Origin of the sequence: Paenibacillus sp. URB8-2 (assembly GCF_013393385.1) — a bacterium.
In the GTDB taxonomy this organism is placed as follows: domain Bacteria; phylum Bacillota; class Bacilli; order Paenibacillales; family Paenibacillaceae; genus Paenibacillus_AQ.
The window spans coordinates 173,015-230,685 of the sequence record NZ_AP023239.1; the positions used below are offsets into that span (position 1 = coordinate 173,015).

General features: G+C 46.5%; 55 protein-coding genes, 1 tRNA gene, 1 other RNA gene and 2 pseudogenes (1 of these 59 cut by a window edge). 43 read left to right on the plus strand and 16 right to left on the minus strand.

Annotated elements, in window-relative coordinates; genetic code table 11:
- Positions 1–149 precede the first annotated feature (149 nt).
- The 3 genes from PUR_RS00870 (at position 150) to PUR_RS00880 (ending at position 2,883) form a co-directional block, all read left to right on the plus strand.
- Positions 150–905 (plus strand): SIMPL domain-containing protein, encoded by a 756-nt coding sequence (locus PUR_RS00870; RefSeq protein ID WP_179033614.1) that lies wholly within the window; start codon positions 150–152, stop codon positions 903–905.
- Between the two features lie 151 nt (positions 906–1,056).
- Positions 1,057–2,148 carry a PdaC/SigV domain-containing protein gene (locus tag PUR_RS00875; RefSeq protein ID WP_179033615.1) on the plus strand — a complete coding sequence of 364 codons (1,092 nt, stop codon included), beginning with the start codon at positions 1,057–1,059 and terminating at the stop codon, positions 2,146–2,148.
- A 93-nt stretch (positions 2,149–2,241) separates the two neighbouring features.
- Positions 2,242–2,883, plus strand: coding sequence for a GDSL-type esterase/lipase family protein (locus PUR_RS00880; RefSeq protein ID WP_179033616.1), 642 nt, complete (start codon positions 2,242–2,244; stop codon positions 2,881–2,883).
- Positions 2,884–2,957: 74 nt separating this feature from the next.
- Here the strand turns inward: PUR_RS00880 and clpP are convergent, their stop codons facing one another.
- Positions 2,958–3,554 carry an ATP-dependent Clp endopeptidase proteolytic subunit ClpP gene (clpP, locus tag PUR_RS00885; RefSeq protein ID WP_179033617.1) on the minus strand — a complete coding sequence of 199 codons (597 nt, stop codon included), beginning with the start codon at positions 3,552–3,554 and terminating at the stop codon, positions 2,958–2,960.
- Between the two features lie 189 nt (positions 3,555–3,743).
- Positions 3,744–3,818: transfer RNA gene (locus PUR_RS00890), tRNA-Arg, on the minus strand.
- A 261-nt stretch (positions 3,819–4,079) separates the two neighbouring features.
- On the opposite strand from PUR_RS00890, the gene PUR_RS00895 reads away from it, so the two are divergent.
- The 10 genes from PUR_RS00895 to ssrA all read left to right on the plus strand — a co-directional run bounded on the left by PUR_RS00895 (position 4,080) and on the right by ssrA (position 16,380).
- Positions 4,080–5,156 carry a sugar-binding transcriptional regulator gene (locus PUR_RS00895; protein WP_179033618.1) on the plus strand — a complete coding sequence of 359 codons (1,077 nt, stop codon included), beginning with the start codon at positions 4,080–4,082 and terminating at the stop codon, positions 5,154–5,156.
- 91 nt (positions 5,157–5,247) lie between these two features.
- Complete coding sequence (gene gap / locus PUR_RS00900; RefSeq protein ID WP_124696107.1) at positions 5,248–6,258, plus strand: type I glyceraldehyde-3-phosphate dehydrogenase; 1,011 nt, start codon at positions 5,248–5,250, stop codon at positions 6,256–6,258.
- Between the two features lie 235 nt (positions 6,259–6,493).
- The gene (locus PUR_RS00905; protein ID WP_179033619.1) at positions 6,494–7,675 is read left to right on the plus strand and encodes a phosphoglycerate kinase; all 1,182 of its coding nucleotides are present in this window, start codon (positions 6,494–6,496) and stop codon (positions 7,673–7,675) included.
- Positions 7,676–7,702: 27 nt separating this feature from the next.
- Complete coding sequence (tpiA, locus tag PUR_RS00910) at positions 7,703–8,458, plus strand: triose-phosphate isomerase (RefSeq protein ID WP_179033620.1); 756 nt, start codon at positions 7,703–7,705, stop codon at positions 8,456–8,458.
- Positions 8,458–10,002 carry a 2,3-bisphosphoglycerate-independent phosphoglycerate mutase gene (gene gpmI, locus PUR_RS00915; protein WP_179033621.1) on the plus strand — a complete coding sequence of 515 codons (1,545 nt, stop codon included), beginning with the start codon at positions 8,458–8,460 and terminating at the stop codon, positions 10,000–10,002. The genes tpiA and gpmI overlap by 1 nt, the downstream gene beginning before the upstream one ends.
- Before the next feature lie 75 nt (positions 10,003–10,077).
- Entirely contained in the window at positions 10,078–11,364 is a 1,287-nt protein-coding gene (eno, locus tag PUR_RS00920) for a phosphopyruvate hydratase (RefSeq protein WP_179033622.1), read from the plus strand.
- A gap of 226 nt (positions 11,365–11,590) precedes the next feature.
- Positions 11,591–11,824 carry a preprotein translocase subunit SecG gene (gene secG / locus PUR_RS00925; protein ID WP_124696112.1) on the plus strand — a complete coding sequence of 78 codons (234 nt, stop codon included), beginning with the start codon at positions 11,591–11,593 and terminating at the stop codon, positions 11,822–11,824.
- Between the two features lie 367 nt (positions 11,825–12,191).
- On the plus strand, positions 12,192–14,987 hold the full coding sequence (gene rnr / locus PUR_RS00930) for a ribonuclease R (RefSeq protein WP_179037690.1): 2,796 nt from the start codon (positions 12,192–12,194) through the stop codon (positions 14,985–14,987).
- 370 nt (positions 14,988–15,357) lie between these two features.
- Positions 15,358–15,837 (plus strand): SsrA-binding protein SmpB, encoded by a 480-nt coding sequence (smpB, locus tag PUR_RS00935; RefSeq protein WP_179033623.1) that lies wholly within the window; start codon positions 15,358–15,360, stop codon positions 15,835–15,837.
- Positions 15,838–16,016: 179 nt separating this feature from the next.
- Positions 16,017–16,380, plus strand: a transfer-messenger RNA (tmRNA) gene (gene ssrA / locus PUR_RS00940).
- On the opposite strand, the gene PUR_RS00945 is transcribed toward ssrA, so the two are convergent.
- Both PUR_RS00945 and PUR_RS00950 read right to left on the minus strand, forming a co-directional pair.
- On the minus strand, positions 16,341–17,909 hold the full coding sequence (locus PUR_RS00945; RefSeq protein WP_179033624.1) for a recombinase family protein: 1,569 nt from the start codon (positions 17,907–17,909) through the stop codon (positions 16,341–16,343). The genes ssrA and PUR_RS00945 overlap by 40 nt on opposite strands.
- Positions 17,910–17,974: 65 nt before the next feature.
- A complete protein-coding gene (locus PUR_RS00950; RefSeq protein ID WP_179033625.1) occupies positions 17,975–18,148 on the minus strand; it encodes a hypothetical protein in 174 nt (57 codons plus the stop codon).
- 259 nt (positions 18,149–18,407) lie between these two features.
- Here PUR_RS00950 and PUR_RS00955 point away from each other — a divergent pair, with 259 nt between their 5' ends.
- From PUR_RS00955 to PUR_RS00990, 8 genes are all read left to right on the plus strand, one after another.
- On the plus strand, positions 18,408–18,767 hold the full coding sequence (locus PUR_RS00955; RefSeq protein ID WP_179033626.1) for a helix-turn-helix domain-containing protein: 360 nt from the start codon (positions 18,408–18,410) through the stop codon (positions 18,765–18,767).
- Positions 18,768–18,769: 2 nt separating this feature from the next.
- A complete protein-coding gene (locus PUR_RS00960; RefSeq protein WP_179033627.1) occupies positions 18,770–18,928 on the plus strand; it encodes a hypothetical protein in 159 nt (52 codons plus the stop codon).
- Complete coding sequence (locus tag PUR_RS00965; RefSeq protein WP_179033628.1) at positions 18,928–21,819, plus strand: leucine-rich repeat domain-containing protein; 2,892 nt, start codon at positions 18,928–18,930, stop codon at positions 21,817–21,819. Before PUR_RS00960 ends, PUR_RS00965 begins: the two co-directional genes overlap by 1 nt.
- 462 nt (positions 21,820–22,281) lie before the next feature.
- Positions 22,282–22,581 (plus strand): hypothetical protein, encoded by a 300-nt coding sequence (locus PUR_RS00970; protein WP_179033629.1) that lies wholly within the window; start codon positions 22,282–22,284, stop codon positions 22,579–22,581.
- 167 nt (positions 22,582–22,748) lie between these two features.
- Positions 22,749–23,138 carry a helix-turn-helix domain-containing protein gene (locus PUR_RS00975; protein WP_179033630.1) on the plus strand — a complete coding sequence of 130 codons (390 nt, stop codon included), beginning with the start codon at positions 22,749–22,751 and terminating at the stop codon, positions 23,136–23,138.
- Positions 23,139–23,368: 230 nt separating this feature from the next.
- Complete coding sequence (locus PUR_RS00980; RefSeq protein WP_179033631.1) at positions 23,369–23,728, plus strand: HNH endonuclease; 360 nt, start codon at positions 23,369–23,371, stop codon at positions 23,726–23,728.
- A gap of 66 nt (positions 23,729–23,794) precedes the next feature.
- Positions 23,795–25,432, plus strand: a complete 1,638-nt coding sequence (locus PUR_RS00985) for a TOTE conflict system archaeo-eukaryotic primase domain-containing protein (RefSeq protein WP_179033632.1) — start codon at positions 23,795–23,797, stop codon at positions 25,430–25,432.
- Positions 25,432–27,282 (plus strand): DUF927 domain-containing protein, encoded by a 1,851-nt coding sequence (locus PUR_RS00990; RefSeq protein WP_232101657.1) that lies wholly within the window; start codon positions 25,432–25,434, stop codon positions 27,280–27,282. The genes PUR_RS00985 and PUR_RS00990 overlap by 1 nt, the downstream gene beginning before the upstream one ends.
- A gap of 364 nt (positions 27,283–27,646) precedes the next feature.
- Here the strand turns inward: PUR_RS00990 and PUR_RS00995 are convergent, their stop codons facing one another.
- Entirely contained in the window at positions 27,647–27,916 is a 270-nt protein-coding gene (locus PUR_RS00995) for a hypothetical protein (RefSeq protein WP_179033634.1), read from the minus strand.
- Positions 27,917–28,382: 466 nt separating this feature from the next.
- A complete protein-coding gene (locus PUR_RS01000) occupies positions 28,383–29,114 on the minus strand; it encodes a Crp/Fnr family transcriptional regulator (protein ID WP_179033635.1) in 732 nt (243 codons plus the stop codon).
- A gap of 200 nt (positions 29,115–29,314) precedes the next feature.
- On the opposite strand from PUR_RS01000, the gene PUR_RS01005 reads away from it, so the two are divergent.
- Positions 29,315–30,331: an S-layer homology domain-containing protein gene (locus tag PUR_RS01005; RefSeq protein WP_179033636.1), complete on the plus strand. Its 1,017-nt coding sequence runs from the start codon at positions 29,315–29,317 to the stop codon at positions 30,329–30,331.
- Between the two features lie 405 nt (positions 30,332–30,736).
- Here PUR_RS01005 and PUR_RS01010 read toward each other — a convergent pair whose 3' ends face one another.
- Complete coding sequence (locus PUR_RS01010) at positions 30,737–31,348, minus strand: hypothetical protein (protein WP_179033637.1); 612 nt, start codon at positions 31,346–31,348, stop codon at positions 30,737–30,739.
- Between the two features lie 311 nt (positions 31,349–31,659).
- Between PUR_RS01010 and PUR_RS26445 the strand changes: the two genes are divergently transcribed.
- The 14 genes from PUR_RS26445 to PUR_RS01080 all read left to right on the plus strand — a co-directional run bounded on the left by PUR_RS26445 (position 31,660) and on the right by PUR_RS01080 (position 44,184).
- Positions 31,660–31,809, plus strand: a complete 150-nt coding sequence (locus PUR_RS26445; protein WP_442953816.1) for a hypothetical protein — start codon at positions 31,660–31,662, stop codon at positions 31,807–31,809.
- Positions 31,785–32,825: a copper amine oxidase N-terminal domain-containing protein gene (locus PUR_RS01020; RefSeq protein ID WP_179033639.1), complete on the plus strand. Its 1,041-nt coding sequence runs from the start codon at positions 31,785–31,787 to the stop codon at positions 32,823–32,825. Before PUR_RS26445 ends, PUR_RS01020 begins: the two co-directional genes overlap by 25 nt.
- Positions 32,826–32,839: 14 nt before the next feature.
- Positions 32,840–35,206, plus strand: coding sequence for a fibronectin type III domain-containing protein (locus PUR_RS01025; protein WP_179033640.1), 2,367 nt, complete (start codon positions 32,840–32,842; stop codon positions 35,204–35,206).
- Positions 35,207–36,179: 973 nt separating this feature from the next.
- A complete protein-coding gene (locus tag PUR_RS01030) occupies positions 36,180–36,953 on the plus strand; it encodes a PIN domain-containing protein (RefSeq protein ID WP_179033641.1) in 774 nt (257 codons plus the stop codon).
- Between the two features lie 56 nt (positions 36,954–37,009).
- Positions 37,010–37,726, plus strand: a complete 717-nt coding sequence (locus PUR_RS01035; protein ID WP_179033642.1) for a hypothetical protein — start codon at positions 37,010–37,012, stop codon at positions 37,724–37,726.
- 110 nt (positions 37,727–37,836) lie between these two features.
- Positions 37,837–38,977 (plus strand): IS630 family transposase gene (locus PUR_RS01040; protein WP_179033643.1). Its coding sequence is split into 2 segments (ribosomal slippage): positions 37,837–38,276 and positions 38,275–38,977, totalling 1,143 coding nucleotides; the frame shifts between segments, so codons are not numbered across the junction.
- Positions 38,978–39,453: 476 nt separating this feature from the next.
- Positions 39,454–40,269 (plus strand): Rpn family recombination-promoting nuclease/putative transposase, encoded by an 816-nt coding sequence (locus PUR_RS01045; protein WP_232101658.1) that lies wholly within the window; start codon positions 39,454–39,456, stop codon positions 40,267–40,269.
- 254 nt (positions 40,270–40,523) lie between these two features.
- The gene (locus PUR_RS01050; RefSeq protein ID WP_179033645.1) at positions 40,524–40,775 is read left to right on the plus strand and encodes an IS3 family transposase; all 252 of its coding nucleotides are present in this window, start codon (positions 40,524–40,526) and stop codon (positions 40,773–40,775) included.
- A gap of 310 nt (positions 40,776–41,085) precedes the next feature.
- Positions 41,086–41,523 carry a hypothetical protein gene (locus PUR_RS01055; protein ID WP_232101659.1) on the plus strand — a complete coding sequence of 146 codons (438 nt, stop codon included), beginning with the start codon at positions 41,086–41,088 and terminating at the stop codon, positions 41,521–41,523.
- Positions 41,524–41,557: 34 nt separating this feature from the next.
- Complete coding sequence (locus PUR_RS01060) at positions 41,558–42,352, plus strand: hypothetical protein (RefSeq protein WP_232101660.1); 795 nt, start codon at positions 41,558–41,560, stop codon at positions 42,350–42,352.
- 42 nt (positions 42,353–42,394) lie between these two features.
- A complete protein-coding gene (locus tag PUR_RS01065; RefSeq protein WP_179033648.1) occupies positions 42,395–42,820 on the plus strand; it encodes a hypothetical protein in 426 nt (141 codons plus the stop codon).
- A gap of 62 nt (positions 42,821–42,882) precedes the next feature.
- On the plus strand, positions 42,883–43,206 hold the full coding sequence (locus tag PUR_RS01070; protein ID WP_232101661.1) for a hypothetical protein: 324 nt from the start codon (positions 42,883–42,885) through the stop codon (positions 43,204–43,206).
- A 340-nt stretch (positions 43,207–43,546) separates the two neighbouring features.
- On the plus strand, positions 43,547–43,804 hold the full coding sequence (locus PUR_RS01075) for a hypothetical protein (RefSeq protein ID WP_179033649.1): 258 nt from the start codon (positions 43,547–43,549) through the stop codon (positions 43,802–43,804).
- The gene (locus PUR_RS01080) at positions 43,801–44,184 is read left to right on the plus strand and encodes a retropepsin-like aspartic protease (protein WP_179033650.1); all 384 of its coding nucleotides are present in this window, start codon (positions 43,801–43,803) and stop codon (positions 44,182–44,184) included. The genes PUR_RS01075 and PUR_RS01080 overlap by 4 nt, the downstream gene beginning before the upstream one ends.
- Positions 44,185–44,291: 107 nt before the next feature.
- Here the strand turns inward: PUR_RS01080 and PUR_RS01085 are convergent, their stop codons facing one another.
- Positions 44,292–44,918, minus strand: coding sequence for a LysR family transcriptional regulator substrate-binding protein (locus PUR_RS01085; protein ID WP_179033651.1), 627 nt, complete (start codon positions 44,916–44,918; stop codon positions 44,292–44,294).
- Positions 44,890–44,985: a hypothetical protein gene (locus PUR_RS26450; RefSeq protein WP_442953742.1), complete on the minus strand. Its 96-nt coding sequence runs from the start codon at positions 44,983–44,985 to the stop codon at positions 44,890–44,892. Before PUR_RS26450 ends, PUR_RS01085 begins: the two co-directional genes overlap by 29 nt.
- A gap of 262 nt (positions 44,986–45,247) precedes the next feature.
- Between PUR_RS26450 and PUR_RS01090 the strand changes: the two genes are divergently transcribed.
- Entirely contained in the window at positions 45,248–45,811 is a 564-nt protein-coding gene (locus tag PUR_RS01090; RefSeq protein ID WP_179033652.1) for an RBBP9/YdeN family alpha/beta hydrolase, read from the plus strand.
- Positions 45,812–45,864: 53 nt separating this feature from the next.
- Here the strand turns inward: PUR_RS01090 and PUR_RS01095 are convergent.
- Both PUR_RS01095 and PUR_RS01100 read right to left on the minus strand, forming a co-directional pair.
- Positions 45,865–46,533 (minus strand): annotated as a pseudogene (locus PUR_RS01095) (DUF817 domain-containing protein); the annotation flags it as partial.
- A gap of 46 nt (positions 46,534–46,579) precedes the next feature.
- Positions 46,580–46,693 (minus strand): annotated as a pseudogene (locus PUR_RS01100) (helix-turn-helix domain-containing protein); the annotation flags it as partial.
- A 312-nt stretch (positions 46,694–47,005) separates the two neighbouring features.
- Here PUR_RS01100 and PUR_RS01105 point away from each other — a divergent pair.
- The 4 genes from PUR_RS01105 (at position 47,006) to PUR_RS01120 (ending at position 50,921) form a co-directional block, all read left to right on the plus strand.
- Positions 47,006–48,676: a ParB N-terminal domain-containing protein gene (locus PUR_RS01105; RefSeq protein WP_179033653.1), complete on the plus strand. Its 1,671-nt coding sequence runs from the start codon at positions 47,006–47,008 to the stop codon at positions 48,674–48,676.
- Between the two features lies 1 nt (position 48,677).
- Positions 48,678–49,619 (plus strand): ParB/RepB/Spo0J family partition protein, encoded by a 942-nt coding sequence (locus tag PUR_RS01110; RefSeq protein WP_179033654.1) that lies wholly within the window; start codon positions 48,678–48,680, stop codon positions 49,617–49,619.
- 167 nt (positions 49,620–49,786) lie between these two features.
- A complete protein-coding gene (locus tag PUR_RS01115) occupies positions 49,787–50,254 on the plus strand; it encodes a hypothetical protein (RefSeq protein ID WP_179033655.1) in 468 nt (155 codons plus the stop codon).
- The gene (locus tag PUR_RS01120) at positions 50,145–50,921 is read left to right on the plus strand and encodes a HipA domain-containing protein (protein ID WP_232101663.1); all 777 of its coding nucleotides are present in this window, start codon (positions 50,145–50,147) and stop codon (positions 50,919–50,921) included. Before PUR_RS01115 ends, PUR_RS01120 begins: the two co-directional genes overlap by 110 nt.
- Before the next feature lie 97 nt (positions 50,922–51,018).
- Here the strand turns inward: PUR_RS01120 and PUR_RS01125 are convergent, their stop codons facing one another.
- A complete protein-coding gene (locus PUR_RS01125) occupies positions 51,019–53,460 on the minus strand; it encodes a TOTE conflict system archaeo-eukaryotic primase domain-containing protein (RefSeq protein ID WP_179033657.1) in 2,442 nt (813 codons plus the stop codon).
- A gap of 88 nt (positions 53,461–53,548) precedes the next feature.
- On the opposite strand from PUR_RS01125, the gene PUR_RS01130 reads away from it, so the two are divergent.
- Together PUR_RS01130 and PUR_RS25890 are read left to right on the plus strand one after the other, a co-directional pair.
- A complete protein-coding gene (locus PUR_RS01130; protein ID WP_179033658.1) occupies positions 53,549–54,094 on the plus strand; it encodes a DUF6155 family protein in 546 nt (181 codons plus the stop codon).
- Positions 54,095–54,374: 280 nt separating this feature from the next.
- Positions 54,375–54,581, plus strand: a complete 207-nt coding sequence (locus tag PUR_RS25890) for a hypothetical protein (protein WP_232101664.1) — start codon at positions 54,375–54,377, stop codon at positions 54,579–54,581.
- 232 nt (positions 54,582–54,813) lie between these two features.
- Here PUR_RS25890 and PUR_RS01140 read toward each other — a convergent pair whose 3' ends face one another.
- From PUR_RS01140 to PUR_RS01155, 4 genes are all read right to left on the minus strand, one after another.
- Positions 54,814–55,209 (minus strand): VOC family protein, encoded by a 396-nt coding sequence (locus PUR_RS01140; RefSeq protein ID WP_179033659.1) that lies wholly within the window; start codon positions 55,207–55,209, stop codon positions 54,814–54,816.
- A gap of 340 nt (positions 55,210–55,549) precedes the next feature.
- The gene (locus PUR_RS01145; protein ID WP_179033660.1) at positions 55,550–57,049 is read right to left on the minus strand and encodes a tripartite tricarboxylate transporter permease; all 1,500 of its coding nucleotides are present in this window, start codon (positions 57,047–57,049) and stop codon (positions 55,550–55,552) included.
- 24 nt (positions 57,050–57,073) lie between these two features.
- Positions 57,074–57,535, minus strand: coding sequence for a tripartite tricarboxylate transporter TctB family protein (locus PUR_RS01150; protein ID WP_179033661.1), 462 nt, complete (start codon positions 57,533–57,535; stop codon positions 57,074–57,076).
- Positions 57,536–57,546: 11 nt separating this feature from the next.
- Positions 57,547–57,671, minus strand: partial view of a Bug family tripartite tricarboxylate transporter substrate binding protein gene (locus tag PUR_RS01155; protein ID WP_232101665.1) — the end only. 706 nt of this gene lie beyond the right edge of the window; only the last 125 of its 831 coding nucleotides appear in the window; the start codon falls outside the window, past its right edge — the gene reads right to left on this strand; it ends in the stop codon at positions 57,547–57,549.

Here is a 57,671-nt window from a genome sequence, read left to right on the forward strand (position 1 = left end):
GTATCCGCAGCACAGCCCTATTTATGGTATGACCAAAAAGCCCTTTGAGGGCTTTTTTTATTTTTGTCCCCGTGCAACATTTGCCAGGCCTTCTCGTCTAGTAGGTACAATCGTTAGTCACGCAAATCCAATAAAGGAGGATGGCAAAAATGAAGGGATGGATCAAGTCGGTCCTGACAGTATTCGTTGCAGGAAGCTTAATGGTGGGAGGAGTTGCGCTCAGCGGTGGATTAAAGCAGCCGGAGAAGGCTTACGCCGAAGAGGCGCAGAAGAATATCGTCAGTGTCGTGGGCAAAGGAGAACTGTCGATGAAGCCGGATATCGTCTATCTGTCGATCGGAGTCGATACTTCGGCGAAAACCGCCCAGGAAGCCCAGAAGTCCAATGGGGCAAAAATTCAAAAATTGACAGCGCTGCTCAAGAATACATGGGGTATTAGTGATAAAGATATTCAAACCAGCGAGTTCTTCGTACAGCCGAACTATACGTACAACGATAAGGAAGGCCAGCAAGTGAAAGGCTATAACGCGCATCATGTTTTGCAGGTTGCATACCGCGATCTGACCAAGGTGGGCTCGCTGCTCGATGCGGCTTCCGAGGCGGGCGCCAACAATATCGGCAATGCCCGTTTTGCGGTGGAAGACACTTCGGCCTTCGAGGCGCAGGTGATTGAGAAGGCGATGGCCAACGCCGACGTGAAAGCGGCCGCGATTGCCAAAGCCGCCAAGAGAACGCTTGGACAGGTGCTGACCGTCAGCCAGAACGATGGGGGCGCGGGCCCGATATTATATGAACAGAACGCCAAAATGATGTACGGCGCCGCCGATAGCGCCGCCAGTACCGCAGTCCAGCCGGGAGAAGTGAAGATTACGACTCAGCTTAGCGTCATGTATCAATTAAACTAGCAGGGCGGAGTATCCAATAGACAGACATAGAGAGGCTTTTGTCGCATGCTTGGGGGCGGAAAGGCCTCTTTGCTGTCGCGCTGCCATCTATATAATGGAAAGTGTGGGCAACGAAATCACATAAATGGGAGCGGAAAAGGAGAATTATACCATGAACAAGACGAACAAGCTTGTACGCACATGGGGAGCTGGAATGATTGCGGCCGGGCTGCTGCTGGGTGGGACGGTGTTTCCTGCAGCAACGGGTGAAGCGGCGCCGGTTAAGGCTAAGGCTGATTATTCTCGGGTTGCCTTGAAGTTCAATGGAACCCTTACTTCGCAGCAGGGCATTTTCCGGGAGGGAAAGATATGGATCCCTGTAACTTTTCTTAAAAATACACTGGGTTTGCCGATCACCTATGACAAGGCGGAGAATAGCTATACCCTCGGACAGGGAATCCGCCAGGCCAAGCTGATGGTTTCCGAATATGGAATCTCTCTTGCGGTTAACGGCTACTTTATCAACGAGTATGAGGGCCGCAACTTTAAAAACCGTCTTTACGTTCCATTTGGTCTGCTCAGTGATTATTTGGGCTACCTTGGAGACTTTAGCGCTTCCTCCGGCAGATTGAATGTAATGCACCGGCCGCTGAACAAACTGACGGTAACGACGGAGACGTATACCAAGGAGGCCGATGGAGCAACGATCCAACTGGATTACCCGCAGATTTCGGGACTTGCGGAAGCCTCTGCGCAGAAGAGCATTAACGATACTCTAAAACAAGCTGCTATGAGCTTTGCCGCCGGTGCCGACACGGCGATAGCTGAAAAAAGCGAACAGGACCGTCCGTATGAATTCGACTCGAAATACGTGGTAACCTACAACCAGGACGGCGTCCTGAGCCTGGTCATGAGCCAGTACGGCTACACCGGAGGCGCTCACGGAATGACATTGCGCCAAGCCTTCACTTTCTCGCTTAAGGACGGCAAGCGTCTGCTTCTGGGCGACTTGTTTGGAGCCAATCCGAACTACAAAAAGCTTTTGAACGAGAAGGTCGGCAGGCTGTTAAAGGCAGACGAAGGCTATTTTGGCGGTTTTAACGGCCTGAATACCGAGAAATACTTTTATCTTAAAGACGGCCGGGTAGTACTCTTCTTTCAATTATATGAATATACCCCGTATGCCGAAGGCTTTCCGGAGTTCACTTTCGCCTTTAAAGAACTGCTGCCGGACGGAAGCAGTCCGTTCGCCGGTTTAAAATAGTTTTTTGACACTGGATATTCTCCCGTTACGAGTACGGCTTGCCGTTCATATGCTGAATGGTGACCGAGCCATATAGCGGGGAGGGAGAATGTCATGGTATACAACTATACGGCGATCGGCGATTCGCTGACGACCGGCTTCGGAGCGATGCCGGGCAACGGCTTTGTTCCTGTGTACCGGCGGATGTCTGAGATTTCGCTCCGTACTTTTGTCGCCTATACGAACCTTGGAATCAACGGCTTGACTACAGCCGAACTGGAGAAGCTTGTTAGTTATAACCCGCAGTTTCGCCAATCACTTCGAGAGGCGGATCTTATCACGATTTCGATCGGGGGCAATGATCTGATCCATGCCGCCAAGGCCGGGGGACAGTCTAATTCGCCGTCTTCTGTTTATCAAAATGCCCTGAAAGAATCCCGGAGGCATTTTGCCGGCATCATGGGACAGATTCACCATGCGAAGGCGGGAGCCGGCAAGCCTTATATTATCCGGATTGTCGGATTATACAATCCGTATCCCCGGGTGGCAGAGGCCTCGGGCTGGGTCCGGCAGTTCAACCGCCTAATGGCGCAGTACAATAGCAAGGTATGCGGCTTTGCGGATATTTACGGAGCGTTTGCCGGATACGAGCGGGAATTGCTTTCCATCGACCATCTTCACCCTAATGGAAAAGGATACCGCGTCATTGCGGATCGGCTGCAGTCGATCGGATATGGAAGCCTGAGCCCAAATTGAAGACGTAAAAACCCCCTTTGCCCGTGATCATGGACAAAGGGGGTTTGCGTTTTTATGAAAGTTTAACGGGAGTGTTATGCGCCGATTGATGCCGGTTTTTCGATGACTTTATCGACAAGGCCGTATTCGGCCGCATCCGCTGCACTCATGAAATAGTCGCGATCCGTGTCCTTCTCGATGCGCTCAAGCGGTTGGCCGGTACGTTCCGCCAAAATCTTGTTCAGCTTGTCGCGCATTTTCAGAATGCGGCGGGCGCGAATTTCAATATCCGTAGCTTGTCCTTGGGCTCCTCCCAGCGGTTGGTGAATCATAATCTCGCTGTTCGGCAGCGCGTAGCGTTTGCCCTTCGCTCCGGCGTTGAGCAGGAATGCGCCCATGGAAGCGGCGAGACCGACGCAGATGGTGGATACGTCTGGCTTGATGAACTGCATCGTATCGAAAATCGCCATGCCAGCGGTGATCGATCCGCCTGGACTGTTAATGTACAAGGAAATATCTTTCTCCGGGTCCTCGGCGGCCAGGAAGAGCATTTGTGCGATGATGGAATTGGCTACCACGTCATTAACCTCAGTTCCAAGGAAAATGATGCGGTCCTTCAGCAGGCGGGAATAGATATCATACGCCCGCTCGCCGCGGCTGCTTTGTTCTACGACCATAGGAATGTAACTCACGTGGAAAACCTCCTTGAATTAGATCTTCAAAAATGGATTTCGTACAGCTTCATTTTTTACTGTTACCGTATTACCCACATGATAAACAAATTCAAACAAAAAGTCAAAGAAAGTCAAACTCATCATAAAAAAAAGCGCCATCGCATGGCGCTTGGGTTAAACATTCAAGGTTTGGTTAAAGAAATAATGTGGCGCGCCCGCCAAGAATCGAACTTGGATCTCAGGCTTCGGAGGCCTACGTCATATCCATTGGACCACGGGCGCAACAGAAATTATTATAATATAAAATTCGGAGCATTGCAACTCCCGATTCATTTTATAGGTCAACAGCACCGATTCTCCGCGAAAACAATGCGAATGTCCATGCATAAGAAGAAAAGAGGTTGTGAATTCTAGTTTCGGAGCCCTTGCGCTCAGGGCAATATTTGGGTAGAATAATTGGTGGGACTTAAAAAGTTAACCCGGGACGTTTTAAGACCATAGAGAAGGGGAAGAAGTGAAAGACGAAGTTGCAGGAGTGAAAGCATGCGTAACTTATTGGAAATCCAAAAGCAGCTTCTGCCTGACCTCATGGAAACCCTCAAAAGACGGTATACGATTCTTCATCAGATCCTGTTGTCGGATATTATCGGCCGCAGAACGCTCGCCGCTTCGCTTGATATGACTGAGCGGGTGCTTCGTGCGGAAACGGACCTTCTGAAGTCGCAGGGGCTCATCGAGATCGAGAGTGTTGGCATGCGGATCAGCGATGCCGGACGGAAACTGCTTGACTTGCTCGAGCCTGTGGCCAAAAGCTTGTTTGGCCTTGATGATCTGGAAGAGAAAATTCGTTCGACTTACGGTTTGAAGAAGGTTGTCGTGGTGCCGGGCGATTGTGAAGCTTCGCCCTTTACCAAGAGAGAGCTTGGGAGAGCCGGAGCCAGAGCGCTGCTGAGCGTGCTGCGCACCGACGACACGATTGCTGTCACAGGCGGCTCGACGCTGTCCGAATTGGCGGAGCAGATGACCGCTCCAATGTCCTTGTCTTACCGGGACGCTTTGATCGTTCCAGCAAGAGGCGGACTAGGAGAAAGCGTTGAATTTCAGGCGAATACCATCGCTTCGACGATGGCCAAGCGGATAGGAGCGCATTACCGGCTGCTGCATGTGCCCGACTTGCTCAGCGAGGATGCCTATCAGTCGCTGGCTCACGAACCGAACATTTCGGAAATTGTACAGATTATCCGCCGTTCGAGAATTATTGTGCATGGAATCGGAGATGCTGTGGAAATGACCCGCCGCCGAAGACTGGACGACGAGACCGTCAGCAAGATCAAGAGCGCGGGCGCCGTTGCCGAATCCTTCGGTCACTACTTTAACGAGCAGGGCAAGGTGGTCCATTCCATGTTGACCATGGGACTCCGCCTTGAGGATATCATTCGGACGGAGATCGTCATCGGCATAGCCGGAGGCAAGCGGAAAGCCAAAGCCATTCACGCCGTGCTGCGGTTCGGCCAAGAGAACATACTCGTCATAGATGAAGCCGCAGCGGCCGAAATCGTCAGGGAAATTGACGAATATAACGCCGCATCCGAGCAGATTCCGCATTACGGCGAGCATTAGCATTTATTATGCTTTATACTTAAACCTGTTGTCTTGATAAGCCTAAGGCTTGTCTTGAATAAATAAAACGAAATTTAGGAGGAACTATTCAATGACTGTAAAAGTAGGTATTAACGGATTTGGACGTATTGGCCGCCTCGCATTCCGCCGGATTCAAGACGTGGAAGGTATCGAAGTGGTAGCAATCAATGACCTGACTGATGCCAAGATGCTGGCGCACTTGTTGAAATATGATACAACTCAAGGCAAATTCCAAGGCGAAGTTGAAGTTCATGACGGATTCTTCAAAGTGAACGGCCAAGAAGTTAAGGTTCTGGCTAACCGCAACCCTGAAGAACTGCCTTGGGGCGACCTGGGCGTAGATATCGTTCTGGAGTGCACAGGCTTCTTCACTTCCAAAGAAAAAGCTGAGCTTCACCTGAAAGGCGGAGCGAAAAAAGTCGTTATCTCCGCACCTGCTACAGGCGAAATGAAGACTGTTGTATACAACGTTAACCACGACGTTCTTGACGGTTCCGAAACCGTTATTTCCGGCGCATCCTGCACAACGAACTGCCTGGCTCCTATGGCCAAAGTTCTGAACGATAAGTTCGGTGTTGTTGAAGGCCTGATGACTACAATCCATGCTTACACCGGCGACCAAAACACGCTGGACGCTCCGCATAGCAAAGGCGACTTCAGACGCGCCCGCGCAGCTGCCGAGAACATTATCCCTAACACCACTGGTGCTGCAAAAGCAATCGGCCTGGTTATTCCTGCGCTGAAAGGCAAACTCGACGGTGCTGCTCAACGCGTACCGGTACCTACAGGTTCCCTGACAGAGCTGGTTACTGTTCTGGAAAAGAACGTAACGGTAGACGAAATTAATGCGGCAATGAAAGAAGCTTCCGATCCGGAAACTTACGGCTACACGGAAGACGAAATCGTATCCTCCGACATCAAAGGCCTGACTTTCGGTTCCCTGTTCGACGCTACGCAAACTAAAGTTCTGTCCGTTGGCGACAAGCAGCTCGTTAAGACTGTAGCTTGGTACGACAACGAAATGTCCTACACTGCTCAGCTCGTTCGTACGCTGGAACACTTCGCAAAACTGACTAAATAATTTAAAGATTTTAAATAGCATCATCCATAGAGCGGAAACAGCAGTTTATTGTTTCCGCTCTTTTCCGAAATACAAGACAATCGCAGCATATTTCGCCTAATCGTATGTTATAGTTCTTTCGGAAAAACGGATGCCGTCCTTTAGAAGGTCGCAGCCGTTTCTTCTTGATGCAAACTCTATGCGGTGCCCCTGTATTCCAAGAGTGGAACAATTCCGGGTGTGGAGGTTAAAAGTCATGAGCAAAAAAAGTGTCCGTGATGTAGAAGTAACAGGTAAACGCGTATTTGTCCGCGTGGATTTCAACGTGCCGCTGGAAGATGGCAAAATCACCGACGACACGCGTATCCGCGAGACGCTGCCGACGATCAAATATTTGATCGAAAATGGAGCTAAAATCATTCTGGCGAGCCATATGGGCCGTCCTAAAGGCCAATTCGTCGATTCCATGCGTCTGACTCCGGCTGCCGAGCGTCTGTCCGTGCTTCTGGGCAAACCGGTTGCCAAAGCTGACGAAGCGGTTGGCGAAGCGGTAAAAGCGAAAATCGCCGAATTGAATGAGGGCGACGTTCTCGTGCTTGAGAATGTCCGTTTCTACCCGGGTGAAGAGAAGAACGATCCGGAGCTTGCGAAGCAGTTCTCCGAACTGGCCGATCTGTTCGTTAACGACGCATTCGGCGCGGCGCACCGTGCGCATGCTTCGACCGAAGGTATCGCCCATTATCTGCCGGCCGTATCTGGACTTCTGATGGAGAAGGAATTGAACGTACTGGGCAAAGCCTTGTCCAATCCGGAGCGTCCTTTCACCGCGATTATCGGCGGTTCGAAGGTTAAAGACAAGATCGACGTTATCGACAACCTGCTGACGCTGGCAGACAACGTGCTGATCGGCGGCGGGCTGTCTTATACTTTCACCAAAGCTCAAGGACACGAAGTCGGAAAATCCTTGCTCGATGAAGAAAAAATCGATACCGCACTTGGCTTTATTGAAAAAGCAAAGAAGCTCGGCAAGAACTTTCTGCTGCCGGTTGACGCTGTTGTGGCCGACAAATTTGGTGCCGACGCAAACACGAAGACCGTAGACATTTCTGAAATTCCTGCAGACTGGATGGGTCTGGATATCGGTCCGAAGACCGCCGCAATGTATGCAGATGTAATCAAGAACTCCAAGCTGGTCGTTTGGAACGGACCGATGGGCGTATTTGAAATCGATATTTTCGCAGAAGGCACGAAAGCAGTTGCTGAAGCCTGCGCGAAAACCGAAGGCTACACCGTTATCGGCGGCGGCGACTCCGCAGCTGCGGCTGAGAAGTTCAAGCTGGCCGATCAAATGGACCATATCTCCACCGGAGGCGGCGCATCGCTTGAATTCATGGAAGGCAAGGCTCTTCCTGGTGTAGTGGCGCTGAACGACAAGTAAGACGTATAAAGGGAGGCAAGCTTTGCTATGAGTAGAACACCAATCATTGCTGGCAACTGGAAGATGTTCAAGACGGTTCCGGAAGCCGAAAGCTTTTTCGCCGAGGTTAAAGGCCAGGCGGAAGTAGAAGGCGTAGAAACGGTAATCTGCGCTCCATTCACCAATTTGCCAGCTCTGACGAAAGCGGCTCAAGGCACGAGCATCAAGATCGGCGCCCAGAATCTGCATTTCGAGGATAATGGTGCTTACACGGGTGAAATCAGCGGCGTTATGCTGAAGGATCTCGGCGTAGACTATGTCATTCTCGGCCACTCCGAGCGCCGCGCTTACTTCGGTGAAACGGACGAAATCGTGAACAAGAAGATGCATGCGGCATTCCGCCACGGCATTACTCCAATCGTATGCGTAGGCGAGAAGCTCGAAGAGCGTGAAGCCGACCAAACGAAGGAAGTCTGCAAAGTACAAACCGAAGGCGCGTTCCAAGGTCTTAGTGCGGAGCAGGCAGCCCAAACCGTTATCGCCTATGAGCCAATCTGGGCTATCGGTACCGGCAAATCCTCCACTTCGGCGGATGCCAATGAGGTTATTGCTTACATCCGCAGCCTGATCAAGGATCTTTATGATGAAGCAACCGCCGAAGTTATCCGTATCCAGTACGGCGGCAGCGTGAAGCCGGAGAACGTTACCGAATATATGGGCCAAAGCGACATTGACGGCGCTCTCGTCGGCGGTGCAAGTCTGCAGCCTGCTTCCTTCATCCAGTTGGTTGAGGGGGCGAAGTAATGTCTGCACCTAGACCGGTAGCACTGATTATTATGGACGGTTTCGGTCTGCGTAACACGGCGGAAGGCAACGCCGTCGCACAGGCCAACAAGCCTAACTACGACCGCTACCTGAAGCAATACCCTAACACGACGCTTACCGCCTGCGGCGAAGCCGTAGGACTTCCGGAAGGTCAAATGGGCAACTCCGAAGTGGGACACCTTAACATCGGCGCAGGCCGGATTGTATACCAGGATCTGACCCGCATCGATAAGTCCATTCGCGACGGAGAGTTTTTTGAGAATGAAACGCTGGTGGAAGCGGTAAAACACGCCAAATCGACCGGCAAAAAGCTGCATCTGTACGCGCTGGTATCCGACGGAGGGGTACACAGCCATATCAATCACTTGTTCGCCATGCTTGAGCTTGCCAAGAAGGAAGAGTTGAACGACGTGTTCATCCACGCCTTCATGGACGGTCGCGACGTCCCGCCGGACAGCGGCCAGAAGTTCGTTCAATCACTTATTGCGAAGATTGAAGAAGTAGGGGTAGGCAAAATCGCTACGGTATCCGGACGTTACTTCGCAATGGACCGCGACAAACGCTGGGATCGGGTAGAAAAGGCTTACCGCGCCATGGTTTACGGCGAAGGACCGAAATTTACGGACGCATTGCAGGCGATCACAGCTTCGTACCAGAATTCCGTGTATGATGAGTTCGTTGAGCCTTGCGTGATCGTGGACGAAGAAGGCAAACCGGTAACGACTGTGGAAAGCGGCGATTCCGTCGTATTCCTGAACTTCCGTCCGGACCGTGCCATTCAGCTGTCCCAAGTATTTACGAACGCGGATTTCCGCGGCTTTGATCGGGGCCTATTGTTCCCGCAAAATCTTCATTTCGTCTGCTTGACCACGTTCAGCGAAACCGTTCAGGGATATGTCGCCTACAAACCGAAGAATCTGGACAACACACTTGGCGAAGTGCTGGTTCAGAACAACAAGAAGCAGCTGCGCATTGCGGAGACCGAGAAGTATCCGCACGTAACGTTCTTCTTCAGCGGCGGACGCGACGTCGAACTGCCGGGAGAGACCCGTGTTTTGATCAACTCCCCGAAGGTGGCAACGTACGACCTGCAGCCGGAAATGAGCGCCTACGAGGTCGCTGCCGCTTGTGTGGCTGAGATTGAAGCAGACAAACATGATGCCATTATCCTGAACTTCGCCAATCCCGACATGGTTGGGCACTCCGGCATGCTGGAGCCGACGATTAAGGCGGTTGAAGTGACGGACGAATGTGTAGGCAAAGTAGTCGAGGCCGTTCGTGCCAAAGGCGGCGTGACGATCATTATTGCCGACCACGGCAATGCTGATATGGTATTCGACGAAGAAGGCCGTCCGTTTACGGCGCATACGACCAACCCGGTTCCGTTTATCGTGACGGATGAGAATGTGGTTCTTCGCGATCACGGCATTCTCGCGGATGTGGCGCCGACGATTCTGGACCTGATGGGCCTTCCGCAGCCTGCGGAAATGACCGGACAATCCATGATTGCCAGCCGCAAGTAATACGGACAAGACTTTACGATGTACTGCAAGGCTTTATCAAGACTAAATCTTTGTTAAAAAGGAGATTGAATTGACATGACCATTATTTCCGACGTTTATGCACGCGAGGTACTTGACTCCCGCGGCAATCCTACTGTTGAGGTTGACGTTTACCTGGAATCCGGCGCAAAAGGCCGCGCTATCGTTCCTTCCGGCGCTTCCACTGGCGCTCACGAAGCCGTTGAGCTTCGCGACGACGACAAATCCCGTTACCTGGGCAAAGGCGTTCTGAACGCAGTGAAGAACGTTAACGAAATCATCGCTCCTGAAGTTATCGGCATGGACGCTCTGAACCAACTGGGCATCGACAAAGCCATGATCGCTCTGGACGGAACTCACAACAAAGGCAAACTGGGCGCTAACGCCATCCTGGCTGTTTCCATGGCAGTAGCCCGCGCTGCAGCCGCAGCTCTGGACGTGCCTCTGTACACATACCTCGGCGGATTCAACGCTAAGCAGCTTCCGGTTCCGATGATGAACATCGTTAACGGCGGCGCTCATGCCGACAACAACGTTGACGTGCAAGAGTTTATGGTTCTCCCAGTAGGCGCTCCTACTTTCAAAGAAGCTCTGCGTACAGGCGCGGAAATCTTCCACAACCTGAAAACCGTACTGAAAGGCAAAGGCCTGAACACTGCGGTTGGCGACGAAGGCGGCTTCGCTCCTAACTTCACTTCCAACGAAGACGCACTGTCCTCCATCATGGAAGCCATCGAAAAAGCCGGCTACAAACCGGGCGTTGACGTATTCTTGGGCATGGACGTTGCTTCCACTGAGTTCTTCAAAGATGGTAAATACCATCTGGAAGGCGAAGGTAAATCCTTCACTCCTGCGGAATTCGTTGACCTGCTCTCTTCCTGGGTTGACAAATACCCAATCATCACAATCGAAGACGGCTGCTCCGAAGATGACTGGGAAGGTTGGAAACTGCTCACCGAGAAACTGGGCAACAAAATCCAACTGGTTGGCGACGACCTGTTCGTAACCAACACCGAGCGTCTGGGCAAAGGTATCGAAGAAGGCATCGGCAACTCCATCCTGATCAAAGTTAACCAAATTGGTACGCTGACTGAAACATTCGACGCGATCGAATTGGCAAAACGTGCAGGCTACACTGCTGTTATTTCCCACCGTTCCGGTGAGTCCGAAGACAGCACCATCGCCGACATCGCCGTTGCTACCAACGCTGGCCAAATCAAAACAGGCGCACCTTCCCGTACTGACCGTATCGCCAAGTACAACCAATTGCTTCGCATCGAAGACGAACTGGGCGAACTGGCTCAATACAACGGCCTGAAATCCTTCTACAACCTGAAAAGATAATAAGGTTCACTCGAACCTTATGAACGGTTAGGATATAGAGACTGCTTCCCGGTCATTTAATGATCGAGGGGCAGTCTTTTTTCAATAGTGTGCGGCCTGCAACGTGTCTCAGCAATCAATTAAGTTGTATTACTACAGGCTGTATGGTAAAATAAAAACGCTGTTTATGAAACGTGAGTAGTAAATTCACATAGATAGTGATGCTTAGACGTAGGGGGTGGAATGAATGGATATTTTTCTGAAAGTGCTGCTTCTGATTTTTTCTATCGGACTGATTACGGTGGTTCTGCTGCAAAAAGGCAAGAGCGCAGGCCTTGCAGGCGCCATCTCCGGTGGAGCTGAGCATCTGTTTGGCAAGACGAAAGCGCGGGGTATGGACCTGGTGCTGCAGCGTATAACGGTAGGACTGGCGGCGGGATTCTTTATTCTGTCCATTATTGTTGCCGTTGTGGTTGACTAAAATAGACTAATGGAACCTTCGCTCTTTACGATGGAGCGGGGGTTTTTTTGTAGCCGGCTTGAGATATGTAAGAATTGGAAAATGAAACTCTGCAACGTGGCTCCTATTGCCCAGCCAACATTCCTTAGGCAGAAACAGATGCGGGATAGAAGTTGGATTTCTAAGCAAGAATAACAATAAGAAGGACGGAACTTACCGAATCGCTATAAAATGGTGGAGGAAGCAGCGTCTTGTTCGAAACGGGATTTTGCAGCGGTGGGAAGGGATGCCGGGGATTGATTTCGTGTATACTAGGGTATGAAGTATATAAGACATAAAAGTACATACCAGCCGGCGGCCTGCGCCGCGGCGGGCCGAGGTGACGATGATGATAACACAAGAGAATCTGCTGGATTTCATGCGGGAAACCGCTTATAAACCGATGACTTACGAGGAATTGATTGACCATTTTCATTTTGCGGAAGAAGAGGTACTGAAGGAGTTTAACGTTCTGCTGAACTCCCTGGAGCAAGAAGGACGGATCGTGCTGACCCGTACCAGACGCTATGGCGTGCCGGAGCGGATGGACTTGCTGCGCGGACGTCTACAGGCCCATGCGAAGGGCTTTGCCTTTTTAATACCCGACGACCGGGAGCATCCCGACGTGTACATTCATGCCAACGATATCAAAAGCGCCATGAACGGCGATATCGTCCTTGTCCGGGTTACCTCGCGGAGCCATGCCGGCGGCCGGATGGAAGGTGAAGTCGTGCGCATTGTGCGCAGAGGCGTGCTGCAGACGGTCGGCGTGTTTCAGAATCTGGAGACTTACGGCTTTGTGCTGCCGGATGATAAGCGGATTAACCGCGATATTTTTATCCCGAAGGAATCGTTTAACGGTGCAGTCGATGGGGAAAAAGTCGTGGTCCGCATCGTAAACTATCCGGAAGGGCGCGCGGCGGCGGAAGGGGAAATTATCGAGATTCTGGGGCATAAGGATGATCCCGGCGTCGATATTTTGTCTGTCATCCGCAAGCATCAGCTGCCGGAGGCTTTTCCTGAAGAAGTCATGGCCGGAGCGAATGCCGCTCCCGATTCCATTACGGAAGAAGAAATCGTGGAACAGGGCCGCCGCGACCTGCGGGGCCTGAATATCGTCACCATCGACGGGGAAGACGCCAAAGACCTGGATGACGCGGTCAACGTCGCCCGTCTGGAGAACGGCCATTACAAGCTTGGCGTGCATATTGCCGACGTCAGCTATTATGTGCGCGAGAACTCGCCGCTGGATAAGGAAGCGTATGACCGGGGCTGTAGCGTCTATCTTGTCGACCGGGTCATTCCGATGCTGCCGCACCGTCTGTCGAACGGCATCTGCTCTTTGAATCCGCAGGTGGACAGGCTGACGATGTCCTGTGAGATGGAATTCGACGAGAATATGAAGGTCGTGAAGCACGATGTTTTTACCAGCGTGATCCGCACCAAGGAACGGATGACTTACACCAATGTACGCAAAATTCTGCTGGATGAAGACCCAGAGCTGCTGAAGCGCTACGCTCCCCTTATTGAGGACTTCCGGCTGATGCGTGAAATTGCGATGAAGCTGCGGGATGCGCGTATGCGGCGCGGCGCGGTCGATTTTGACTTCCAGGAGAGCAAAGTCATCGTCGACGAGAACGGCAAAGCGGTCGATATCGTAAAAAGGGAACGCTCTATCGCGGAGCAGATCATTGAGGAATTCATGCTGGCGGCGAACGAGACGGTGGCTGAGCATTTCCACTGGCTCAAGGTTCCGTTCCTGTACCGGATTCACGAGGACCCGGATCCCGAGAAGCTGCAGAACTTCATGGCGTTCGCGGCCAACTTCGGCTATCACGTCAAGGGACGGGGCAACTCCGTGCATCCCCGGGCGCTGCAAAAGCTGCTGGAGGATATTCAGGGAACGAAGGAGCAGACGGTCATCAGCACGATGATGCTCCGCTCCATGAAGCAGGCGAAGTACGACGCGGAGAGCACGGGACATTTCGGGCTGGCTGCCGAATATTATTCCCACTTCACGTCACCGATCCGGCGGTATCCCGACCTCGTTATTCACCGGGTTATGCGCGAGGTGCTGGAGGGCGGCGGGGCGCTCAGTGAGAAACGCCAAGAGTATCTGGCGAGCCGGATGCCGGACATCGCCCAGCAGTCCTCCGAGCGCGAACGCGTCGCGGTAGAGGCGGAGCGGGATACGGAGCAGCTTAAAAAGGCGGAGTACATGTTGGACAAGGTCGGCGAGGAATTCGAGGCGATGGTCAGCAGCGTGACCAGCTTCGGCATGTTCGTCGAGCTGGAAAATACCGTCGAAGGGCTGATCCGTCTGAGCAATCTGACGGATGATTATTACCACTTCGACGAGGGTCACATGGCGCTCATCGGCGAGCGCACCTCGAAGGTGTTCCGCATCGGCGACGAGGTGAAGATCCGCGTCGCCAAGGTGAACATGGACGACCACACGATCGACTTCGAGCTGGTCGACATGAAGCCGCGCGCGGCAGGCGAGCGCCGCAGCGGAGGCTTTGGCGGCGGCCGCGGAGGCAAGGGCGGGCGCGACCGCCGAGGCGGCCACAGTGCGCCGGCTGCCACTGGCGCCGGAGGCGGCAAGAGCCGCGGCGGCGGTAAAGGCGGCGGAGCCGCCGCCGGTGCGGGCGGCCGCGGCAAACGAGGCCGCGGCGGGCGCGTACTCGGCGCCGACCAGGCCGGAGGCGCCGCCGAGCGCAGCGGCGGCCGGGCACGCGGCGGCGAAGCGGCGGCCGGCCGGAGCAAAGGCAACGGCGGCTCATTGGCCGCTGGCGCAGGGCCGGGCGCTGGTGCGCGCAGCCCGAAGGGCGAAGCCGGGGATGCCGGCGGTTCCCGCGGCATCAGCTTCGGCTCCGGCAAGGGCGGCTACGGCGCCCCGCCAAGCGGGTCGAACGGCCGCGGTGACGTGTACACCGGCATCAACAGTGACACGAAGTTTCGTACCCGCGAGGACCTCGGGGGCGACTTCGGTGGCGCTGGAGCTGCAGGAGGCAAAGGCCGACGCAAGAGAAAATCGAAAAACGGCGTCTTTATCGGCGATTCCGTAACTCCGGGCAACGTCGAGGCCGCTGCCGACTTCGGTACTAAAAGCAGCGAAGGCAGGAAGCGGAAGAAGAAAAAATAAAGCTGGATCATTAAGCTTTTCATGACAATCAAAGCGCTGTGTCTCCCGGCGACGGGGACCGGCGCTTTTTTTACTGATAGATGCCCGACTATAAAGATGCCCTGACTTTAACCTGGCGTAAGGATACACGCTGAAAATCGGCAGCTTCTCGGCGATTTCATTGAGCCAACGATTTCTCCGACTGCCCGAAGTACTTTGAACCGTTCATTTTATCCGGAGCAAATGGGCGGAAGCAAACGCTTTTATCGTTCCTTGCTTTAGCAGGAGCGCTTTTGATACAATAGAAGTCAGACGTTTTCTGTTCGTTGAATTTGCATGCAGCAACAGCAGAGAAGAGACGCCGTAATTATCGGTTCAAGGAGTGATTGTCATGGGTAAAAAAGCAGATGGGAAACTGCTCGCCCAGAACAAAAAGGCTTCCCATGATTATTTTATTGAGGACACCTACGAGGCGGGCATGGTGCTGACGGGAACGGAGATCAAATCGCTGCGCAATGGCCGTGCGAATATCGGGGATGCGTTTGCCACGATCCGCGGCGGCGAGATTTTTGTGCACAATATGCATATCAGTCCATTCGATCAGGGTAACCGCGCCAACCCGGACGACCCAACGCGCACGCGCAAGCTGCTGCTTCATAAAGAACAAATCAGCAAGCTGCTCGGGCATTCCAAGCAGGAAGGGTACACGATTGTGCCGCTGAAAGTCTACGTCCGCAACGGCTACGCCAAGCTGCTGCTGGGCATCGGCAAAGGGAAGAAACAGTACGACAAACGCGACTCCGCCGCCAAACGCGATGCGCAGCGCGATATCCAGCGGGCACTGCGGGAGAAGCAGAAGGTCGCGAGATAAGACTGCCAAACTCCGCCTTTGTTTCCTGCAAGATCTATATGATTATGCTGCAAAATATGATATACTCTTTTATGTAAGACAAATGCTTCAGATTATCTTTTCGCCAGATGGCGGGAAGGATAATGGATACGGATCGCTCTTGCCGGCGATTCCCTTGATCCAGGAAGCCCTTTTAATGAGGGGCCGTTTTTGGATTCGACGGGGGTAGTTCGAGCATGGGTAGCGAGTAGTGGGGACGCGTCCGCTTCATCAACGCTAAAGCCAATTAAACGGCAAACAAAACAACAACTTAGCTTTCGCAGCTTAATAACCTGTGAGCTAGCTCCTACCTTCCATCGCCCATGTGGCGGGCTAGGGGCTCAACTTTAGTGGGATACGCCGCTTGGTCTCCGCCTGGGGTCAACGGAAGAAGATAATCAGGCTGACCCGAAGGGAATCCGGTGACAGGGAGTCTCTAGGGTGACATCAAATCTGTCACTACACTCGTAGAAGCTTATGTGGCGTTATCTTCGGACAGGGGTTCGACTCCCCTCGGCTCCATATTTTGAGCCCACATCAGCGAGTACCGGTAGCTTGAAATCGACCTCCACATGCTCGGCGTAGACAAGGATACGCTGAACATAGGTTTGGAAGAATCGCTTGAGCTCGGGAAAGTTCTTGTGGGCAATGGAATCTTTTAAGGAAAAGAGCAGTGATCGCAGAACATCTTCTGTGATTCCGGCTCTTTTTTCTTTTGTCATAAGCTTGGCCAATTCAACTTCTAGATTCGCTTTCTCGGCCTCCAGTATGTTCACTTTCTCCACAAATGAAGCTTGCGTGAAGCCTTGTGCGACTGCGTTGACGATGTTCGTGATTTGATCCGTGACGGCACGAAGTCGCTGTTCCAAGTTCGCTCTTTCCACAACGTCCTTGGTTTCAGCTTTCAGAATCTGTCTGTTGACCTGCTCGACAAGCTTCGGAATGTTCTCCTCGCTGAAGATATGGCTTTGCAAATAATCCAGAATGTAGCCCTCGATGTACTCCCGTCGAATCTCCTTGTTAGAGCAGCTTCGGGAATTGTCCTTCCTATTGCATCTGTAGGTCACGTATTTTAACTTGCTTCTGCCCGAATATTTGACATTGCCAGCCATGCCGGATTTCGCGCTGTGGAGTTTTTGACACTCTCCACAAAAGATCAATCCACTCAACAGGTACTGCTCTTTTGCCGTATAGGAACCCGAACGCCGCGTTCGATGATTGTCGGCAATAAGCTTCTGCACGGCCTCGAAATCAGCCTTACTTATGATTGCGGGTATGGCATCCTCAATTCGGATAATTTCGGAGTCATCCTTCTTCCGGTTGCTATTGCGCTTTCCTAAAGCATCCTTACTATCGGTGACATTATACAAATAAGTCCCGGTATACTTCTCTGTTCGAAGAATATCGTGGATGGTCGCTTTGCTGATGGGTCTTCCAAGGCGGGAACGGAATCCCTTTTGCTCAAGAAGCTGCGCAATCTGTTTGTAGCCATGCCCGGCGAGGAACTGCGAGAAGATCAGATCAACAATTGGACGTTCTTCATCGTTGATGACAAGCTTTTGTGCCTCTTTGTCCACCTTATAACCGATAGGTGGACGTCCCCCAGTATGTTTACCTTGCAAGGCCGTTTCTTTCAAACCTTTCATCGTTTCACGAGCCAAATTTTTGCTGTAATATTCCGCCATACCTTCTAGAACGGACTCCAGAATAACACTCTCCGGTGAGTTATCCAAGTTCTCCAGTACACTGACGAGAGATACCCCAGCAACACGTAATCTACGCTTGTATATCGCACTATCATATTTATCGCGGGAGAAGCGATCCATCTTATGAACGATCACGGCTGCATACAGCTTCTTTTCGCAATCCACAATCAGACGTTGGAATTCGGGCCTCCTATCCGAGGTTGCTGTCCTAGCCCGATCGATATAGGTTTCCACGACTGTGTACCCGTTTCTCTGTGCAAACTCCTCAATCGCCCTTACCTGGGCATCAATCGACTCATCCCTTTGGTTGTCCGAACTGTAACGGGCATAAACGGCAGCTTTCTTCATGTTCATCCTCCAAACTAAAAGAATTTATGTGAAATAGCAGGCCACGCTTCTGTACACGCAAGCTGCTATGAATTTTCATCGAGACTGATGAACTTCGCGAGTAATTCCCCTGCGGGGTGCCACAAGTTTGTGTCATCAAGCGGTTTATTGTTCTCCAATGAACTAGTTTGGTCTGGAGAATATTCTTGTTTATTCAGCTTTGTTCTCGAAATTCTGGTCTGCATCGTAACCATCCCCATCTGTATTCCTCCTCAGCAAACTGATCCGACGCTTCAATTGGTTTCAGTAATGTCTCCTAATTTACTTGGATTTTAACGCAAAAAATTTTTGCTGTGCAATTCCTCCCGTCAACCACGTTCGTAAGATGTTCGGATAACATTCCTTCTGAACAAGTCCCAAGTCGTGAGCGATTTTCTCCAAGAGCAGAACCCGATAAATTGCAAAAATTAATATCGATAGGATAAAATCCGGCGAAAACATCAAAGGGAGGATTGCCAAGTGGAAGTAATCAGTTTGAAGCAGTTCGCGGAGAGACAAGGAGTAAGCATGAGTACCGCTAGAAGATGGGTCCAGCAAGGTCTACCTTGCGCCAAGGCGACGAAGTATGGGAAATGTCTCATTGACGCAAAGAAAGCAAGAATGTGGGTATCGAAACTTAAGCAGAAACCATCCCCTGACTGCTTGTCGATCCAGCAAACCGCAGACTTTGCCGGGGTACACCGCAATACCGTCCGTAATTGGATGAGATCCAATGAAGAATTTAGAGAATCGGTCGTAATCGCCGGGAAGGCAAGCTATATGATTTCCAAGCAAAGACTGGAAACCTGGCTAGATGCGCGTAAGAAGGGAGACGAGTGAACATGCAGAGTTGGCTTTTGAATGCTGTAGAAAAGATGGCTTACCATCCGGAAGAGATGAAGGCGATTGGACTCCATTTCGTCATGCTGATTTTGATAGTGGGACTCACGCTTGAAGTGTCGATTAGTCTCTATCTCCATAGCAGAAAGGGGGGAGTGTAATGAAGCAAAGGATAGCTAAGGTGCTGATCAGCCTGTTATTACTAACATATGTTTTGCCTTTGCTACCGGCTGGAACAGCGACCGTGCTGCCAGTGTCTGTTTCAACCGTCATGGCAGATGTATACGACGATACGGCCCAGTTTCCTGATGCAAACCTGCGGCTGGCCGTTGCCACATGGCTCGGCAAATCGGTTACGGATACGGTCTACCAATCGGATATCATAGCCAAGCTGCCAACGGCGGGTTATACCTTTTCAGTTAACAACAAAGGCATTGCCGATCTTACAGGCATAGAGATTTTTGAAGGAACGGGGATTCAGTATCTGGATTTGGGCCGGAACTCGATCAACGACCTTTCTCCCCTAGCGAACCTGACCTCGTTGCAGCAGCTAAATGTCGAGAGTAACCAGATTTCCAGTCTTGTCCCTGTACAGAATATGGTGAATCTCAAGGCACTGAATGCCGGTTCCAACTCAATATCCGATTTGTCGGCAGTAAGTTCACTGACGGGGCTCACCGGCTTGGATGTGTCGAACAACGCGATAGCGGATGTAGCCTCTCTGGCGGGGATGGTGAATTTAACGAGCTTGAACCTGGGGCGCAATAACATAGCTGACATTGAGCCACTGTCTGTACTGATCGATCTCCAAACCCTGCAGCTTGGCTCTAATGCCATCTCGGATATCGCTCCGCTAAGCGGTATGACTAAGCTGCAAACTCTCTTTTTGGATATCAATAATATTTCAGACCTTTCTCCAATGGCCGGATTGGTTGAGATTACTTCTCTTAACATTGGCAGTAATAATGTTTACGACCTCTTGCCACTAAGCAACCTAACGAATTTGACTCAGCTTATCCTTTCCGCAAACAAGGTAGAGAATCTTGCTCCGCTGAGCGGCTTGACACAGTTGAGCAATCTGCAAGCTTCACAGAACCTGATTCATGATCTTTCCCCGCTTGCAGGTCTGGGCAACATAACGTATCTGAACCTCCAATATAACCCGATTGTAGATGTCACACCGTTATCCGATTTGACAAAGCTGAGCAGTCTGAATTTGAGCAATACCTTTCTGAATCCGTTCAGCGGAGAAGGGCAAACGGCAATAAACAGCATCGCTGTATCGGGAATAAAAAGGACTTCACCGGAAGTAAAGTACGGAGTTACCTCTGGCTCATCATTTCTCCAGTCGATTGAAATTGAAGTCGGGGAGACTCTCATGCCTCATTACGGGTTCTTGCAATCATTGGAGGGAACAAACTGGTCGAGCAGTGTTTCTTGGCATCAGACTTTCCGTGATTACTATGCTTCGACAGCGTCTACCTTTAGTTCCGCCGATCCCGCTATCGCCTCGGTAGACGCAAGTGGACCCATAACCGGCATAACGCCGGGAACTACCCAAGTCACTGCCCGATTGTTCGGCTGGTCTTCTGACTACACGGAGTATACCTTCGAAGTCGTGGTAAAAGAAGCATTGGCACCGAGTCCGACTCCAGAGCCAAGCTCTACGCCTACGCCGACGCCGGAACCCAGTGTGGGGCCAACGCCAACTTCAACCGTGACTCCAACGCCGACACCCACAGCCAGTCCAGATTCTTTGGGCTGGATCAAAGTCACTCCAAACAGTTCGGTGATTTTCGTAGGGGATTCTTTGCAGTACAAGGCAGAAGCGATGTTTACGGATGGAACCAGTCAAGATATTACGGATGTGGCCACTTGGAGCCTCGACAATCCAAGTATTGCCGATATCAACAAGGGGCTGCTGACAGCAAAACAATTCGGGAGTAGCGGAGTTGTTGCCACATGGGGTGGAAAATCGGGCGCAGTTGGACTCATGGTCAACAAGCTTTCTGTAACAAGACTTACGATTACTCCAGCGAACTCGACAGTAGGCGTAGGGGAGATGGTGCAGCTAAAAGCGTCGGCCCAATATTCCAACGGAAGCACTGCCGATGTTACCGATCAAGCTTTTTGGTGGGCAGTAAATAATATACTCACAGTTATTGACAATCATGGACTAGTTACCGGACTTTCTGAAGGAACTACAAACATTTGGGCGGCATGGAACGGCACAAACGGAGTGACAAGTCTCACGGTGACTGCTGGTGTGTCTCCTACGCCATCGCCAAGCGAGATGCCGAAGCCAAGTGCGACTCCGACACCCTCGCCAACCGCAACACCGGAGCCAAGTATTACTCCGACACCTATATTAACTCCAGAGCCTACACCTTCAGTTGAACCGACTGTAACCTCTACAGCCGATCCGATGGAGCCTATCCCCACTGAGAGTGTTGAATGTGTTCCTTCACCTTGGGCAACACCTCTGACGGATTCAACACCAAGTCCTACTGCTCCTATAGAGGACATTGTGCTGGCGGTACCTGCTACAGCAATGCCTCTACCTTCACAAGAAGTATTGAGTCCAGAACCTTCACCGTCAACAACAACAGAAATCGTAACCACGCTGCAGAATACACCACGTTGGACAGATGTAGTACAAACAATGGATGCTGTAGAGCACACGCCAAAGCCAGTGAAAAGTAACAACTTTGTTCATCCCAGTCCACCTGCAGCCACCCCACCGACAACTAACAAAGCGAAGGTTTCAGTCAAACAATCGATCACTAAAAATGCCCGTGTTAGAGAGGTTACTAAACATAGACCAGAGCCCAAAGAGAAACCGTCGCCCATTCCAAAGAAAGGGGCTATGGGAAGTTCAAAGCCGTTGATGGCTGAACATAAGCAAGAGCCTGCTACTGAGAAAAGGAAGTCTCTAGGGGGACGAGAGAAATCAGCCATTGGAGTTGTTGCAGTAATCGCTACGGGAATCCTTTGGATTATTCTTTGGGACAGAAAGAAGAAAAAGAAGGGGGACGAAGAGAATGGAGAATAAACGAATGGTTTATCGCGTAAGGGCGATCGGGCTTCTAATCGTGTCACTCATATTTCTTGTCGTTTTCCTCACAGACAGAAAGCTGGTTTTGTTCTCCCCACTGGCTTTCATTCCTCTCTTGTTTGCCGCCAGTTCCTCTCGGAGAGTGATGGGGAGTATTTTGAAATTACTACTAATTATAGTTATATGGTTAGGATTAATGATCGCTGCGAACGGTATCGAGAAGGTTAAGAGCAACCTTATCCAAGGGTACGAGCATATCAAGGGTAACAATGAGGATTGAAAACTTCCAAATTAATGGGGGGAAAATCGAGGGATTTTCAAACTTGTCAATAGGGTTCCCGTAAACGGCGCGAGCAGGGTCCGTAAATTCCATGAGGGGCGCTTTCATAAAATCATGTGATCAAATTGGTCTACGCAGGGACAAACTCTGCGATCCTATGGAAAGGCGGTTTGATAGCAATGACCAGAATTACGTTTTATGAAACAGAGGGATTTACAGGGAAAGGTTTAGTCTCCGGAGAAATCGTACAACTCGCCCAGATCGCTTTGGCGCGTTATGTCCAAAACAACAGCGAATATCTTACAGCGGTGAAAAGCGGCAAACGAGAGAATATCATCATAACGGACGGGAATGGAAACGAACTCAGCATCAGCCCGATCACACTCCAGCAAGACTTGGATGAAGATTTCTGGATTATCATCGACAACTACGGCCCGAACTCTGTGGAAGGAATACGGATCAATTTCCTTTTGCCTTAAGAATATTGAACCAAGGAGTTAGCGAGGGAGAACAGCGATTCTCCCTCTGCTTTTCCAACACAATCCCTTTAGCTGAAATCCAATATTTTATAAATTGTGTAATTAAATTCCGGTTCGATAGAATTCAGTATCAAATTTGAAGGATAATCCCACATGGAGGAATGGATATGAACGTTTATGGAGTAAATCAGATCGCCCAAGAGTTAGGTTGCAGCCCAATCACGATTCGGAGAATATTACGGCAACACTCTGATTTCCCGGCAAAGAAACTGCCGGGCATTGAAACCTACGAGTTCAACGTAGCAGATTGTAAGAATTGGTGGAAGCAGCATAAAGGCTCCAGCGAACGGACGGAGATCCCTTCCAATGCCGTGCAGCAAAACGAACTAGCTCGCAAGTTGGGAGTCAGCACTCGAATGATACAGATTTGGAGACAGAAAGGATTGGAGGCAACAAAAATAATGGATGGTACAGTGTGGATTGACCTGGAGAAAGCGCGGAGTTGGTTCCGCAAGCAAAGCGATGAACGGACAAAAGCATACGCCGAAAAAATTTAGTTGATTTCTAAGATAACCCCCTCATGTCAGGTAGCTAGAGTGAGGAAAAAAGAGCTTAGCTTGTCAAGTAGGCGACGGTAAGCGCAGCGGGCGTGTGCCAAGAAACGGCACTAAAAGAAGGTTGTTATAATCGGGTTCGAAAATTCCATAAAAAGGGCGTAGTATGAGTTTCAACAGGACGTACGGGCCCGTCGGACTGCAAAATTCAACCACATTTTGGAGGTAGTGAAATGGTCAAAAAGAAGCTCACTGAAAGTCAACAAGCATTGGTAGATGCTCATGCGGCAGGATACCGAGTCGTTGGGGGTAAGGTGAAAGATGGAAACGGAAACCAGGTGAAAGTAATCCGACCCCGAAAGGGTTATCCATTCTTCTTAGTAGATCGAGAGGGCAAATCATCTCAAATCATGTGCCATCGTATGTTGGCCTATCAGATGTTCGGACAAGAGATGTTCAGAAAAGGAATTGTCGTCAGACATTTGAACGACAAGAAAAACGATCTACGACGGATTAACATTCGTCTCGGGACTGCGAAACAGAACAGAGCCGATTGGAGAAGAAACCAAAAAAATATGAAAAAAGTTAGCTAAGGCTCTTGCGCTATTGAGAATTTGGTGGTGTATTCCCTATACCAAATAGAAAGGAGACCACTACCCATGACAATAACACCCATAGCCCAACAGATCAACCTCTTCATGAAATTGTTCATCCATCGAAGCGATGCTTTCATGCAGAAGAAGGTTGGACCAGGGTGGAAACCTGTTCGAGATGAAGGAAAGGATCGACCATTTGGAGAGGAAGTAGCCCTCTCCCACCTCGAAGGGCGATGCCGGTTAGGAATCTTTCCGCTGAAACCAGCCCCCGAGAACACCTGCATTTGGGTTGCGGCCGACTTTGATGAGAATGAGAACGCCTTTGATCAATCTTGGAAACTACACGAACAACTAAAAACGGAGGGGATTTACTCACTGGTCGAGCGTTCGTTCTCAGGAAAGGGGTATCATGTATGGGTGTTCATAGAGAAGCCCGTAAAAGCCCATGAAGCGCGTACTCTTTTACTCAATTCTTTAATCAAGGCCGAAATTCCTGTGAACGGTGAAGGCGGCAAGAAAAAACAAACTTCAAAAGCACTGGACCGATTATTTCCGACTCAGGACCAGACGTTGAACTACGGCAATCAAATTGGCCTTCCCCTTCAAGGGGAGGCCGTAAAATTAGGAAACTGCGTCTTTATTGACGCCAATCAACAGCCCTACCCCGATCAATGGGCCAAGCTTGAGGAGGCTTATGCGAACCGGGTCCCTGCCGACCACCCAAAACTTAAGGAACCAAGGCATTTATCGGCACCTGCGGTCCAAAGCACAAAGCCTGCAAATGCACTTGAAGAAGGACGTTGGTTGGAACTCGGGCGGTTAGAAGGACAGCTGGAACGAATACAGGGATGTGAAGCAATCAAGGCCAGTATCGCTGACCCTAATCAGTTTAGTAACACGACTTGGACAAGCATCCTATGCAATATTGCCGTGTTTGGTGAAGCTGGAAAAGAATTAGCCCACGAGGTAAGCCGGAAATATGACCGAAGTGTCATTGACAATGACCCGCGTAAAGTGTACTCGGAGGACGAAACAGATCGAGTTTTCTATAGTAAGATTGATCACTTACAACGTTCGGGAATCCCTCCGACCTGCAATTACCTAGAGGAAAATGGATGGGTCTGCCCAAGAAGAAAAGAGAAGACGTGTCCACTTAACATCATCGCTTTGTACGGAGCGCCACCAAGCTACAGTTATTACAATCCGGTGTTCCCCTTGACAGTAGAAGACCGGGAGCAACTGTACAAGTGGGAGCAAAGCGACGGTTATGAATCGTTCTTGAAGTTCTTCTCCGATTCAACGGACTTCGGAATAATTGAGAAGGGCAAAATTATAGGTAAGAAAGCAACGGGATACTGGATACTGAAGCATCTGCTTGGAGACACAAAACTATATGCCAAGTACCCAACTTGGAACAACCGGATACGATCCATCTGGTTTGAGTGGGGCGCACAAGACGAGGCTAATCGCTTCGAGGAGCAGTTGAATCAGATGAAAATGCCGTATGAGCGGACAGACCAAGCCTTCTGGCTTCTGCAAAACGGAGAAGAGTTCAGCTTAGGGGTAGGTAAAGAACTGATCAAGAGGATTGCAACGAAAGCAGAAATCACATTGGGCCAGCATTGGGACGATCCTCTCACTCTTGAAGATCCCTACCGGGTTGCCCCTTACTTTGGAAAATGGAGGGAGTACTACAAGTGATGGAAGAGACTAATCCGTTGGTGCAAATAATGAGCGAAATCGTTGAGGAACGCCCTGATTTGGCACTGCCAGTGACACTGAAGAGCGTCTTCCCGGCACTGCCTAACAACGTCGATCTGAATATCCCGGAAGGGTATACCTTCAGCCCTGAGCACGGCATTAAGATTGCGACAGCTCATGCGATTGAACCTGTTTATGGTTTTGTTATTATACCGACCGCTCTAATCAAAGCAAATGAAAACGACCAACAGCCAATGGTACTGCTTTACTTTTGGGATGATAAACGTCAGCAGTGGGAGAGGCATAAAACTTTAGTTGACTACCAAACTCTGACTTCGACCCGGGACATTACGAAAATCAACAAGATAATGCAGATTGTAGTGGATGAACAGCAAAGAGCACCACTTGCCCGATATTTTGCAGACTTTTGGAAGGCTAACGATCGATTGCAGGTCTTGCCAATTATTGTACAAAAACAGCGATGCGGTTGGTACGGCACCAACGAGTTTTATCCTTTCCTCATTAAAAACGAAGAATCCAATGTGAAGGCTAATAACAAGACGCTGATCTATGCCATTGGTGAAGCAGTGAAGTCTTTGCCGAAGGGCAACATGGCAGCGGCAAAACAAGTAATAGAAGAGCTCCAAAGCAATCCGGTATTCGCGGTATGCCTAGCCGGTTGCCTTGCCAGCGTTGTTGTTCCACTAATTCCAGGAAAACTTGACGAGAATATCGGGATTGATGTCGCTGGGAAAACCTCAAGCGGAAAAACGACCATTGAGAAGTTATCAGTTGACCTGGTGTACGGGTTGGGAGATCTTCTAAAACTGAGCTGGGCCAAATTAAAAGAAGCGGGAATATGGAACATGGCACGCGTAATCAACAATCTTCCATTTATCTTAGACGATACTCATCGGATGAAAGAACAACATGCAGGCATTCCACACGATTTGATCAACGGGCAAGAGGGGCCAAAAAGCATTCAGACTGAGGATGGTTGGGAAGGTAGAGACCCTAATAGTAGTCAGTACGAAGGGACGGCTTTTTTCAACGGAGAAATACCGACTTCTCGGATGGCACCAAAAGATTCGGCGGGGATTTATGGGCGGATATTCATAATTGAACATCCCCCGTTTCCCAAGGAGACAACTGGCAGTGAAGTGGAGAGTCTGAAAAAGAGAGGGCTCGACAATGCTGGACACTTTGCCAAGCCCTGGATCGAACATCTGGTAAAACTGGGTGCAGATAAAATATACCAGCAGGTAGAACAGCTCAACAATATCTTTGACTGCACAGAGAAAGACGCGCTTTACGGAAGACTGGCTACCAAGGCTCAAGTGCTGATCTTTTGCCTGCGGGAGTTCAACCAACTATTCGGCACTAAAATCGATGAGGACAAGATGATCGAACTCCTTAAGCAGTCGATGGATGTGCAAACGGAGAACGTCAATGTGGCAGACAAGCAGATGGCACTTATTGTAGAGAAAGTTTTTGAACAATTAGCAGGTCGGCCGTTTAATGAGAAGGATTGCATCTTGCTCAACTATGACAATGGATACCCGCTTTCCAGCAGACCAGATGTGTGCTATTGCAAAGAAAGCCACCTAATCATTAAAGGAACCACCCTAGAGGAGATTTTAAAAGAAGGTAATTATGTTAATGCTAAAGCAGTCTGCGCACAACTCCAGACTGCAGGATATCTGGAAAAATCCAGTGCCACAAAGCTGAAATACCCACCAGTCGAAGGTCTGAATAGTGATCAGGCCCGAATACAAGGATTCAAGTTCCTGTACAAAGACTTCGAAAAGTTTATTCCGAAAGATGAAGATGACGGCACCAAAAACGACTGAAACTAGGGGGAGCTGACGAAGCTCCCTCTTTTGCTGCTTCAGAAGAGGTGGCAGAAAGAGGGCCAAGGGGGGCCAAGGGGGGGCCAAGATAGGGGCCAAGTACTTGGAAACCGTAGAGAAGGAGTAGGATACAATAGGGCCAAAAGGGCCAAGCCAATTAAGAGGGGTTGAAAGCAGAACAGAATGATTCCTGGTTTTGTGCCGGGAAAGGTATACTTATTTGAGCTTGGCCCCTTGGCCCTTTCGCTTGCAACCCCTTAGCTAGGGTTCTCAAGGTTTGGCCCCCCCCTTGGCCCTATCTTGGCCCCCCCCTGGCCCTATCTTCGGTAAAACTTCTCGCTTCCTCGTTTCTTGTGCCGTTCCCTCAGTACTCCTCTGCCAGCAGGACGGTCGTTACGCTCCGATCCCGTTCGGTGACAACAAACACGCTCTTTTCCCAGATTCCGGAATAAGTGCTGACAATCCGTTCTCCATGTTCGATAGCCCAGTCGTTTAACTTCTTATCGGTATCGCTTACATTTCCATAGTTACTATGGGCATGGCAGTTTACTACGTAAATAACACCGTAGTCGCCGATCATTTCAAGTGCTCCCGGCGTGGCGATTACTTTGCCTATCTCAAACAATGGTTCCATGCTGCTGTTTCCTCCTTGTACTGCTAACGTTAGCAGATCCTATCACAGGAAAATTCAGCTGCGCAATTCCTATCATCATACGAATTTGTGCCTTCCAAGCCTCTGTAGCTCCGAGGTAGGGGGTCAAAGCTTGTTCAGGAAAAGGGCTCGTCAGCAGCGCTCAGTTCGAAGCGGTTTTGTTCACTTTGCGAAAAGCGATCGTTTGTCTTGAGGCTCCTGAACCTTTCTCTATGCTTCTTGTGGGTTCAGGATAGTTTTCCGGCAGGCTGGGTACCTCTTTGGTGCTGCAAGAAGAGAGGAATTCTACGAAAGGCCAAAAAAGCCGCAGGCTATCTGGCAGCAGCTAAAGGTGAGCCCCAAAAGAGGCTCACACGGTTTGGTTAAAGGGTAGGGTGGAGCGACGCAATGGGGAGGGGTGACTGAAGTCATGGGTATTTTGTTATATAGCTAACAGAAATTAATTCCATTAATTGATACTATACTTAGAGGACGGATGCCACTCACGAGAGTAGGTGGAATCCTGATCATCCTGGGCTAAGTGTTTCAGTGCTGCCAGATTAGTAATGGTTATGTATTTGTTCTTAACAGATAGGATTTGTTCGGTTTGCAGTTCCTGCAAAGCTATCGTAACCGATTCCCGGCTGACGCCGATCATAAAGGCTAAGTGTTGGTGGGTAACCTTCCAATTGATCAGGTAGCCTTTCGGAGTCTCTACTCCAAAGTTGGAGTGCAGGTCAAGGAGCAGGTTAGCGACCCGGATTCGGCTCGAAAGGAAGGCGAGGTACTCCAATTTCCTGTCAGCCTGATCGAGTCTTTCGCTTACTACATAGAACAGCTTTCGGAGGATTTGGGGATATAGGTCAATTAGCGTTTCCAGGTCAGGTTTACGAATCATCCAAAGTACGGTTTTCTCCAGAGCTGCGACGGAAGCCAGACGTGAGTAGTTTGCGTGCACAGTCTCAAGCTCGCCTATCGTTTCACCGGGGAATTGATGTCCAAGAATTAACTCTTTTCCCTCAATTTGGCGGAAAATCTTCAGTGAACCTGACTTTATTACATACATCTCTAAGCCTGGATCGCCTTGCCAAAAGATTACGTTGTCCTTGGCATAGTGCCGTTCAGTGAACATGGACAAGACAAGCTCCACGTCTATATTTTGGATATTGAACATTGGGATATCAAGAACGGACTCGAACAAACCGGTTCCCTGCTTTCACTCTATACTGGTTGTAGGTAGCCTTGCTAGCAATGTCTATCTATTATATCGGATTTTAGGGGTAATTCTTTTATTGGTGGATATCAAGAGGCTTTCATGGAGTGTGCCTTTACATAGATTGTGTATCGAAAATTGCTAACGTTATACTGTTTCTAACAATAAGAAGGAGCAGGTGGGAAACGATGAAATCTTACAAGAAGGTCTTAATTGGTTTTTCAATCGCCGCTACCCTGATGGGAACAGCGTCCGCATATGCAGCCACTTTTAAGGACGTAAAGGAGAGCCACTGGGCATATTCGGCAGTCGGTTGGGGCGTAGAAAAAGGGATCACGACGGGGTACGGTAACGGTTCGTTCAAGCCGAACGCTCCGGTAACTTCCGAAGAATTCCTCTCGATGCTGATCCGTTCTTACAAAGGTAAGCTCGTAGCAACCGCTGGACAGCGGTGGAGCGACCCATACTACGCGGTAGCAAAAGAAAACAACTACCCGGTTGGGACAAGCCGTTATGCTAAAATCACGCGGGCAAAGGTTGCAGAACTCATTTCGGGTACGCAAGGCAAAAACTACTCCGGAGACAACGCCATTCGGTACATGTTGGCTAGCGGTCTCGCTGGAGGCAAGACATCCAACACAGTTTACGGCTACAAAGGCGACGACACGCTGACACGAGCCGAAGCAGTAGTCTTCATCAAAAACGTGTTGGATAAAACGAACGGTGCAGACCTGCAAGTTCGCCCGAGCGTACCAAGTGACACTTCGGCACTTCCAGGCGGTAGCGACGGTGGTCTGAACGTAGTGGGTAGCCCCGATCCCACACTCGCTGGTTACGCTCAAGCCATGCTGGGCGCGGCATCTCCGTTGGGATTTGGAGCTGGATATAACAAGCAAGATGAGAGGGCATTTCTCCAAACTCCGGACGGCATCATCTTTATGGCCTACAGTGATACTACGACATCGGGCGGCACGAAAGTTATTACCTTAGAAGGAATGCTCGATCCCAATGCTAACACAGATTCCCAACAACTGAAGGCAGTTCTTGCCGCAATGGGAGCTGTCGGACTTCCGAACAATGACACGGTGAAGAAAGCAATTGTGGACGGCTTGGAATATGGACCTGGTGACACCATCAAAACGGATGGTGTCACACTCGAAATCCTCAGTACCGGTTACGGTCGTCTCGTAATCTACGTCGATTAAGACCAGACAAAACGAAAAGGAGCTCCGGTCCAACAAAAGACCGGGGCTTCTTTGTATCTTGATGAATAACCGCACCTCGCCGTGTGCCCTTCTGTTTGGAGTGGGAATGCTTACGCCTAAAGGTTAAAGAGAGAAACCAGATGACTGGTATTCAAGGACAAAGAGAGTGGTATTTCTCTTGATCGTTGGCATTCCTCCGCTATTGCAATATTCGGGAATAGAAGAGACGACAAGAGAGATATCTTTTCTTTTGAGCGGACAAGCCCTGTCTGGGGACAGACACCGAAATAGACTTCGTCCCTGCTGCCTGCGTGGGACTTGAAATCCACGGAACAGCAAGGACGAGAGCAGCCAGCGCCAAGAGTTTAGCGCGTCTCTTCACTTATAATCAACTCCTTGTCTTCATTATTTAAGGGTAGTAAATGCAATATCTTTGCGAGAACCTTTGAACTCCATACTAAGGCGGATATCCGTAAGGTCGCCCCCGAGCACATACGCTTGATATGTTGCCAAAGTCTCTCCGGGTTTTAGAATGTAGGCCCATAACGCATTTTTATCGTTATAGGTCCAAGCTCTCTTTGTTGGCATAATAACATCGAATGAACGACCATCATCAAGGAAATAGGACCACTTTGGATTCATGTCATCTGGATAGAACCCCATTTTATACTTGCTCTTATTTGTGATGGTAATCTTTGTCCAAATAAAGTATTTGGCCTTTTGGTAGTAATCGGTGTGGTTTGCATAGCCGTAAAGCTTCATCAAGTTCTTGGCATCGGTAGAATTAATATCGTAAATCATCATTTTGTGGACTGTGTAACTAAGACCGTTAACAGTAGTAGTAAGAGGCAGAGAAACCTCTGATTTAAGACCGTACTTACTCAAGTTATTGGTGACAACGGCAGCCGGTTTAGTAGTTGCAGCAGAAGAAACGGGCGCATACGCAAAATTCTGTCCAAGAAGTGCACCTGCAAGTAGTATGGCAGCTATTGAAATCTTCAGAAATCTCTTATTCATTTGAATATCCCCCTCAAAAAGTGTTAGACTCCCATCCGTTTTGACAATACTCTAATTTTATTTGAATCTATCTATTATTTCTGTGTGCTAGACCACCAAAACGGGGTGACATCAACCATAGAGAAACAAACTAGATATCAGATAACATTATCTGACTTAGTACATAGTTACATAATGAAAATTGATCGATACATATATTGTCAGAATTAATATGATTATGTTAAAATCCGGGCGTTTGAAATCAAGCAACTTGTCGGGTGGTGAAATTATTGGATTCTTATTCTAAGAAGGAGCTCGCAAAAAAGCTGGGGGTGACGCCACGTACAATCGTTAGTTGGACTCATTTAAAGGATAATCCATTGCCGTTCCACAGAAGAGACATTTACAAAAACAAGGCTGTCTGGGAGTACGTATTCTACGAAGATGAATTAGAGCAATGGCTGGAAAACAGAAGCGGTTAATGCGATTCCGGTCAACAAAACTCAAGGAAGGAATGATTAGAATGAAGAAGTTCACTAAAGAAGCAGTGAAGAGAGCGGGTTTATCGTTGGTAGCGGCAGTCGCGTTGTTTACTATTACAACAAGCAGCGCGTCGGCGGCGAGCGCGGGCAAGGTGATCGTCAAGGTCAATGGCGCTACGATCTCAATGAATGATGCATCTGCTTATATTACCAAGGAAAACTATACACTTGTACCGCTTCGGTTTGTGAGCGAAGCGTTGGGCGCAAAGGTTAGCTGGGACAACAAGGAGAAGAAGGCTACAGTCGAAGTAAGCGAACCAGCCCAGAAAAAAGTCACTGTTGTTTTGTATGCAAATGATATCGTAATTGAATCACCGGCTGAACCCCTATTGATTACATCGGCTGGATCACCAGCAACAATGAAGAATAATCGGGTTATGGTACCTCTCCGAGTCATCAGCGAAGGGCTTGGGGCATCGGTCGGCTTCACGGCCAAAACAGGTGGGGGAGGAATCGTCTCGGTCTCAACTCCTTGGAAAACTCCAGTGCAACCAGATACTCCAGCACCGACGACAACTCCCACTACAAACAGCGAGTACACTACTTGGACACCGACAGCAGACCAGAAAGTCACTGGCCCCGTTGTCTTTAAGCCTCTGACCTGGGATTCTTCTACAAGAACACTGAGCTTTCAGCTTCCGTCTACGATTAAGCATGGTAGTGAGGAGTGGGAAGTGACCTCTGGTCTCAGAGATAGCGGCAAGAAAGATCGGAAACTGGAAACCGGAGTCGAACAAAAGCTTGTTGGCTTGAGCGAAGATTTTATGGTTGCGATCAATATCGACTATGAGCCGCGTTCTGTTGGAATTGACTGCTACTACGTAATGTCAAAGTCGTACGCATCCAAGCACTACGGTTACAAAGGGCTCGTCGATGACGGGCTTATCGTCTACGATTCTCATAAAAACATGGTGACGTTGGAGACCGTGTATAAAGCACTCGGAATCGCCAACTAAAGGAGGGATCGGACATGCGACTCAAACGAAATCTGGTTGCATTCGCAGCAGCCATTTTGTCCATTCAACTTCTGATAACAACTATAAATGATGTTAAAGTTCAAGCGGCATCCGATTCCACTACATTGCAAAGCTGGTTAAAGAGCAGAGCAGGCATCCAATACAATCCAGGCTCACAGGCAAACCAGACGGCTCAGCTTATCATGAGTACTGCGATCACTCAGTTTCCATTTACAACTACGAAGGACTACCAACTGGCCCAAGCATTCCGAAATGTACAAGGATGGACAGATGGACAATTCCATAACTATGCAAAAGGCACCTCAAACTACCTTAATACATCCGCTTCGGTCTCCCGTTGGACAGGCGTCTTCCTCAATAACTTCGCTGGCATTACCGCAACCTCGGGCAAAGCAGTTGTTACCGATCTGCTCAATTTCAACATTAATTCAACCTATCTTACCGATGGTACGGCGGCGAGTACAGGTTACACGATGCTTCCACAAGAGGCTTTTCAGCAGTCAAAACTAATAGGGGCACTCAACCCGCCGAGTGATGTGGAGTTCCAAGCGTCAGGAGGTTTTACGCAGGACGCCGCAAAAATCTCAGCCTTCCGGACAGCGTTGCTACAGAAGAAGTTTGAGACGCAGGATATTTGGGCTCCGGACATCAAGGGAAAAACAGGAATGACTGGTCTGTACAAAGTAACGAGTAAAACAACGGGGCTTCCAAGCTATTTTCTCTACATGAACGAATTCGTCCAGTCCATTGGTGGCACGATGGTCGAGGTCAGCAATTTCAACGGACTTCCAGGCTTTACAACGGACAAGGACGCTTATCGGGGCTATACGATTTACCAGATGACACCGTTCCCGACCTTTCTCAAAGCTACTGCGGTGACCGACTACAATTTGAACGGTAAGAAGACCGCAGGCTTCAAGATCACTTATCAGGCCTATGGGTACACCGGACGGTACGTTACGGTCAGAGTCGGCACGAAAAAGTCCTCAGACGATCTGACCCTTGATCCTGCAAGCTCAGAACAGGCGGCAGATGGTGGAGCCAAGTGGGTACAACCAACCGGTTTTGGAATGGTACAAGGCAAGTGGAACCCTGGAAAAAACTCCAAGTACACTGGAGAAGTATTTATTTCCAGCGAACAAATCTTGCGTTTGGCCGGGACTTCAAGTAAAAAGGTTTCGCTCTCACTTGACGATGGCTATGGCAGGATGGATTACTTGGACTTTGATATATCGAAGATTGTCACGATAAAGCCAAGCCCTTCGCCCACGGCGACACCTACCCCGACTCCAACACCGAAGCCCAGTCCGTCCCCTACGCCAATACCGATTAAAAAGATTGTTACCCCGCCTATTAAGTTCAAGAACATCGGGGAGTATGACGCGACAGCATACTGGACGGCGGTAAAAGACCCGAACTTCTCACACTACACACTTAAGTGCAGCCCGAAATACAACACCAATTACAAGGGAACGTTGGCTTCATACCAGCTAAACGGCCTTACGCCTGAAACCAAGTACACCTGCAAGCTGGAAGCTTTTGATCGGGACGGGAAAAGCGGTGGTGCGACAACCGGCTCGTTTACAACTTTGGCGCTCAAAGGGCCATCCGGTTCTGGCTATTGGAAGGACAAAGGGATTATCCGGCAAATCAACTCACAGAAACAAAGTGAAAAGAGCATTCCTAAAACGGGCATGGACTTATCGAAGTACGCCGGGGACGAAGTGAAAGCCAATGCCAACAAGTACAGTCCGTTCTTTGGCGAAAAGATCGGAGTGTGGGGCATCCCTATCACGAAGCAAGTTACTTATTACTGGGATTTCAATTACACGCGTTCTGTCTACGATTCCTGTAAGTACACCAACTATAATAGTAAGACGAAGAAATATGAGTGCAGCGGAGGTTATATAAACGTAACCGATACGGCTACCGACTCTTGTACCATTGACTACGCGGCAGTCGGACCGGACGGCTGGACCAACATTACAACCAATCCTACCGGCCGGACGATAAAGGCAGTAGCCGGTTGGAACAATACCAGCACAACGATGAAGGTTTCAGCGGTTTCTACCAAGACCTGCAGGGGCAGTGACAGCAGGAACCCGAACCCAACTAGATTCACCTACTATGTTCCAACTCTGTACGAAAGCTCCCCGCAACAGTTATTGTTGGACAAGGGTTTCAGCTCCGTTTACAACAAGATTCTGGACGAGTACCAAGACCTACAACTTACCATTTGGAGCGACGCTTACAGTCTTTCGGTAAAGGACGGAAAGACGCTGACCGGAGTGAACGGGAAAACACCCATTAAGTTCAAGCAGATGTGGTCCAAGTACAGCACTATGGGAGCAGGAAACTAAGGTAATCCAAGCACTCTATAAATTTGATAGAACGGTGCCAAGGTATTGTATCAGTCCTTGGCACCGTATTTATGTTTCGGCATCAAAAATCGGGACAATCTCCAATGACTTTCTTCTATTATAAAGGAGTTCCCGTATAAGTTATTTGTGCTTTAAACAGAATTGGAGAAAAGCAACGGCAAAGGGAATGATAAAACAAGCTGATCATCCTAAACAAAAATTCAAAGATCAGTGGGAATAGGACATAAAACAAGAGAAGTTCTCCGATTGTCTTGTACATAAAGGAAATGAAGGGGCACAGTTTGAGTCTAATTGGTTGCTGAGAGACAAGCTGCCGAGTATTTATTTTCTAGGCTTACGCAAGCAACTCATTAATTCAGTGGAAGGAGGGAAGGAATGATTTGCAAAACAGACTTGGTAGAAGAGGGCAGATTATTTAGTGAAAGGTGTTGAGAATATACCAATGCACTCGCAGTAAGTATCTCCGCCGAAGACCGGGGGCGATTTCAAGCAAATGGACCAGATATATCTTTGGATGTCCGATTATAGAGTGTTACTGAATTGCCGTTGGAATGAAATTCGCTTGTCAATGTAAACTCTATTTATTTTAGAACCGGACCTGGGTCCCGCGCTAGTGTGTGCAGTTTCTTGTTATTGCGGTGCGCGGCGACCCAGTCATAGCTGTGTAGTATTCTTGTCACCTGATTTTGTTGGGTATGGAAAAGAGGTGGTTTGGAAAATTTCTAAAGCGTGAAGGGTTGAGAGAGATTGAGTTGAGGGAGGGAGACGGAGAGTAGTAGAAAATGTAGGCGATAGCGATAAGAAAGGTTTGAGTGTGTTTTAAGCAAGGGATTAAGATGAAGTAGTTGAATTTATTGTAATAAAGTAGGTTTTGTAACAGAGAATTGTAGATTTCATTAGTATAATTTTAATAATTACATATATCACTTGATGTTGAAAGGAGAATTATCGAATGAGTAAGATTCATATTTACATTGATGGAACCTGGTTATTTAATCAATGTGGTCGCGATCGAACTTTATCGCAGTATGTGGAATCGGAAAACTTCTATATCGATTTTATCAGGCTAGATCAGGCTATTAAGGACAAGATAGAACTACTATCTGGTACCAAAGTAGAATCAGGAGGAGGGCGATGGTACTACACTTCAATCATAAAGGGAATTCCCGAAAATGATGTAGATGGAAGTTCATTAGAATGGATGAGAAATAGATCCCATGCTATAGAACAGACAGTAAAGTCTGCTGAGATCGCGGGGTATGACATTACAGGAGCTTTTGAAGTTCCATTCAAATTTTGGATGCCCAAACAGATTCAATCGAAGCTATTTCAAGAAAAGATGGTGGACACATCAGTGGTTGCTAGAATGGTTTTATCATCCACGCAATATCAGGATGACTTTCATGTTCTTATTTCTGGTGATCTTGATATGATGCCTGCAATATCATTAGTAGTTCCAGAATATCTAGATAAGGTAGTTTTGTGCTGTACGGACCCGGCACAATGGGATCCGAATCTACAGCAAACCTCCAAGCGGCTAACTGACTATTCATTTCAGTACGGTCCAATCTATATGGATGAAATGGTTGGCGAAATTATGCAAGGTCATGTCTATCAATGCCAGCATCCTAAGTGCGGAATCTTTTTCTCCAGAAGCAGACCTATACCGAAGAGTCAGAAATCATACTGCCGAGAGCATCTGATTACAAGACCCGTTAGAAATTAGAATAATAATATGGGTATTCGAGAGAGAAATTTTATTCATAGTGGGAGTGATATTTAATGTCTAATGCCTGCACAAGACTTTTAGATATTTTGCAAAAAATTAATAAGTACCCCAATAATGCATTTTCGTTAAGTAGAATGTGGACTGATATTTTCCATTTGGAGGATGCTCCAGAATTTGAATTGTATGTAAAAGACACGGAATTTAGAAAACTGATGTATGACGCTAAACTCGAAGCAGAGCAGTTTGGTGATAAGAATCCATGGATAAGGCATTTTGATCATATTATCAATATCTTTAAGGAGGTTAGCTTAAAAAGTGGCGTCCATGAAATAAAGAAGAATTTTGACACCACATTAGTAGGGATAGAGTCTTGCGCTTTTGCTTTAAAAGTGTCATCTCCAGAGCCAGATATAGACCAAGAATCACTTGAGGAATTTATTCAAGAATTAGATGAAGTTTATCAACTAGCCAATGAATTGAATATTCCCAGTGATCTTAAATTATATATTCTAGATAATGTGCTCCTAACTAAGAAGGCTATAGTCGATTATCACATCAACGGTATTAACGACATTAGAAAAGCAATGGAATCCACTGTGGGGCAAGTTTTATTGAATCATGAGATATTAAATGAAACCCAAAAAGGAAAAGACTACATTAGCAAAGTTATAGGCGTTATGAGCAAGATTAATACAGTATTCTCCTTTTATAATAATGCTCATGCTTTATCCTCTGGTGTAACACATTTTCTACAATTAATAATTAAATAAACACTGCATATCTATGATTTTGTTTTATCATCTTCCTAGTACAGCATCAGAATTAAAATAGTTAACTTTTGGTAGATATGATATAGTCGAGAGAAAAAGAGGTATCGACTATGAAACTACGTGCATATGCGGTTTGCTTGACCCCGGATCAGCAGAAAGAATTACAAGGGGTGTGCTCAAAAGGGAAAGTGGCCGCACGCTCACTCCGGCGAGCACAAATTCTGTTGTGGGCGGACGAGAACCGGGTGGGCGGCAAGCTTTCGGACACCACCATTGCGGAGCAATTACACATCCACACCAACACGGTATATCTGGTCCGTAAGACCTTTTCGGAAAAGGGATTACAGGCTGCTGTCGAACGAAAAAAGAGACTGACACCGCCAAATCCTCCAAAGGTTACCGGCGAACTGGAGGCGAAAATCATCGCGCTCAGTTGCAGTACTCCGCCCGCTGGAAGAAGTCGGTGGACCCTTCGACTTTTAGCAGACAAGACCGTTGAACTGGGTTACATTGACAGCATTTCGTACGACACGGTGGACCGCATTTTAAAAAAACGAACTCAAGCCCCATCTTCGTAAGTGTTGGTGCATTCCACCGAAGCAGAATGCAGCGTTTGTGGCAGCCATGGAAGATGTATTAGAGGTCTACCATTTACCCTACGACAGCGAATGTCCCGTGATTTGCATGGATGAGAAACCGTTCCAACTGCTGGATGACGCTCGAAAACCGATCCCGATGAAGCCCGCCAAGCCGCTGCGTGAAGACTCCGAATACGTACGTCATGGGACCTGCAGTATCTTTATCTTCACTGAACCGCTTGTGGGCTGGAGACACGTCAGCGTTCGTCCTCGCCGCACAAAAATGGAATGGGCGGAGCAAGTTCGAGAACTGTTAGACGTACATTACCCGAGTGCACCCAAAATTCGTTTAGTGATGGATAATTTAAACACGCATTCGATCGCCTCGTTGTATGAAGCCTTTGAACCGGAAACCGCCTTGCGTCTAGCCAAACGGCTCGAAATTCATTACACCCCCAAACATGGCAGTTGGCTGAACATTGCTGAAATTGAGCTGAGCGTAATGACGCGCCAATGTTTAGCAAGACGAATTCCGTCAATAGAAGAATTAGCAAGCGAACTGACCGAATGGGAATCTGCTCGTAACGCTTCTCAAAGAGGTATAGATTGGCAATTCACTACCAAAGATGCACGGATAAAACTTAAAAGGCTTTACCCACAATTTAAAGACTGATGCTGTACTAGTTATTGTGACCTTAAATAATCCTGCCTCGGCTCCATATGGAGTATCAGTGAAGACACCTTAATCGGTGTCTTTTTTCATTTTTGCGGCTGTTTTAGACTATACGTAGTGGTAAAAAAGCTTACTATGACGCGGTTTCTAAGATCTGCTGTTAATAGATACAGTGAGTTTCACTGAGCCTGTACGGAGACAGGGGATTTTGGCCTCCACGTAACCAGTGTTTATTTCGGTCCCCTTCGGCGTCTATTTTCGCCTAACTATACACCATCATCCGCACTTCGATTCCTTAAAACTACTTCTTTAAAGCCCTCAAAGCTTCTCAGTTCTTCGTTTACTCATGCTGTACACGGTTTATATAGCTATACTTCATAACGAAAATCTGATTCAATCTGAGCGGTTCTACGCATCTTTGCAGGGTTCAGAACCCTTGAAAAATGCTATAATAATAACGAATGGAGCTGATGCCGATGGATTTGCTGGACCCGCGTGTGGATTTTGTATTCAAACGGATATTTGGCAGCGAGAACAACAAGGATGTGCTGCTGGCATTTCTTAACCGCATTTTCACCGAAGCTGGCGAGCCGCGGCTGACCGAGATTATCCTGATGAATCCCTATACGGATAAAGATGATCCACTCGACAAACAATCCATTTTTGATGTTTACGCCAAGACCTCTGAAGGTAAAATGATTGATATAGAGATGCAGCTTTTTAATAAGTACGATATAGAGAAAAGAACGCTGTTTTATTGGAGCAAACGTTATGCGAGTCAACTCAGTGAGGGCGACAAGTATCCAGAGCTGAAGAAATGTGTGACGATAAACATTTTAAACTATTCGTTCTTGAAGAATGAGCAATATCATAACATATTCCATCTGCGGGAAGATCGGACAGGGATATCCTTAATTGATGACATTGAGGTTCATTTTCTAGAGTTGCCGAAGCTGGATGAGCATAGCGTTCCGTCTGAAGGCGGATTGATCAATTGGTTGTTGTTTCTGAAAGGTGCCGATACATCACAATGGGAGGTGCTGAAGATGAATGAACCGGGTTTGGAGAAGGCGATGGATACCCTGCAATATTTGAGTCAGGATTCGGACGCTAGACGATTGTATGAAGCCAGACAGAAATATCTGCATGATGAAGCATCCATGATGGAAAGTGCGAAGTTGGCAGGTATAAGGGAAGTGGCGAAGAACATGCTTGCCCTGAATTTGGATATTGCGACCATTGCAAAGGCAACTGGATTAACAGAGCAAGAGATTAACGCTTTGAGGAAATGAAAATATTCAGAGGAGCATCCATTGATGATCCTTTTATTTACAGCAAATAGCTCATAATAGCCCTATTCCCCTTCGGGGTTGTCTTTGGATAAGCTCTGGAATGCTGCTCAGTCATTTTTGGAGTTGCGTAGGCCAACAAAGTTCAAATGAGAAATGCCCAGTTGAATAGCTTTCCCCAAGCAGGTATGCCGCATGGACGGTGTGCCTGCTTTTTTTTGTGCCCGAAATAACCCATACGAAGGAAAATGACTGTAATGAAAGTAGTCGTATATGCACGTGTATCTTCCGAACGCAAGCAGAGAAAGAACGATAACGCCTGCATCAAGTCCTTTCATTGTGTTTTAAAGAAAGAACTCATTTATCTGAATAAATTTAAGACGCGAGAACAGGCCCGAAAAGCGATTTTCGAGTACATCACATGCTTCTACAATGGAAAACGAATCCATTCAGCTGTGGGCTTCTGCTCGCCCAATGAGTACGAGCGTGTTCTCCTCAAGGCAGCGTAATTTTCTCGATTCTAAGCGTCTACTTTATTGACAGAGGTACAGATTGCTTTGTTGGATGAGGAAACACCGAGTCCGCAGTTGATGAAGGGTGAAGATGTTTGTATCGAATGTGACGGTGCATAGGAAGACGAAGAAGATGGATATGACGGTGCAGTTCATGAATACCAATACAATTTTATATGAGAAGAACATAGTAGCTGAAATGCAATAAAATCCTTATATGAAGCGGCTGACAATTCTTTTGACAGTGAATTCATGGTGTGAGAATATTGGCATAAGATATTCCAATATATTGAAGGAGTTGGTGGAGTTGTCGGCTGAACTTCGTATAAGTATTCAAGGAAAGATTCCGCCCGTCTGGGCGACTGGTGACCAAAGCGGAACATATTTTTCTTATTACGAGAATGTGTATGGAGAGCAGTGGGTAGCAAAGCATGATGACGGTATTCTTCGAATCTCAGGACTTGATATTGACTGGGAAGAATTCCAGCTTAATGCTGAACAAGCTGTAGCAGAAAATAATCGAATTGTTGACCAGATCGTTGCGAGTAAATTGGTGCAAACTAAGGGTATCCCTGAAAGTGCTAGTAAGTCCTATTTGGAGACGGTTATCGCTCGTCAACGTGAATATATAGGAAGAATTCCTTTAGCAAACCTTGTGCTTGGGCAAGGTGAGATGTTGTGGTTGGCAGGAGTTCTTGATGCTGTTATACCGCATTTGAAAGCAGCAAATGAGAAGCAAAATTGAAAGATTAAGTCATGAGAAGTTTGGGGAGAAATTCATGGAAAGTAGGATTAGGGAATTATTAATCGAAACATCAATAGAATCAAAAAAAGAAATTGTTTCGATTCTAATCGAAAGAGCAAAAAAATCTGAACACAACCTAGAGTTTCTAACAGTATTCCAAAGTTATTTGATTGATGATTCAAAAGTGGTTCTTTCAAATCCTTTCTTGACTGTGGGGCCTAAGAAAGGATTATCTTGTTTTGTCTCTGATTTTCTATGTTCATATATCCAAGTTAAGGATTTTGGTCAGCAGATTCAAGGTTTAGAAAGTTTGATGCAGGATTTAAATAATTTACACGAATCAAAGAGTCCCATACTGAAGATAAACACTACTCAAAAGTTATTAGAAAGTTTAAAAGAATTCGGAGCCAGAAAGTATTTAATATACAATAAAAGTCACGTCCCAATTCGATTTTATTTTGTGCCTTACGGAAACAAAGAAATGAATGCGAGTTATTTTCCTCATCTGCATTTGGTTACTCTTTATAGGAATCATCTAGATCCTCAATCAAGTCCGGAATATATATTTATGCATGAGATAGGACATATAATACAACTTTACTTTACCGAGGATCAGACACGTGTACCTGATTCTTTTAAAACGATAGCTGCAAAGATGTTCAAACCGTGTTCAGATGAAGTTTTGGTTGAAGTTTTCGCGGATTGCTTTTCTGTTGCAGTTATGAAAGACACACTGTTTGAAGAACTTAACCCGTTCTGTTCCGTTTTTTTGCAAGAGCATCAGGTATTACTGAAAGATTATTTCTCCAGTCTTCTGAACGATAAGTAGCTACTAAACAATTAATGACGTATAGTCTTAACGGAGGGCTCTATGAACGCTCAGACTTCTATTGATTTGTTTAATAGTGACGTAATTACTTTTAATGCAACAACCGATAGTAACATCATTTCTGTAGCAGTGAGTTCTTTAGAAAAGAACGTCATTTACAATGGAATGATATCAAGAACACAGGTTGTTGAGTTAATAAACCGAATAAATGATCTGCTGGTTATGACCAATGGCCAATTGAAGATAGGTGATATTATCGTTATCGGTCATAAGCGTGCTTCTGGTGGGATTTTAGATGATTACTCGGACAAAGTTGGACTTAAAGCCACTGTGGTAGACCCTGATGCTCTGTGGAGTATAGATGAGGAAGGTAACGAGGTGCGCTTTGTGTATGCTGCCTTGGAGGGGAAGAAAAGAAATAAATACGTAGGCATTCATATTGAAGATGCTGTTCGAGTAATGGTATAGAATGCTCTTGATCCAACATGCTTGTCTACATAAAGTGGAAAATAATTTTGAGGGGGTAATCCATGAAGACAAATAAGGAGTATCAAGAAGAGGTAGAAAAGAAATATGGAAAGTCGCTAAAAGATGTTATGCATGAAGTTATTGTTGAGCGTCATATGGATCAATGGGAAGGTTCGGACAAGTTGGGAGTACCGAAGGAAACCTTTATAGCTTGGAGAAGCAGATTCCGCTTAGGGCCTGATCAAAGAAGAGCTGATTTTGCTGAACAAGCTAGGAATAAGACCTTACAAGAATATGAAGAAGAGTTAGAAACCGTTGATCTTGAGAGACCATTTGATTTTAGTTTTTCGTGCAATGCGAGTTGCAACTTTAGAAAGCATCATTGAATATCTTAATCAATATGATCAATCGGAGCTTCATAAAACCTTTGAACATGATTTAGCATTACTCAAGTCAGTTATAACGAAAGAATAAGTTGGGCAGCTTTATATAGTTACGGGCGATACTCGGGTGACATCCAATCTGTGACTACACTCGTAGAAGCTTATGTGGCGTTATCTTCGGACAGGGATTCGACTCCCCTCAGTTAATCAAACCCTTGTCCATACAAACCCACAATGGTTAATGCTGTAGAGGGATTCAACACAGTTGCTAAGCCTAACCCGATGCTCTCCGGTTAGGCCTTTATGCTATAATGAAGGTAATTCGATGTGGAGGTGGACGAAGATGCGCTGGGAAGAGGTTCGTGAACAGTTCCCTAATGAATGGGTCGTCTGTGAAGCGTTAAAGTCGCGCTCGGAAGATGGCTATTGGCTTGTTGATGAGGTTGCTGTCATTGATCGCTTCGATGATTCCACTGTTGCTATGAAGCGGTATTACGAATTACATCGCGCACAGCCTTATCGAGAGTATGGCTTCTTCCACACGTCCCGTGAGAAACTGGAACTTCGGGAGAAATGGGCGGGGGTACGGGGGCCCAGATGAACATAAATGTAAGGCATGGACTGCCTTTTATAGAAGTTACGATTTGTTACCGCGGTGAAGAACTTCATCTGAAGAATGTACTGCTTGATACGGGCTCGGCGGGGACCATCTTCAGTGCGGATGCGGTGGACGCCGTTGGAGTTAAGATTGAGCCTGGGGATTTTCTGAACAAGATCAGAGGCGTGGGTGGAGTGGAGGTCGTATACTCCAAACAATTTGATTTTGTGAAGGCCGGGGAAGCTACGCTGTCAGCGTTTGAAGTAGAGATCGGGGACATGAATTACGGCATGGAGATAGACGGCATACTCGGGTTTGATTTCATCTGTTCAGCCGGACTGGTGATTGATTCGAAGGAACTGACCGTACTGACCAAAGATTGACTACGCCACCTCTCCAAACAACCTAAGTAGCACGCGGCGGCGGATTGTGGATTTGCCAAGCCGCGGTTCGCTTCCATATGGTAAATCCACAACTGAAAAGCAGCCAACTACTTAAATAAAGATTGGCCTATAGAAATGAACCTTTTAGAGGCTGGAGATGTTTCGTTCATATACGGGCAGTAAAGGCCCAAGTGCCTCCAAAAAGCAGACTTCAACTCTCTAATCTCAACATTGGGAAGCACGTCCGGCAACGCCAACTGAGGAAGCACTGTAACGCCAAGACCTTCTTGAACCATGTTTAATATGGTAGCCAGTTCCATCACTTCAAAATGTACGGTAGGAGTTAAATCGGATTGCCCGAAGATCTCTCGAATGATGAGTTCACATCCGCCTGACGGCATGATGAATGGAACGCCCGCAAGCTTCTGTACAGGAATCGCCGGGTAGTTTGTGAGTGGGTGACCTTTGGATATCACTACAACCATCCTGTCTCTGGTGATCGGAATAATGGTATCGTCCCAGCAAAGCTTCGCTATAAACCCCATGTCAATAACTCGATTATTAATCCATTCTTTAACTTCATGATCAGTCCCCACAAATAGGACGACTTCTATCATCGGGTACAACTGTTTGAAAGTGGCGATCATTTTCGACAGCAAGCGGGCGGTCGTATTGGGGAAACTGCCGATGCGAATTGTGCCGATCTCAAGCCCCTTCTCGGAAGCCGCCTCCAAAATCCGATAGAATCACACCTCGCTTTTTGTCGCGAATAATCAACGGGACTCCCAATTCGAACTCCATGCTAGTTATCGCATGGCTTACAGCGGATTAAGTCATGTTAAGCGCTTCTCCAGCTTTTGTAAAACTACCGGTTTCAATTACTTTAGAGAATACCTTGAATTGTATATATGTCATGAGCATCTCCTCATGTAAAATATGAATGAAATCAAATTACTTTACTGTATAATGACATTTATCTTAAAACAAGAAGAATAAAAAGATTAGCTGAATCGAGAATGATGCAGTCATCGTTTTAAACGACCATTGTGGAGGTGTTGTTATCATGAGTAGAAGCTTTCTCGTTTTGTATGGAGTCGGCGGCAGTGGACCCGATCATTGGCAAAGATGGTTGCAGCAAGAGCTGGCGAAGCAAGGTGAAAAAGTCCATTTTCCTGACTTTCCAGACAAAGATCAACCAGACAAGGATGTTTGGCTCGACTATTTATCTTCTGTTTTTGAAGAAATTTCGCAAGATGAAGAAGTAATCGTTGTGGCTCACAGCTTAGCGTGCATTATGTGGTTTCACTATGCGGCTTCACATCCGAAACGAAAAATTCAGAGAGCCATTCTGGTAGCGCCGCCTTCGCCATTTTTGGAATATGAGCCTGTGATGACGTTTTTTCCTGTACCGGAAAACTTGGTTGAGATTGCAACGGTGGCGGAAAAGACGCTGTTTGTTTTATCCTCAACAGACCCTTATTGTTCGGTAGAAGATGCTTCTCAATATTTAGATTTAGGGATTCCTTGCGTTATGTTGCCTAAAATGGGACACATCAACGTAGAAGCGGGCTACGGTCCATGGCCGTGGATTCTCGATGTATGCTTGAACCAGCAAGTTACACTATGAAAGAGAGGATGAACAAGGTGCTTAATGATCAGTGATTATGAATCAAGGGGTCCGAGACTCCATGCCTCAGTTTGGTTTGGATATTCCCAGGCTCCAAAGAACGTTGCGATATTTTCGGCGATCCATATAAAAAATCTGATAAGCACAAAAGAAAGTGCGAGCGGCATACGGTAACGCGTTCCATCATTCTCGTATGTGACCCATGATTGCCAAAAGACGATAATTACAAGTCCGGATAACCAACAACGAACGTCAATCCAATAATGATGGGTAAAAAAATTCAAATAAATCGCTGCTGCAAGAGGTGCGACTACCAAAAACGGCGGCCACTTAACCAGTTCAACCTTAAACCTCCTCCACGCCTGGCAAAGATAACTCGCTACACTTACGTACATGAATCCGCTATACAAAGGCACTCCAAAAATATTGAAATATCCTTCCTCTGGATAAGACCAGGAGCCCATATGTACCTTGAAAAGTTCAAGAGCAAGTCCAATAAGGTGGAACAATGTGATAACCTTTAGTTCATCCCGTGTTTCAAGCCCGGAACGCACCATCCACCACTGCTTCAGAAGGCAGATGATGAGCAGCCAGTCATACCGTGGCAGGTAGGGGAGTGGAATGATTTGTGTAACAGCGAAAGTTGAAAAAATAACGACAGGAAACAAACATGATAGGGCCTGCTCCCAACCAAAACGAACGAGTTGTTTTAGTGCTCTCATGATTTGTGTCTCCAGACATTTTTTTCTGAATACATGTAAGTTCTGCTTATTGGGTGCCTTTATCACTTCGGTATTCTAAAAGATCTCCGGGTTGACATTCTAAAGCCTCGCAAATCGCCTCTAAAGTGGATAATCGGATCGCCTTTGCCTTTCCATTTTTTGTGCTGTTTTTCTCAATTAACCTGATAAAAATTACAAATCCGGAATCGAAAATATGAAAATTTTGCTGATTCCTCCAGGGTAATTTATAAGAAGGGTCTCCTAAAGATTTAACTCTAGCCCCTTCATTTGAAAACTGTGTCCTTCATCTTAGCCTACTATCTATTTGTGGATTTAAATCAATCAAAATAGAGCAATTTGTCAGAACAATTGCATTATTGTTGAATGTTTAGAACCTTTGACGAATGTAAGATTTCCGACGATTTATAACTTATAATTGTAAAAAAATGCTTACATGAGGGGAGGACAGCGTTTGAATCAGCCTCGATCCATGGAAACAACAATTGAAGAAGTCGTAGAGAGATATGCTAAAAACGTAAAAAGAACAGTAAGAAAATTTGTAAATGTGAGAATGCTATATGATAAATGGCTTTTTGAAGATCTAATACAACAAGGATATTTAGGGCTTATTGAAGCGTATCCAAAATATGATTTTAGCAAGGGGATAGACTCTTATTGGCGTTACGCTTACAAGTTTGTAAAGGGTAGAATGATAGATTTTACAGTACAACACTTTAATTACATACGACCAAGCAAAAAAATAAACAGTCTAATACTAGAAATAAAAAGAAAAGAACTAGTTGGGCAGTCGCCTTACCACATATCACAAGCACTGGGTTGTTCTTATAGCATGGCCAGTGAAGCAGTATATTTTTTATTGATTAGACGCACAGTTTATCTGTATGAACCAGCCAATACAAACCATGAAAACCACGATAAAAAGCAAATCATAGATACTGTGGTGGCTGAAGAAAATCAGGATGAGCTATTTCAGATCGAAAGTCAAAACGGATTTTCTGAAATGGAACAAAAGATTTCATTTATGCTAATTAACGGATACAGCAGAGAAAATATAATCGAGCATTGTGATATCCCTGCTATTCAGTTAAAAGAAAATATCGATGGAATACTAAAAAAATGCGGATTTGATAACCAAAAAATCTTCGATAGAAACGAGGAATTGCTTATGCAAATTTCAACGTTGGAGGAGAACGGACAACTGGTGCGGGATGGTGAGAAGAAGAACTTTGAATGGATAAAGGTTGAACTAATCAGTGCCAGCCCAAGTAATCCGAGGAAGGATCTCGCAGTCAATACTGAACAATTACAAGAAACTTTAACATCAAAAGGTTGGGAGGAACCGGTGACCTGTTATAAAAGAGGGCAATATTATTTCTTATTAGCCGGCCATCGCAGATTGCATGCCGCAAAACAATTGGGATATAAAAAGATACCTGTATTTGTTGTAGAACCTCCTGCAAGTACTGCTGAGGAGAAAGATCGATTAGGATCTCTGCAAAGTGTTCAGGTGGATTGGACGCCTTATGAAACAGCGAAAAACATCTATGATCGATGGATATACGCCGGTGGAATAGCATACACTGAGCTCGCTAAAAAAATTGGTGTTCCAAAATCAAAGATCGCAGCCAAAATACGTGTTTATAAATATTATCTACGCGTTGAAATAGAGGACAAGTTAACAAATGGGATGTATTCAATTACTATGCTGGATTATATCCTTACGTGGATCAAGCGGTTAGGTCAATATCAGCCGGATTTTGTGGAATCTATTACTGAGGATTTCATTAGAAAACAGATGTTAACGAAATACGAAAATAAGTGTTTTAATAGCCGAATTGCCAATGACCGATTTTTCGTATGCAATGCTACTCCTGAAGAGATATTCTCATTCCTATCAGACACAACTAAAACATTGCGTCAGTCAGAAGTCGAGTTGACTATTGCACAAGCGAAAACCGAACGAAATAACAGCAAAATTTATCAGCTATTGGATGAATCAATAGAAACTATTAAGAAGATTGAATGGAATGATCGGAAAGAAGCACAGCAATTAATAGGCGTGCTGGACAAGTTGTTGGAAGATATCGATACAAAGAGTCACGAATTAGAAGGGGGATTGTGATATGGAGTTCTCCTCAAATTTAATAATGGCAGATATAAAAGACGTTATCCCTAATCCGTTGAATCCACGAACGAATAATGCTATCAAGACAGATGAGATGCAGCGGGTAATTAAAGAAAAAGGGTGGGAAGTACCTATAACGTGCTATCAAAGAGGGGAACAATACATCATTTTATCAGGTCATCGAAGATGGGAGGCAGCCAAAAAATTATCACATAAGAAGATACCCGTATATCTGGTGGAAGCACCTAAAACCAAAGAAGAAGAGCAAGAAAGACTTGGTTCTGTGCAAGGAGGGAAATCAGATTGGAGTGTCTATGAATGGGCTAAACATACGTATGATATGTGGATATATTGGGACAAGTGTTCGTTCAGTGAGCTTGCACGTAAAATGAATAAAAGTTGTGCTTTTGTTTCTTTAAGAGTACAAATATTCAATTATTATCCGCACTCAGAGATTGAAGAAAACCTAAAAAATAATAAATACTCTATCTCAATTCTATCATTTTTAATCAAATGGCTGGATACACTATCCAGGTTAAAACCGGAGCTAGTAGAACACTATAAATTAGAGATGGTAAGAACAACAATGTTAACCAAGATTGAAAAGGGACTGGTAGGAATTCTGGATATTAAAAATGATTTATTTATTCATAAAGCCAGCAATGAACAAGTGGAAAAATTTTTAAAGGAACCTAATAAGAAGTTGTCGGAAGCATTACTCGATATAGATGGGTATAGTAAGAGATACAGAGGTAAAAGCAAAATAAAAGCATATGTTAATGAAATCAACAATGCGAATGATATTATTAAAAGATTAGGTCTTCCTGAGGCTGTAGAAGAACGCGCAAAGATACAGAGGATATTAAATGACTACAATGGTCTAATCCTGAATTTGAAAGCAGATTTACAAGCTTATTTAAACGACACATCATCTCTATAGGGAACAATAAAGTAAGCCGTAATTCTCTAAAAGGAGAGTTACGGCTGTTTTGTGTTGTATGTAAACTTGTAAGTACCAGGACAATACACCAGGTCGTAAAATGATATAATAGTGTCGAATAATATCATAGTTTGTATTTGAGTTATTCTATTTACAGGAGGCTGCACATGAAGAATCTTAGTATGCTCATTCCTCCTGCTCTCCAGTTTGAGGTACTAGAGCATGATCAGGTCATTGCCAAAGTTAAACTGGACTACACGAAACAAAGCGTTGAGGTTTGGCAAGATAACGAGGTCTCGCCTGTTTTTTTACCTTTTCCCGGGAAGCAGAAAGTGCTTGTTAGCGATGTTCTGGATTTTTTTGAATCCCGATGTCTGCCACGCACTCGGCATCATATTAAAAAAATACTGCAATCCTTAGAGCTGAGTGACTATGTACCAACTGATATTGTAAAACAAACACATGGTGTGCTGTATGATGATTACGTGTGGATCAGATTCTCTGGTGAGGAGTTGACGTGCGCCGATGTCCATCCCCGTTTTGCAAGTGAGCAAGGACTTTCGTCAGACCTTTGTAAGCAGCAGCAAGGGCGATCAGTTGAAATGGAAAATGGGAAACTTATGGGGGAAAGCTAATAAATTTGGCTATGAAGGTTTGGCGGAATGGGCAGCATACGAAATGATCAAACGCTCGAATATTCATCCACATTTAAAAGTTCCTTATAGTCAATGTGTGTTGAGAGAAAATGACAGCAGTGATTATCCGGGTTGTTATTCCGAAGACTTTCTCCAGCCAGGGGAGAGCCTTATCTCTTTGCATCGACTTTTGGAAAGTTATGGCGTGAAGTTTGATGATGTACTTCGTGATCAGAGCACTCGTGATTCGGTACTTTTCATTGTAGAATTTCTTCGTGAAATCATAAGTTTAGACACATTAGAGTACTTTTCAATTATGCTGCCACTGGATGCTTTTTTGTTGAATGAAGACCGTCATTTGAACAATATTGCTTTTATTCATGGACCCCAGGGATATAGACTCTGCCCGTATTTTGATCATGGCTTGAGTTTACTGTCAGATATAACGGATTATCCATACAGTATGCCGATAGATGTGGCCTTACGGAATGTCAAAGCCAAACCATTTAGCAAAGATTTCTCGAAGCAGGCACGTGCTCTTGATACAACTCTTCAATTTGATCGTTCCGCAGTTCTGCAATTTATAGAGCAGTATGACGAAGAACTTGGAAGGGTTTCGAAAATTCTTAGGTTGCAAATACGCAAGTATGAGTATTTATTTGTTTGAAGATATTTAAGCGGTGCTATTAGATTTAAGAGCCCCTTTTCTTTGCTATTTAGGAAAAAGGGGCTCAAGACGCTTGAATCATTTTTTTGAAAACTCCTTACAATTCCGCACCTTTATATCCCATCTTTCGATAACCTTTCACTCTTTTCTTGAACATCGCCATTAACATAGGGACCTGAACGTCGATGTAATCATATATTTTCACTTTTTCTTTATTCAGATGACTTCGATGCAATCTGCCCGCATATTGCTGCAAAGTCCCTGACCAAGAGATGGGATGGACAAGGAACAAAGTATCCAATCTAGCATCATCGAAGCCTTCGCCAATCAGCTTGCCGGTGGCGATAACTACCCTTTCTTGATCATCCGGAATAGATGCAATTTGTAGGCGCAGAGCTTCTCTCTGCTTTTTCCCCATTCTGCCGCTGAGCACAATTACATTTTTGACAAAGGGCCGTAATCTCTCTGCAAAATAATCAGCATGCGCGGTTCGTTCAACCAATAGCAATGGGGATCGACCTTCCTCTAAACACGTAAGCAAATCGTCAAAAATAAGTGTGTTGCGTTCCTCATTGTCTACAAGCTGCTGGTAGATGTCCTGAATCCCCGAGACTGCTTCCTCTGACTTGATTTGAAATGTGGTATATCGGGGAACAACTCTTAATGAAAATCCTCTGGAACTGCTTAAGGTTTTGGCGTCTATCTTCATTAGCACCGGTCCAAGCTGGAATTGCACAATTGCTTCTTGCCCGTCCTGGCGTTTGGGTGTAGCGGTTAAACCAAATATATATTTTGCTTTTACTTCTCGCAGAACCTGTTCGAAGCTGTAAGCTGATACGTGGTGGCATTCATCGACAATGACTTGGCCGTACTCACTTACGAAGGCTTTAACATTCCCTTTATGGTTGAGGCTCTGAATAACGGCAATATCGATGTTACCGGTTCTTTTGTTTTTGCCGCCGCCGATTACACCGATAGCATTTCTAGGGACTTCGAGAAAGGCTTGTAAACGTTCCTGCCATTGTTCCATAAGCTCCCGGCGGTGTACCAGAATAAGGGTGCTTGTCTTTCTTGAACCGATGATGCTGGCTGCGACGACGGTTTTGCCGAATGCGGTCGCCGCAGAGAGAACCCCTATATCACTGTTTAAAATGGCTCTGGCTGCTGTGTTCTGAAGAGTTGTCAGCGTACCGGTGAATTTTGCCTCTATTGATGTGCCATGGGAACGCTGATCATCCAGGATGACTCCGACATGATGACGCTCGAAAAAAGATAACAAATCCTTTAGACACCCACGTGGAAGAACTACATAATTCTCCATATCTTCTGCACATGAGATGACTCTGGGTTTGCCGTAAGTAGAGAGCCGCATTGCCTGGGTTTTATAAAAATCGGGATTGGAGAACGAAGCCAATTTAATCAGAGCATAAATTGCACTTGAAGGGAGTCCAGACTTAGGAATATAAAGACGATCTGAATGTAGAATCTGTATTTCAGCAGGCAAAGATTCCATCAGAACCGCTTCTTCCTGAATGCAGTTCTCCTGTACCCAAGCTAATCCACCCTCCTCATCGCTAGATGCTGCTGTAAAAGTAGAATTATTAAAAAGCCCACGTTCCCCGTGTTTGTATATAAATTGCTTTATCTGGTCTTCGGTCATCTTGCTAAGCCCGGATAATATATTCCATTGGTCAGCGTAAGGCTCAAAGTGGTCATCAATAAATGTGCTGTTTCCATGTTTGCGGGATCCACCTTGAAGCGGAAGGGCAATTAGGTTGCCAAACCCGCCTTTAGGAAGCGTGTCCTGATTGGGAAACAGACGGTCATAGGATTCGAGGCCGATTTGATATCTTTGTTTCATGGTTAAACTCAGCAAAGTCATTCCAAATCTTCTGGCCGTAGCCGCTTCAATATTTTGACTGAAGAAAATCCAGATGTGTCCGCCATTTCCGGAGCGTGAACGCTCTAGCAGTGCGGGTATTTCATGATTTTTGCATAACTGCATCACAGCGGTAACGTCCTGGTGCCAATCATGTTTGTCAAAATCCATTGCCAGAAACCAGCAGGTTTCATCCGGTAGCATCGGGTATATCCCAATGGTTCTGTCTTGCCGTGCATCCAGGTGGGCTGAGAGCACTTCATTTGTAAGAGGCAGGAAGCTCTGATGTTTGCATACGGAACATTTCACTTTGGGTTTTTCGCAGACGGATGTCCACTCATTGGCGCAGGCGGGTGAGTATCCGGATTTGTCTTGTTTGTTGCTCCAACGAATCGGGTATACATCCTCTCTGCCGCGAAAATAACTTTTATACAGGGCAAGCTTGTCCTCTACGGTAGAGTACTGATGAATATTAGATTCTCCGATGGCTGATTCTTTGTTGATTCTTGCTAAAGGGTTGGAAGGAGACGCTATTTCATCATACGTAATTATATTATCGTTCATGGGAAGCTTCAGCAGATGTCTCAATCGGAAAATTTCTTGCTTAAGTTCTTCGATATGCTTCAGAGCCGCGTTATATTTGTCCTCGATATTGTCCATTGATTGGTCCTCGTGTTTTACTTATATTATACCTTGTAAACTACAGAGTTATGGTCTTGGAAGTTATTACTGGGACAAGGAGATAGTAATGCTAAAATTAAAAAACTCAACCCTTAAAAAGCATTTGAAGAATCTTACGAGAGAGGAACTAGAGGCTGAAATATTAAATTTGACCAAGAAACACCCAATCGTTCAGGAGCATTTTTTTGCAATGTTATTTCCTGATAATGGGGGGATCTTAGCCAAGTACAAGAAAATTATTGAGAATGAATTCAGTTTTAATAAAAGGGAGATTTTGCGATACCCGATTATGAAGAAAGCAATAAGGGACTTTAGTAATGTTTCAAACAACAATGAGCAAATTGCAGAAATAATGGTTTTTACAGTTGAATGTGGAGTGGATTTCACACTTTCATTTGGGGACATTGATCAAAAATTTTACCATACTATAGCAAGTATATATGAACAAGCCTTAAAGTATATTGTAGACAATCAAATAGAAGACAAGTTTGTAGATCGATGCAACCGATTAATGCTAAGCAGTCAGGATATTGGTTGGGGTTTTGGATTTGATATGATGGATTTGTATAATGACTATTTGGGACACATGGATGAAGTAGAAGACCTTGAGTAACTTATGCAGACGAATTATTTAACCTTAAGGAATGTGTTATAAATTATAAATAAAAAAGGCCAATCAGCATGCAGTCGCAGAGGCCAAAAAGGCTGGAGCCTCCATTTATTATATAAAAGATGACAAGCGGATACGCGAAGATGCCACTGGACAAAAATTTGAGATTATTTACGATGTGGCTGGAAACCGCAATGAGCTTGTAAGTCATGACTGAACGTGAGTCTGTAATGACGGTTTTCGCTGGCACCCATGGAGCTGGAAAAAGTACAAAAGCCTGCAGATGAAGGACTACGTCGGGATCATTATCGATCCTGACCAGATTGCCAAAACGTTAAATCCGGAAAATCCAAGAAGTGCAGACTTGTCTGCCGGACGAGAAGCTGTGAAGAAAATACGGGATTTTATCGAGAGCAAGGAGAACTTCGCTATAGAAACTACTCTTTCGGGAAGTTTTGTTTTGCGTCATATGAAGACAGCTATTTATTGACAATACCGATGAACCCGATGTTGTAGCAGAGATAAAGCATTCACGAATTAGTTATTGCAGAGATGAGATTCCTGCATGGGCTAGGGCAGCTTTGGAGTTGTACTTATAATTCTAGCAGCAATCCCCTCTGAATTGTGGCTCTGCACGTCCACACCTCGGCTCCATATGGAGAAGAAAAGACACCTTGAGGGGTGTCTTTTTTGATAAAGAAGCTAAGACTTCATCTGCCACTCTATTTTGCATGCTCATCTGGCTGATGAATACCAAAAAGATTTCCTTCGGTATCAATGTAATACCCTTGCCACGCCATTCCAGGCAGTGCATACTTTGGCAACGCGAGATTACCTCCAAGATTTAGAATTTTGGTTTCAGTAGAATCGTAGTCTGCTACTCCCATGGTACACGCATATCCATTCATAGCCTGACCGGGTTGTGGGGAAGTACCTTGACGCTGCATCAAAGCTCCGTTGATTCCGGGTTCCTTTGCATCGCCTGTTACGGCTCCCCAATAAGGCATTCCGGCATAATCACTCCAGTCCTCAAAGGTCCATCCAAATACCTCGCCATAAAAATTCTTAGCACGCTCCATGTCATCTACATGAATTTCGAAATGAATGAGTCTGCCCATGATTTCCTCCTATATTTTGACTTCCTGCCTTCTTCTATTATACTTTCCTTATTTGTGAAATATATAAAATTTAATTGAAAATCTTTCGTGGTCTGTGCAAGACTCAGGTGACATCAAATCTGTCACTACACTCGTAGAAGCTTGTGTGACGTTATCTTCGGACAGGGGTTATTGCTGTTCATTTTTTCTTGCGCCTGCAGGGAATTGTTGAGCGTATCCCGGCGAGTGATCAATCCGGGTAACAGCAGACTTAAATAAACAAGCCCAGATTCATCTGAGCTTGTTTATTTAGTCTAAAAGTCAACCTGCACCGAAACCGCATTCCCGCTGCAATGGGGATTTATTCTGCTTTCGTTATCGTTTTACTCTTTCTGCTTTTCCAAATGGTAACCACAATGGAGGAAACGGTTAGAAGCAAAAAGATTAATGAGATGGGATGAGTGAAGAAGGGGGTGATTTCCGAATTGATCTGCAAAGCCTTCATTAGTTCCTCTTCCGCTTTCGGACCCAAGAGCAGGCCCAAGATGATCGGACCTATAGGGACGTCTATTTTATCCAATACATAACCGATTAATCCGAAAATGACGACCATCCATACATCGACCATCTGGTTGTTCAATGCAAATGCTCCCAAGCAGCTGAACACAATAACGCTCGGAACGAGTACCGCCATCGGAATGTAGGAAATGCGGACCAGTAAAGGCAGCAAGGCGGTTTGGGTAATCAGCAGCATAAAGGCGCTGAGCAAGAGGGCGACGAAAATGGATTGGGCCAGAACCGGCTGGGCTTGAAACAATCCGGGTCCGGGTGTAATTCCGTGCAAAATTAGGACACCCAGCATGACCGCTGAGGCCATGTCTCCGGGAATGCCGAGCGTAATCGAAGGGATAAACGATCCCCCGGCGTTTGCATTGTTGGACGCTTCAGATGCGATAATTCCGCCTGGATGCCCTGTGCCGTATTTTTCCTTGTCTTTGGCAAACTTTTTAGCCTGGTCATAGGCAATGAAGGCGGCGGTTTCCGCTCCGGCGGCAGGCAGCGCTCCGATCAAGACGCCGATAATCGATGATTGTACGACGACAAATTTCTCCCGAATCATATCTTTACATACTTGCAGCATCGGGATGCGAATGTTTGCTTTCGTTTTGGGTTTACTAATTGGATTTCGCAATTCTTCTATATTTTTCAGCAGCGTGGATAATCCAAAAAGTCCCATGAGAGCAGGTAGTGGTGCAATTCCCGAAGCCAGACTGTCCATACCGAAGTCGAATCGGAGCTGACCGTTCGGATCATATCCGATCGTGGCAATCAATAAACCGAACAATCCCGCGATCAGCCCCTTAAGCAGCGATGCACCGCTCAACCCGGCAATGAGCGTCAATGCGAATACCATGAGAGAGAACACTTCCCAGGGACCGAATTTAAGTGAGATTTTTGCCACCAGCGGACCAAAGAAAAACAAAATGATCGCTCCGAATATTGTACCGAAAACCGACGCTATGATGCCCAGGCCAAGCGCCCGTCCCGACTCTCCCTTCTGAGACATGGGGTGTCCGTCGAACATGGTGGTCACTGCTGACGGCGTTCCGGGGATACCGATCAGAGTGCTTGTTACCAAACCGCCGGACGCGCCGCCGGTATAGATGCCGATCATCAAGGTCAAGCCTGAGATCGGGTCCATGCCAAAAGTAAAAGGCAAAGCAAGTATGATAGCCGTCGTAAAGGTGAGCCCCGGTATGGTGCCGGCAATGATTCCAGCTAACGTTCCGATAAACAGATAAAAAAGATTGGCCGGTTTAAGGACCTCATAAAAAGCCTGTAGGACGTGTACGTAATCCATGCGTATTCACTCCTGTGTATCATACTAAGGCAGGATAACCTGCAATTCATTCTCAAAAATAAACTGAATGACAAAAGTTAAAATCAAAGACAGAGGAATATATAAGAAAAGCTTTTTCTTGACAAACGAGACATTGAGTACAAGATATCCGACAAAAAGGAACAAAACCGTGCTTGGGAAAAATCCTAGAATCGGCATCAAGATCAAATAAATCATAAACCATGCGAACATGAAGGGTACGCGCCAATGATGCCGCAAGAAAGCGATTGAAGCTCCTTTAGCGCCTTCGCCCTGTTGTTTGCTCTTTTTGAGGAAGCTTGATACTAGAAGGATGAGTGAAGAGAAGATGAGCGCATAAATGATTATTCTTGGGAAAAAAGCGGAGGAAACGGCTTGTGTGCCAGATTTCTCCGCAAAAAGCCGGGAATTGATAAGAAAAATCCCGGCTATGGTTAATGTAACGATTGAAAAGATTTTGTCTGCCATAGAAATACCCCTTACTTCATTTTGTCTGCAAGCTTGGCCATTTCCGCGTCCAGATCTTTCACAAAAGTGCTGAACTCGTCATGCGGCACGAACTTCGGATTGCTGCCCAAGTCTTTAATTTTTTTCTGCAGCTCCG

Excerpts from the sequence above, each read along its gene's own strand:
- PUR_RS00945 (WP_179033624.1), bottom strand. The coding sequence starts at position 17,909 with ATGAAGAAAGCTGCCGTTTATGCCCGTTACAGTTCGGACAACCAAAGG.
- PUR_RS00870 (WP_179033614.1), top strand. The coding sequence starts at position 150 with ATGAAGGGATGGATCAAGTCGGTCCTGACAGTATTCGTTGCAGGAAGC.
- PUR_RS01035 (WP_179033642.1), top strand. The coding sequence starts at position 37,010 with ATGTCTAATGCCTGCACAAGACTTTTAGATATTTTGCAAAAAATTAAT.
- eno (WP_179033622.1), top strand. The coding sequence starts at position 10,078 with ATGACCATTATTTCCGACGTTTATGCACGCGAGGTACTTGACTCCCGC.
- PUR_RS01125 (WP_179033657.1), bottom strand. The coding sequence starts at position 53,460 with ATGGACAATATCGAGGACAAATATAACGCGGCTCTGAAGCATATCGAA.
- PUR_RS01050 (WP_179033645.1), top strand. The coding sequence starts at position 40,524 with ATGAAAGTAGTCGTATATGCACGTGTATCTTCCGAACGCAAGCAGAGA.
- PUR_RS00875 (WP_179033615.1), top strand. The coding sequence starts at position 1,057 with ATGAACAAGACGAACAAGCTTGTACGCACATGGGGAGCTGGAATGATT.
- smpB (WP_179033623.1), top strand. The coding sequence starts at position 15,358 with ATGGGTAAAAAAGCAGATGGGAAACTGCTCGCCCAGAACAAAAAGGCT.
- PUR_RS00980 (WP_179033631.1), top strand. The coding sequence starts at position 23,369 with ATGGTCAAAAAGAAGCTCACTGAAAGTCAACAAGCATTGGTAGATGCT.
- PUR_RS01150 (WP_179033661.1), bottom strand. The coding sequence starts at position 57,535 with ATGGCAGACAAAATCTTTTCAATCGTTACATTAACCATAGCCGGGATT.
- PUR_RS01130 (WP_179033658.1), top strand. The coding sequence starts at position 53,549 with ATGCTAAAATTAAAAAACTCAACCCTTAAAAAGCATTTGAAGAATCTT.
- PUR_RS01025 (WP_179033640.1), top strand. The coding sequence starts at position 32,840 with ATGCGACTCAAACGAAATCTGGTTGCATTCGCAGCAGCCATTTTGTCC.
- PUR_RS00975 (WP_179033630.1), top strand. The coding sequence starts at position 22,749 with ATGAACGTTTATGGAGTAAATCAGATCGCCCAAGAGTTAGGTTGCAGC.
- PUR_RS01030 (WP_179033641.1), top strand. The coding sequence starts at position 36,180 with ATGAGTAAGATTCATATTTACATTGATGGAACCTGGTTATTTAATCAA.
- PUR_RS26450 (WP_442953742.1), bottom strand. The coding sequence starts at position 44,985 with ATGGAGTTCGAATTGGGAGTCCCGTTGATTATTCGCGACAAAAAGCGA.
- secG (WP_124696112.1), top strand. The coding sequence starts at position 11,591 with ATGGATATTTTTCTGAAAGTGCTGCTTCTGATTTTTTCTATCGGACTG.
- PUR_RS01080 (WP_179033650.1), top strand. The coding sequence starts at position 43,801 with ATGAACATAAATGTAAGGCATGGACTGCCTTTTATAGAAGTTACGATT.
- PUR_RS00960 (WP_179033627.1), top strand. The coding sequence starts at position 18,770 with ATGCAGAGTTGGCTTTTGAATGCTGTAGAAAAGATGGCTTACCATCCG.
- PUR_RS00950 (WP_179033625.1), bottom strand. The coding sequence starts at position 18,148 with ATGGGGATGGTTACGATGCAGACCAGAATTTCGAGAACAAAGCTGAAT.
- PUR_RS01090 (WP_179033652.1), top strand. The coding sequence starts at position 45,248 with ATGAGTAGAAGCTTTCTCGTTTTGTATGGAGTCGGCGGCAGTGGACCC.
- rnr (WP_179037690.1), top strand. The coding sequence starts at position 12,192 with ATGATAACACAAGAGAATCTGCTGGATTTCATGCGGGAAACCGCTTAT.
- PUR_RS00905 (WP_179033619.1), top strand. The coding sequence starts at position 6,494 with ATGAGCAAAAAAAGTGTCCGTGATGTAGAAGTAACAGGTAAACGCGTA.
- PUR_RS01045 (WP_232101658.1), top strand. The coding sequence starts at position 39,454 with ATGGATTTGCTGGACCCGCGTGTGGATTTTGTATTCAAACGGATATTT.
- PUR_RS01010 (WP_179033637.1), bottom strand. The coding sequence starts at position 31,348 with ATGAATAAGAGATTTCTGAAGATTTCAATAGCTGCCATACTACTTGCA.
- gpmI (WP_179033621.1), top strand. The coding sequence starts at position 8,458 with ATGTCTGCACCTAGACCGGTAGCACTGATTATTATGGACGGTTTCGGT.
- PUR_RS01060 (WP_232101660.1), top strand. The coding sequence starts at position 41,558 with ATGGAAAGTAGGATTAGGGAATTATTAATCGAAACATCAATAGAATCA.
- PUR_RS01145 (WP_179033660.1), bottom strand. The coding sequence starts at position 57,049 with ATGGATTACGTACACGTCCTACAGGCTTTTTATGAGGTCCTTAAACCG.
- PUR_RS01110 (WP_179033654.1), top strand. The coding sequence starts at position 48,678 with ATGGAGTTCTCCTCAAATTTAATAATGGCAGATATAAAAGACGTTATC.
- tpiA (WP_179033620.1), top strand. The coding sequence starts at position 7,703 with ATGAGTAGAACACCAATCATTGCTGGCAACTGGAAGATGTTCAAGACG.
- PUR_RS01065 (WP_179033648.1), top strand. The coding sequence starts at position 42,395 with ATGAACGCTCAGACTTCTATTGATTTGTTTAATAGTGACGTAATTACT.
- PUR_RS00995 (WP_179033634.1), bottom strand. The coding sequence starts at position 27,916 with ATGGAACCATTGTTTGAGATAGGCAAAGTAATCGCCACGCCGGGAGCA.
- PUR_RS00880 (WP_179033616.1), top strand. The coding sequence starts at position 2,242 with ATGGTATACAACTATACGGCGATCGGCGATTCGCTGACGACCGGCTTC.
- PUR_RS01140 (WP_179033659.1), bottom strand. The coding sequence starts at position 55,209 with ATGGGCAGACTCATTCATTTCGAAATTCATGTAGATGACATGGAGCGT.
- PUR_RS00985 (WP_179033632.1), top strand. The coding sequence starts at position 23,795 with ATGACAATAACACCCATAGCCCAACAGATCAACCTCTTCATGAAATTG.
- PUR_RS01120 (WP_232101663.1), top strand. The coding sequence starts at position 50,145 with ATGTCCATCCCCGTTTTGCAAGTGAGCAAGGACTTTCGTCAGACCTTT.
- gap (WP_124696107.1), top strand. The coding sequence starts at position 5,248 with ATGACTGTAAAAGTAGGTATTAACGGATTTGGACGTATTGGCCGCCTC.
- PUR_RS00895 (WP_179033618.1), top strand. The coding sequence starts at position 4,080 with ATGCGTAACTTATTGGAAATCCAAAAGCAGCTTCTGCCTGACCTCATG.
- PUR_RS00990 (WP_232101657.1), top strand. The coding sequence starts at position 25,432 with ATGGAAGAGACTAATCCGTTGGTGCAAATAATGAGCGAAATCGTTGAG.
- PUR_RS01115 (WP_179033655.1), top strand. The coding sequence starts at position 49,787 with ATGAAGAATCTTAGTATGCTCATTCCTCCTGCTCTCCAGTTTGAGGTA.
- PUR_RS01020 (WP_179033639.1), top strand. The coding sequence starts at position 31,785 with ATGGCTGGAAAACAGAAGCGGTTAATGCGATTCCGGTCAACAAAACTC.
- PUR_RS00970 (WP_179033629.1), top strand. The coding sequence starts at position 22,282 with ATGACCAGAATTACGTTTTATGAAACAGAGGGATTTACAGGGAAAGGT.
- PUR_RS01075 (WP_179033649.1), top strand. The coding sequence starts at position 43,547 with ATGCGCTGGGAAGAGGTTCGTGAACAGTTCCCTAATGAATGGGTCGTC.
- PUR_RS01070 (WP_232101661.1), top strand. The coding sequence starts at position 42,883 with ATGAAGACAAATAAGGAGTATCAAGAAGAGGTAGAAAAGAAATATGGA.
- PUR_RS25890 (WP_232101664.1), top strand. The coding sequence starts at position 54,375 with ATGAAGGACTACGTCGGGATCATTATCGATCCTGACCAGATTGCCAAA.
- PUR_RS01005 (WP_179033636.1), top strand. The coding sequence starts at position 29,315 with ATGAAATCTTACAAGAAGGTCTTAATTGGTTTTTCAATCGCCGCTACC.
- PUR_RS00965 (WP_179033628.1), top strand. The coding sequence starts at position 18,928 with ATGAAGCAAAGGATAGCTAAGGTGCTGATCAGCCTGTTATTACTAACA.